Origin of the sequence: Aquimarina litoralis (genome assembly GCF_019295435.1) — a bacterium.
In the GTDB taxonomy this organism is placed as follows: domain Bacteria; phylum Bacteroidota; class Bacteroidia; order Flavobacteriales; family Flavobacteriaceae; genus Aquimarina; species Aquimarina litoralis_A.
Window position 1 is genome coordinate 1 of sequence record NZ_WEKL01000113.1, and the last position, 57,671, is coordinate 57,671.

Here is a 57,671-nt window from a genome sequence, read left to right on the forward strand (position 1 = left end):
AAATAAAGATAATCTTACACCCTTGTATAACGCCGTACAATCTGATCATAAAGAATTGGTAGATATACTTATGAAGGCCAATGCTGATGTAAATCTTGGAGCTACATTATTGCATAAAGCAGTACTCAATAATAGTTTAGATATAGTAAAAAAGATTATTAACAAAAATACTGATATAGATACCGTTAATGATTATGGAAATACACCTTTAGCTCTTGCTGTGCGTGAAGATAATCCTGAAATAGCAGAATTCTTGATTACCAAAGGTGCTGATAGGAAAAAGATCCCAAAATACAATTTGAAAGGTGCTTATTTAGGACAAACAATACCTACTAAGACACCTCTTCTTTTTGCTAAAGGTTTTGTCTCAACAGAGAATTTTGTACATAGTCCCACATTTTCTTCTGATGGAAATGAAATGTATTATACTGTAGAATCATGGAGATATCATGGAGGTACTATATTTGTTACAAAACAAGAAAACGGGGTATGGACACAACCAAAACCTGCGAAAATAGATGGTGATTATAGAGAGATAGATCCTTTTTTATCAGCAGATGATAATAGTTTATATTACTGTACTAACAGACCTATAGTTGTAGGCGATTCAACGCGTGCAAATTGCGATATATGGATGTTAAAAAGAGAAAAAAACGCTTGGAGTACTCCCATTTATCTTGGTAAAAAAGTAAATAGCGAAGAACACCATGATTGGTTTCCAACCCTTTCCGAGAAAGGAACACTTTTTTATTCTACAGGACCGAATCGTTCCAGTAATATCGTTTTATCTGAGTATAAAAATGGTGTATATCAACAACCAGTAGGTCTAGGAGCAAATGTGAATTCGGAAAGCAGAGATTATGACCCTACCATTTCACCTGATGAAAGTTTTGTTATCTTTTCTTCTAACAGATCTGGGGGATTTGGTTCTGTAGATTTATATATAAGTTTTAAAGATAAAACTGGGAATTGGACTGAAGCTAAAAACTTGGGTGAATTGATTAACACAAAAGATATAGAGTTTGCACCACGATTATCTCCGGATGGAAGTTATTTATTCTTCAATCGAAAAGGCAGTATTTTTTGGGTTTCTACTAAGGATATTTTGACATTAAAAGACTAAATTAAAATGTTTAAATTAACCCATTCAAATATTATATAAGTGAAGAAAAATACAAACTACATCTGGCTTATTGTAATTTCTGCGATTGTTATTACATTGTTGGCTAACGTAGGATTGTTCAATCATTTTCATAAACTTCATAATTTAAAAGATCCTACACCTGAAAATCAAGAAGAATACTACTTTACGGTTCGTATAGGTTTTGTTGGAGTGGCTACTGAATTGTTAATGCTAGTAGTTTTTGCTTTTTTCAATTATTCATGGAAAGAAAAACTATTCCGTAAGAATACCATTCTTTTAATCGTAGTTAGTAATTTGGTATTACTTATGGCATTTATAGGTGTGGATATGTATATTTTTAAATATGTCACTAAAACACATCCTAATCTGGAATTTTCTTTATTTTACTTAAAAGATTATTTGATCAACCACTCTTTGGTTTTAACTATTGCTATAGTTGCACCATATATGCTATTGCGTATGGAAAAAGCTAGAGAAATGGAAATGAATCTAGTTAAGATAAAAGAAGAAAAATCTATTGCCGAATTGTCTGCTTTAAAAGAACAAATCAGTCCACATTTTTTCTTTAATACTTTGAGTACTTTGAGTTCTATAATACGAAAAGACTCTAAAGAAGCTAGCCTAGAGTTTATCAATGATATGTCGAATACATATCGTTATTCGCTATCGTCTACCAATAGTAATTTAGTAATCGTAAAAGAAGAGTTAGAATTTATTAAATCATATACAGATTTACTGCAAAAACGTTTCGGTAGCAAACTAAGTATTCGTCTAAATATCGATTCAGGAGTATATCATAATAGGATACCTCCAATGTCGATTCAATTACTGATCGAGAATGCGATACAACATAATATTATCTCTACTGAATCACCCTTAGTCATACAAGTATATTCTAAAGATGATTATATTCATGTAGAAAATAATTTAAATGAAAAGGAAAAAGTACAAAGCTTTGGTATTGGATTGATGAATTTAAATAATCGCTATAAACTTATTGCTAATAAAGAAATATATATTGAAAAGAAACATGATATATTTTTGGTTAAACTACCTCTATTAATATGAACGTAGTAATCATTGAAGATGAGACTAGTGTAGCACAAAACTTAAGTGATTTATTGTTTGAGATTAATCCAGAAATTAAAGTTTTGGTTGTGTTAGAAACTGTGCAAAGTAGTATTCGATGGTTTCAAAAGAATAATGCACCAGATATTGCCTTTTTTGATATTAAAATAGCTGATGGCAGTTCTTTTGAAATACTAGAAAAAACAAAACTTAATTTTCCGATAATTTTTACAACTGCTTTTGATGAATATGCGCTCAAAGCCTTTAAATACAATAGTATTGATTACCTACTAAAACCCATCAAGAAGAGTGATTTAGAAAAGGCTATATCAAAATATCAAAACCTGTACACAGGTGATAGGATCATTCTGGATAATAATTCGAAACTGATTAAGACAATTAGGGAAATAAAGAGATCAAATACAACAAATATTTACAAGAGCTCTTTTTTAGTAAGCTATAGAAATCAGCTAATTCCTTTGGATGTTCATCATATAGCCTATTTTTATTTAGAAAATCAATTGGTGTATTGCAGAACAATTGAAAATAAAAAGTATAAGATTTCTCTAACACTTGAAAAATTGGAAAATCAACTAAATCCTCGTTTATTTTTTAGAGCTAATAGACAATGTATTGTCGCTAAAAAGGCTGTAAGACATGCTAATGTTGTTGATAAAAGAAAACTAAAAGTTGTAGTGGTACCCGAACATTTTTCTGAAATTATCATAAGTAAACTTAAAGTCACTCTCTTCAAAAAATGGATTAAAGAATAATGATTTATTGCGTAATATAACTTTTAAAAATTATACTTGTTTTCTGATACGACTTAAAGTTTCTTGAGTAATCCCTAAAAAAGAAGCGATCATACCCAATGGTACCCTTCTTAAAATATCAGGTTGTTGCTCTACAAGAATATGATATCGTTCTTTTGCTGAATTAAAATGTAAGCTATCTGCTCGTTTTTCTAATAAACCAATCCCATAATTAGAAAATAATCTAGCGATTCTTTCTATTTCATGATTAACTGCGAATAAAGCTTCTAATTTTTCATATTCAAATTTCCAAAGAATACAAGGTTCAATGGTTTCCACCAACTTATTACTCGGCTCTCTTAAAAAGAAACTCGCCATTGCACCTACAAAATCATTTTCGGTTACGATCCAATATGTAATGTCCTTTCCATTTTTATAATAGTAGGTTCTAGCGATCCCCTTTTCTACAAAATAAATCGCATCACAAACTTTACCGACTTTTTGGAGGTTTGTTTTTGCAGGACACTCTACACGTTCTAAAGCACTCAATAATATTTGCTCATTCTCTTTTGATAAATTGCCTATCTCTCTGAACTTTTGTAACAAATTGTGCATTCTACTTGGTTATTTTTATCATTAGTAGCACTATATATTATTAATTTGACGAAATAGCGTAAGACTTGTTACTTGTTTGAATCGTTTTTAAATAAATAAAACAGTTACTATGAGTATTATTTGACAAATATCAAATAATTTGGACACTACATTTTTGATATTTGTTATTGATTCAATAATTACAATACTACATCATGGCACATAGCTTTACTTATCATCTGACCTTATTAATCATTAAATTAAAGGGAATTAAAAATAAATTTAGTCAGGATCCTATAGATTTTATGAGCGTACGTAAAGAAGATATGTTTTTTCCTAAAGGTGCATTTTTCAAGAAAAATATTAATAAACGTTTTCAAATTTTAAAAACAACGGTTACTGAAATTGGTCAAAATAATAATACAGGTAAATTATTATTATTCATTCATGGAGGAGCTTTTATTTCTGGTCCTGCTAAACATCATTGGGATACCATAAAAACTATTGCTCAAAAGACTAATTATACGATTTGGATGTGTAATTATCCCAAAGCTCCAGAACATAAAATATCTGAAATTTCTAAAAATATAGATAGTATTTATGATACCGCAATAAACCGTTTTAAATCGAATAAGATAGTTTTAATTGGAGATTCTGTAGGAGGTACTTTGATTACGGCTTTGACCCAACGATTGATTGTGCAAAAGAAAACGTTACCAAGTAAGCTTATTTTGGTTTCACCAGTGATGGATGCATCTATGTCCAATAAAGCCATTGATACGGTTGATGCGATTGATCCAATGCTTTCTACAAAAGGACTTTTAAGTGCTAAGAAGATGTGTATCGAAGATGGAGATCTAAAGAATGAGCTGATATCACCAATTTATGGAAGTTTTGAATTATTTCCTAAAACTTTGTTGTATGCTGCGGAAAATGATATTACTTATCCGGATCAATTGTTGGCTTTTGAAAAGGCTAAGAAAGCTAATGTAGATATAGAATGCATAAAAGGAATTGGGATGCCTCATATATGGCCATTTCTTCCTGTCATGAAAGAAGCTAAAAATGCTTTAAACCAGCTCATCAAAGTATTGGATTAGTAAACTTTAAATTACTATTTGATGTGTTTAGATTTATGGATTAATGTAACATTTAGATATGTCATTCGTCGACTTGTATACAAAAAAATCAAATTAAAAAGTTTAAAGTATACTATAACGCATGAAAAATATCACTGTAATTCTTAGAGTTTTATATCCTATATGGATGTTAATAGGAATGTTTGGCTTGATGTATATACCATCAGTTTTTTTCGTAGAAGGCGATCCATTAAAAACCGTAGAAAATATAAGAACAAATGAAGTTTTATTTCGGGTAGGTTTTTTGGCTAACATCGTTACACAACTTTTAGTTGTTGTTATTCCAGTTTTATTATACCAGTTGTTAAAACACATAGATAGTACTCAAGCGATGTTTATGCTTATTTTTAGTTTAATCGCTGCGCCAATTGCATTAAATGGAGAAATACATAGTATGCAAGCGTTGGCTAATATAGATAATCCAGAAATAATGATGGCTCATCTAAATTTTAAATGGTCTAGTTTGCATATAGCTACTATTTTCTGGGGATTATGGTTATTTCCCTTAGGTAAACTAGCTATAAAATCTGCTTACTTTCCAGTATGGATTGGGTATTGTTTGTATGCAGCAGCAATCGGATATCTCATTAGCGCTTTGGTTAAAATTGTTTTTCCTAAAATGGATGTTCTATTTACAGTAGCAGAAATATTAACTATAGGTGAAGTGATTTTTATTCTTTGGTTTGTTATCAAAGGGATTAAACAACCGAAATAAATATATTATATATTCAGATTATAATTGTTTTAAGAGTATTGACACTATTATAAAAATTTAATTTTTCTTTAATAGGTATTGTAAACTTTTGTTAAACGGCACATTTCAGAATAATATTTATTATCTTCATGGAGTTAGAACCACCACATCGATAACTACTTAATTCAAACTAACATGAAAAAACGCAAGCCCAAAAACAAAAACACGTCTAGAACTGGTGGTTCTTATATACCTATAAGAATATGACAAAGGTATAGGAGTAATTTCATCTACAAGCTACTTCGTCTTATAATCACGTAAGTCAAACCAGAAATTTATTATTAAGGAAACGTATTGTTTACCACGGTATAAATAACGTTATGTATGACGAGAATTATATTGTACAAAATTGATATGGTTTACCTCCATTCCATTACGCTATATACAAATATTGCTTATTCATGTATATAGTCTTTTTACACTTTCTCATTGAGAAGGTGTGAAAAATAAAACAATTGATCTAATGTATAACATATTTAAAATTACATTTTTATTTCTGATTCTTTCTCTTTTTAGTTGTAAGCCCAAAACTTATAATATTGATATAAAAAATAAGAATTTAAAATTTGCAGGAAGCCTCCTATACTATAATGACCAACCATTTTCAGGAATACTTTCTTCTAAAGTTGATACGGTGGTTGTAAATACCATTAGTTATTTACAAGGAGTAAAACATGGAAAAGAAGAAAAATTACATGCTAATGGTAAAATTGCCTTGATACGATTTCATCAAAATGGCAAAGAAACAGGTACTCATAAAGCATGGTGGAGTAATGGTCAACTAAAATTTATAAAAAACTTTAATAATGAAGGGCTTCCTATTGGTATGCAGCAAGAATGGCATAGCAATGGTAAACAAGCTAAAGAATTAAATTATAAAGAAGGTAAAGAGTTTGGCTCGCAGAAAATGTGGGATTACAATGGGAAAATAATTGCGAATTATCAAGTAATAAATGGTGAACGCTTTGGATTGATAGGCTCTGTAAATTGTAAATCTGATAATTATGTGGATTAAAAAAACATACTCGATTATATTGGTCTTATGTTGTATGATATTTTCGTGCAAAGGGAAAATAGAAAATGATAAGCAAGCTATTAAAATAGGAACTAAAAAAGTTGATAAGCTTCCTTATTACAATACTTCAGACTTTACTCCTTCTTGGTTACCAACCGATAATGAACTGAAAAAGTTTCATAAAATACCAGATTTCAAATTCAAAAATCAATTGGGAGAAGAAATTACTTATAATGATTTAAGGGGGCATATATATGTTGCTAATTTCTTTTTTACTACATGTCCTAGTATTTGTGCACAACTAACCAGCAATATGCACATACTACAAGATGTATATGCAAAAAATGATGAAATAAAATTTATATCTCATTCGGTATTCCCAAGTTATGATACGGTAGAAGTCTTACAAAAGTATGGAGAATTACATGATGTAAATCCTAAAAAATGGTATTTGGTAACAGGAGATGAAAAGGAGATATACAATCTAGCAAGGGAAGCCTATTTTGCAGACGAAACCTATAAACAAACGAATGATAAGAACGGATTTGTCCATACTGAAAATTTAATACTTATTGATAAACAAGGACATATTAGGGGTGTATATAAAGGGACTTCATATCAAGAAATTGAACGCATTCAAAGACATATTGAAATATTGAAAAGGGAATATAGTGGATAACAAATTAAAAAGGTAGTGATTGGAAACACCTATTTTTTAATTTAAAACTAACACTATGAAAAAATGTAGACAAACTTACAAACGTTATTTTGGGATTGGTATTCCCATTAATGAAAGGTTACTATCTGTATTTACCTTTCTTATTCTACTACTAGCTCCTTGTCAACCTATTTTTACACATGGTACGGTAACCAGTCCACCAAGTCGTGTTTGGATTTGTTTTCAAGAAGATCCTCAAAGCCCAGATTCTCCTGCTTGTGAAGCTGCTATTATTGGTTGGGGAACGCAAGCGCTCTATGATTGGAACGAAGTTGCTCGTATGGATGCTGGTGGTATGCATACAACCATAATACAAGATGGAAACCTTGCTAGTGCGGGTCGACCTGATAAGTATGGTGGTTTGGATCAAGTTAGAGATGATTGGATTGCAACATCCGTAACTCCTGGACCATACACCGTTACATGGACCAATTCAACACCGCACCAAACTTTGTATTATGATGTTTATATTACAAAAGCAGATTGGACTCCAGACCAGCCCCTTACTTGGGATAGTCTAGAGCTATTAAAACGTACTGGCCCAAGACCAGCCGCTGCTACTGATAATATAGATGTAATATTACCACCTAGAACTGGAAGGCATGTTATTTATAGTATATGGCAACGTTCACTTACTCCAGAGGCATTTTATGCTACGAGTGATGTAGATTTTGGATCAGATCCAGTACCTAATAGACCACCAGAAGCTAAATTTTCTTTTGAAAATGGAATATGCGGTGGCCCAGACGTAGTATTTGATGCTTCCGATTCATTAGATCCAGATGGAGATGATTTAACTTATACTTGGGATTTTGGAGATGGAACAACTGCTGAAGGTATAACAGCATCTCATAGTTTTTCAAATCTAGATAGTGCAACAGTTACTTTAACTGTTAGTGATGCTGAATTCAGTAGTGGTGTTGTACAAACCATTGATTTAACTATAGATCCTGATTGTCTAGAACCTGTCTGTCCATTAGATACTCCTAGAGCATCTCCATTACCGTCTATCAATGCATCCTTTGATAATGTTTATGTAGTCGGAGCTAACGGTCCAAATCTAGATAACGTTACCAATTGTTCTATAAACTGGGCTTTAGGAAATAACGGATTGTATCAATTCTCCTTAAGTACTAATAACGGAAGTCCAGATTGGTATAATAATCTATTGTCAGTTTCAACGCAAAGCTTTAATCAACCACAACCACAAATCACGATTTCAAATTCTGGATTCGAAGGTTTGGATGGTAGTTATTACGCTACTATTGATGGACCTAATTTTGCGTTAGTAGCTCTTGAAGGAGGATTTACAATATATTTTAGTAATTCTACTACCGCTCCAGATTGTGGAGATGTAACCAATCCTATTAATACAGCTCCTGTAGCAAATTTAGTTGCTACTCCAACTACAGGAATTACTCCTCTAGAAGTGCTATTTGATGCTTCAGGATCTACAGACGCAGATAATGATACACTTACTTATTCAATTGATTACGGAGATGGTACTTCTGGAACAGGAATTACTTCGACACATATTTATTCGACAGGAAATTATGTAGCCACTCTTGCTGTTAGTGATGGTAAAGGAGGAACTGACAGTACTTCAGTAAATATTACCGTTAATGATGATGTTATTGATCCACCAAATGAAGATTGTACTTTTGGTGTACCAATAGCTACGCCATTATCTACAGTTAATACCTCATATGAATATGTTCATGTATTAGGAACAGGTGGTCCTAATATGGATGTGGTTACTAGATTTACTATAAATTGGGATCTAGCAAATAATGGATTATATCAATTTTCATTTGACCTCAATGTAGCTCCTTGGTATACTAATTTTTCAACAGCTACTCAAAACTTTAATTCTTCAAGTCCTCAGATTTCATTAAGTGGTACTGGTATTTCAGGATTGGATGGAGATTATTATGTAACTATTGATGATGGAAACTTTGTATTAGTGGCCGATAATTATACACTGTATTTTAGCAATTCTAAAGATGCACCTAATTGTAATACAAAGGTTTCGGATACCATAAATACTGATGAGGTGCTTGCTATAAAGGTATATCCTAATCCAGCGGTCAATACTTTATCCTTAGAACAGCAATATGATCTTATAAATAATAGCGTTATTATTTCTGATATAAATGGTAGAACTATTAAATCTTTTATAGTAAAAGAGAATACGAAGCGATTACCAATAGATATCTCGGATTTAGAAAGCGGGTTATATCTTATAAGAGTTTTAAATCCTTTGGGTACTGATCGAACTTTAAAATTCTTAGTACAATAAATTTTTAGGCGTAACAGCTTAAAAATCATATTCCTTGTATCAATATAAACCCCAGAAAATCTAATTGATTTCCTGGGGTTTTAATTAATAATTAACTACAATCTTTTTGTTTGTTTCAAATAATTCTGTAAGTATATACTGTTTATTTTTTGGTGTTACCTCTTTAAAATATTCCAGTAGATCATTCGAAGTTGAATATCTATCTGTTTTCGTTTTTAATACACCTTTATAACTACGCCAATCTTTAATGAATCGCTCTAAGGCGAGATTAACCTGCTCCTCTCCTATTTCCTGTTGTAACTTGTACATCGCAATAGCACCTTTATGATAATACACAAAATCTTCGTTTGCTACTAATTTTAGAGACGGTTCGGATATTGCTCTTCTTCTTTTTTGATCGTATAATTCTTCTTGTAGTTCTAAAAATTGTTGTACTTTTTCTTTAGGATACTTTTGCTTTAATACCATAAGTGCTCCATACTGTGATAGTGTTTCCAAAATAAAATTACGTCCTTGTACATTAGCTGCTTCTATTTGCATACCAAACCACTGATGTGAAATTTCATGAGCAGTTATATAAAAAGCCATATCTACATCAGTCAGATCATCGATATCCAATACAAACCCTATACCTTCAGAGAATGGAATTGTATTTGGCAATGATTGTGCAAATTCTTGATAGCGCGGAAACTCCATAATACGTAATTGCTCATATTGATATGGACTGAAATTTGCATGGAAATAACTTAAAGATGCTTTCATTGCAGTCATCATTCTGTCTGTATTATATGCATGCCTTTTATCATGATATATTTCTAAATTCACTGGCTTGGATAATGTGTCCGAAGATTTCCAACTATCTTTTACAACTTCATATTCGGCTGATACGATCGAATAAAAATTAATAATTGGTTTATTTGAAGTATACTGAAAATACTTTCTATTTCCATCTGTCCATTCTTTGGTTAGGTTTCCAGGAGCAATTGCTATTTGATCTTTGTCAGTACCTACAACAACATTTAAGAATATACCATCAGAATCTCCGCCTGAACGAGCATTTACTAACTCTTCAGAATCATCAATGTTAGCTTTAGATGGCCTTGATGGTAATCCAAATTCTTGTCTTATATCTTCATCTTGTAATTCATATTTTCTATTATATCCTAAGGTTGGTAATATGGTATTGTTAAAAAAAGTACCGTTATAAACTATTTCTGTACTAGAATAGTCTTCTTCAAAGCCTTTAGGGATAAAAGATTGTTTAAAATTCATTTTTATCGAAGCGTTTGGTAATAATGGTTTAGATAAGTTATAGATACTATAATCGAACTTTTGATGATCATCATTAACGATTGCATTGCCTTCAAATGAAATTTCATCCAGAGATACATGTGAAGCTATTAATTTTTGAATATGGATTTCATTTATTGGTAAACCTGTTTTATTTAATAAGGTATAGGTTCCTGTTATATCATAACCTCTTGTTTCTGGATATAATTCTATTTTCAAGTTTACATCAGTGATTTTAGGTTGAGGAATATATTCTAAAGGCTTTAGTGTTTTTTCATATTCAGCTCTAAAAACCTGCTGTTCATTCGAAGTCCAGTAGCTATTTAATACATTGGTATTGTAAAAAATATAACATCCTAATAGAAGGAAAATAGTCATTGTAGAAATTCCAGTATACAAAATTGGTTTTGTAATACGATTAGTGATGGTTTTTATACGATTAACTATAGAGGTTCCCACTCCTCGATTCATCAGTAAAGCACCAATGATAAAAAGAATAATTCCAAAAACCAACCAATATGCCTTGACCCATAAATAAGGTTTTAAAAAGTGACCATAACCATTCATTACAGAGTATGTACCTAATGTTTTACCTCCAAATTTGTACAAACTATGTGTAAACCCAAGTGCTTCTGAACCTACGTTTAGAATAAAAAAGATAGTTGTTAAGAAAATGCCTATAAACTTATTCTTACTAATTACTTGAAGGAAAAAGGCAACAATTGTGTATAATAATAAGAAAGGAAATATTTCTATAAAGAAACCAGAAAAATAAACATCTAATTCAAATTTATAGTAGCTATTGAAAACCTGAAATAATATTCCAGTTAGAATTAAGCTTAACATCAAAATAACATAGGTACTACAAAGTGCAATGAATTTACTTAATAAAGACACTATATCTGATATTGCTGTAGCATCATTGAGTATATATTGTTTATTTGTTCGTTCTTTCCAAATCAACTCTCCTGAATAAAATAACAAAATTATGATAAAGAAATACATAGACATTTCTTGCAACTCTGCAATGATGAAATGTGTTTCAGGATAGCTATTTACCCCATATACAGTTCCTAGGTTTACTGAGTTAATCATGATAATAATGATTCCACATATGACGATAGCCCAGAATGAAGTTTCTTTGACTAACGAAAGTATGTAAAACTTAGAAAGCTCATACAGTTGTATACATTGCGCTTTAAATGAATAATTTAATATCACTTTGGGAATAGTTAAGCTATTATTAATTTTATTCGGAGCATTTGTTTTAGTATCACGTATGGTTTTTTTAGGTTTTTGAGTCAATGTACTAAATGAGAATTTATAATACCCATAGATTAAAATTCCTAATCCTAATGTCATCCATAGAAGCTTGTTATGTAATAGAATTCCACTGAAAACAATAGATAATGAATTGAGTTCTGTAACAGAATAGTCTTTAGCGTATTGCGTTAACGTTGTCAATGAAAAAGGGTCAAGTAGACCTTGTAGGTATTCATTCTTAATAGCCTTTGTAAGTAAAAAAAGTACGAATACTATGATTCCTTGTGTATACACTACTAACAATTTTTTACTTAACATTCCTGTTACGAAAAATGTGGAGGCTCCAAAAAATAAAGTAGGTAATACAACAACTACGAATGATTGCAGATATGAAAACACATTAAACGCAAGCATTTCATCTTCTTTATGCCAAGGCATTTGAGAACCGATGATCATACCAAATAATAAACCAGTAAAAATGAATATCAGAATAGTGATAGAACCTGTGAACCTTCCTATCAGATACTCTCTTTTCTTAATAGGATTGGTAAAGAGTAGCGCTTCTGTATTGTATTGATAATCTCTTAAAATGGGAACTCCCATAATCATAGATACCATAATCATAAAAATACCGGTAATGGCTCCCATGGTTTTTGCAATTACCATAGGAGCGTTTTTTTTCATTAAACCAATTTCTACTCCTTGGAAAATGAAATCAACACCAACTATAGAAAATAATAATAGTAATCCAAAAAACAGATATGTTTCTGGACGTTTCATTCTATACTTTACTTCAAACTTGAATATTTCGTACCACATATTATATAGTTTTATTAATTTGAGAAAAATACACCTCTTCTAAACCTGCTTTTACACTGGTAAAACCATTATTTAGGGGAACATCACTAATCACTTGAATAATTGGTTTGCCAAGAAAAAGAGTATCATTGATTACATTGTATTGGTCTCTATACATTTCGAATTCAGACCGATCAATAGTCTTTTGGTATACCTTTCCTTGTAATCTGTTTATGAGTTCTAAAGGATTTCCTTTTAAAACAACTTTTCCCTTATTAATAATGGCCATTTGAGGACATAACTCTTTAATATCATCTACAATATGTGTTGATAATATGACAATTGTATTTTCTGCAATTTCACTCAAGAGATTGTAAAAACGATTACGCTCTTTGGGATCTAACCCTGCTGTTGGTTCATCAACGATAAGTAGTTTAGGATTGTTTAATAAAGCCTGTGCAATTCCAAAACGTTGTTTCATACCACCAGAGAATCCTCCTAAGTTTTGTTTTCTTACATCATATAAATTTGTTTTATGAAGTAATGCTTGAACCACTTCTTTACGCTGGTTTTTCTCAGTAATTCCTTTTAAAACAGCAAGGTGATTAAGCAATACTTCTGCAGACATTTTAGGATACACACCAAATTGTTGAGGTAAATAACCCAGTATTTTCCTAATAGAGTTTTTATCCTTTTGAATATCAAGATTATCAAAGGAAATACTACCACTATCTGCTTCCTGTAATGTGGAGATAGTTCGCATTAAAGTAGACTTTCCAGCACCATTAGGACCTAAAAGCCCAAACATTCCTTTTGGAATTTCTAGTGAAACGCCTTTTAGCGCCTGTACACCATTGTCGTATGTTTTGCTAATGTTATCAATTATCAATTTCATCTGTTTATATTTTATTTTTTCTTCAGTTGTCAGTTGGAATTCGCCAATAATCATTTTAGTGATTATCACCTTATGGTTATTGGCTCAATTCATAACTGTTCGTTTTTTGATTGATATGGACAAACTTAGCTTTGATCCATTGTGAGAAAAAGAAACTGGGATGTATTAGCTATAGAAAGTTGTATAAATAGCTTCTGTAGTGACAAGGAACGTTTGTACCACTTTTATATTAGTTCACCTTCATTTTTGATACGTTTATCAACTAATTTGTAAGCAGTGTATTATTTAAGTAATATTGAAGAATGAATTTCAAATTTCTACATAGAAAAAACATTGTATCTGTTCGTGTGCTTCGAATTATATTGGTGGTTATTGGCGTTATCATCGTATTGTTTAATGATACTTTCGGAAAAATAGAAGGATTTATTGAATTCCTATTTTTGTATTTCATTGTAGTTTGTATAGCCGTTTTTCATTGGTTGTTTGTAAATGTTAGATTCATAATCAACCTAAAAAATGAGAAGAAAAAAACTGAATTGATACATCTTCAATCTCAGGTAAACCCACATTTTTTCTTTAATATGTTGAATAATCTTTATGGACTAATTGATAAAGACAGTGAGAAAGCTAAAAATCTTATTCTCAAACTTTCTGATATGATGCGTTATAGCATCTATGAAGGGCAAAAAGAATATGTGACCTTACAGCAAGAAGTCGATTTTATAAATAACTATATTGAACTACATAAAATGCGATATCATAAGGATATTATGATACAATTTGATGTGGAAATTGAAAACGAACAACTTAAAGTAATGCCGTTATTATTTATCATTTTGGTTGAAAATGCTTTTAAGCATGGACTGGAAGTGTTGCGGAGCAACGCATTTGCTAATATTTCTATGAACTCAAAGGAGCATAAAATAGTATTTGAGATCGAAAATAATTTTGATACAGAAATAAAAAATGAAGAAGGTATTGGATTAAAGAATTTGGAAAGGAGATTAGCATTAGTATATCCTAAAAAACATAAATTGGTAAATTCAATAAATGGTGATATTTACAAAGTAGAACTAACCTTATACATATGATTAATTATATTATCGTTGATGATGAACATATAGCACATGATATTATTAAAGGTTACTGTGATGCTTTACCTAATCTTTCATTTGTGCAGCATTGTTATGATGCCATTGAGGCAATGGAGTGTTTGCGTAAACATAAAATAGATTTGATCTTTTTGGATTTAAATATGCCTAAACTCAAAGGGTTTGAGTTTTTAAAAACTTTGAAATATCCACCTAATATTATTGTAACCACAGCTTATCAGGAATATGCAATCGAAGGATATGAACTGAATATTGTAGATTATCTGCTAAAACCTTTCAGTTTTGAGCGATTTATTAAAGCAATTAATAAGATTGAAACTAAAAATAAAATAGAAGACTTTCCTCCCATTTCTAATATTAAAAAAGAGGAAGAAAGTCTATTTTTGCGTTCTAACAAGAAACTGATTCAGGTTAAAACTGAAGATATTTTATTCATTGAAGCAACAGGAAACTACATCAAAGTAGTCACTACAAAAGCTGAAATTCAAGTACGAGAAAAAATATCAGATATGTTGAGTCTTTTACCAACAGATGAATTTTTTCAAACACACAAATCATTCATAATAGCCAAAAAGCATATCAACGAAATCGAAGGCAATAGAATCTTGATTCAGGATTATATTATACCTATTGGCAAAGTATACAAGAACAATCTTAAAGCCTTTTTAGAGTAATTGTTCTGGATGATACTTTTATTCTTCGTCTATATATTCATATCCTTGATTAATCCCTTTTTCGATTGCAGGCACTCCTCTATCCATCCAAACTGGTTTTGGTGCACCTTTTAGATAGTAATCAAAGAATTGCGCCATTCGGATATTAAAATCTACACGATTTTGCATTTTTAGCGGCCAATGAGGTTCTCCATTATAATTCAAAAACCAGGATGGTTTGCCCAAACGTCTTAAACTTACAAAGAACTCTATCCCTTGATACCAAGGTACATGACCATCAGCATCATTGTGCATGATCAATAATGGTGTGTTAATTTTATCAATATTAAAAATTGGTGAATTTTCTACATAACGTTGTGGATATTCCCAAGGAGTACCTCCTATTCTACTTTGTGTATGTTCATATTGAAATTGCCTACTCAAACCAGACCACCAACGGATACCTCCATAAGCACTAATCATATTTGGTACAGGAGCACCAGACTCTGCAGCTTTAAAAATATCTGTTTTTGTAACTAGATATGCTATTTGATATCCACCCCAACTATGACCTTGAACGCCAATATTATTTTTGTCCACAAAACCTTTTTCAATTAATGCTGTAATTCCTGGAATAACACAGTTAAAAGCACTTTCGCCAGGATAACCATCGCGATAATGCACATCGGGATTAAATATTAAATATCCACGACTTGCGTAAAAAGAATAATTAATAGTACTACGACCATAGGATGGACCACGATGATTATATAAATTGTCAGAGCTTTTTTCATAGAAATTTACAATCAATGGATACTTTTTAGTAGGATCAAAATTTTCAGGTTTTATAAGCATTCCTTCCAATGGTTTTCCATCTAGCGACACCCATTTTACTAATTCTGCTGTTCCCCAATTATATTCTTTTTGTTGAGGATTGGCGTCACTTATCTTTTTTGGTGATTTAAATGATAAATCTGTACTCCAAAGGTTTGGAAACTCTGTAAATGATTCTTTGGTAAATACAATTCGTTCTTTTTTGTCATTCATTGCTAAATGAGGATTCCTATATTTAAAAGGTCCATCAGTAACTGACTTTAAAGACTTCTTTTTTGGATTATAAATTGAAAAACCAGCATACTTTGTTACTTCATTAAAACTGCTTAACAACCAATTTCTTTGCTTTGAAATGCCAATTTCTTCGTCATCTAACTTTAGATATCTATATTGAATATTTTTAGATCGTCCATTGGTCAGGTTCTCAGATTGCCCTGTGTCTGGATTATAAGACCAGATATCGAAACGATCATAAATTAAAAGTCGCTCATCTCCTTCTGTCCAACCAGCTACACCATAGCTATAAGGATCATCTGGATAATCGTGCAATTCATTATAAAATTGTTTTCCTTTGGTTAATGCAGTGTATTTAAGGGTTTTTAAATTATACGTGAACCAAGTGCTATCTTTTCTACTATATCCAAAAAGATATTTTCCTTTAGGGCTTAGAGATTGGGCTCCATAAACCTTAGTTCCTAATTTTGTTTGATCTCCGGTACTTAAATCTACACGTTTTACATCCATTGGATATTGCCCTGTCCATTGACTCGCAAGTTGATAAGGTGTTCCATTACTAATTACAGCATATCTACTATTACCTTCTTGCGAATAGCTTGTGAAATCATATTCTGGATTAGCAATTTGTATGGTTTTATTCGTAGTAAAGTCATAAAGTGATAAATATGCCTTTTTCTTATCGTTTTTGGCTTGCAATTCCTGAACAGTATATAATCTAGGTTCATCATAAGTCCATACCTCTACATTCACAATTTCCTCTTTTAGTAAGGTAGTATCTTGAACGATAGGTTTCGTTCTTAATCCAAAAAACAAACGATTTTCATTTTTAGAAAACCAAAGTTTTTCATCTTTAGAAACTAATAATTTGGAAGGATTATTTTCTGAAGCGACTACTAATCTTGCCTCTTTTTGACCTTGTTTCCAAGCATATAAATTTGGTTTTTTTATCAAACTTTTGGTAGAATCAGCATCTACCACAAAACCAATATGTTTACCGGATTTTGATATATTCAGTTGTGGGTATTTTGTCTTATTGTGGCTTGTAAATAAAGGTATTTGCTGCTTTTTATCAATATCATACTGATAAACACCTGATTGTTCTTTATCCTTTCCACCTGAAGTTACAAAAGTCAAAGATCTTCCTTCTTTCGCTAAAGCATATTTCTTTATGTATTTAAGAGTATCTTCTTTGCCGTCTGCTAATTGTCTTATTACCAAATGAAAAACAGAGTCTTTCGCCACCTTTTTTTGTTTCTTTACTTTAGTAGCTTCTTTCTTCTTTTTAATTTTAGCGGTATCCTTTTTTTTATCTTTAGGAATATCTAATTGATATGCTATAATTCCCGACCATTTTTCAGGCATTTTGAAAGCGTTTACTTTAGGAACCTTTTGTATGGATCTATTTTGAATATCATAAATCACTAAAGTATCCTTAGGAAAATCTTTTTTCTTCACTTTCCTACGTTTCATTTCTGTAATACTATCTTTCCAAGCATTTACAGTAAAAGCTACATATTTTGAATCAAAAGAAAATCTCGCTCCTTTACTTCTATCATGAGACAGTATTTCTTGTCCGTTAATGGTATGTAGTTTAAGTGTCTGATCTTTTTCATTTTTCTCTAGCTCATACAGCACATAATCTCCTGAATTAGCAATATTCACATTATTTATGCGATTCCATAATGCTTTGTCTTCTTGTTGCATTACTTTTTTTTGTGCAATTATGTTTACGGAGAAACTTAGAAAAATAAAAGCTAATAATATTCTCATGGTAATAGACGATGATTTAATTTTTGTTTTGATATCCACGACCAGGAGTATAAGGTGCTCCAGCACTAATTAATTTTTGTTCTAATGCTTTTAAGTCTTTATTATAAATATTTTCCATTTTAGTTTTAATAGCCATGATTTCTTCTTTTGCTATCGCATAACTGTCCCGATGGGTTTGCGTAGGTGTTGCTGTAGAATATTTCTGCTCATAGCCAATGCTACCTAAACGAAATGCAGGTGGTAAAGGTTGATCCATATCTAATCTACGTTTTACAGGATCTCCATACATGGCTACTCCTAACGCATCTAATTGATCTTCGATGATTAAAACTTCTTTGTATAAACTTCCTAAAGGTTGCTCAGCACGTTTTACGGAAGCTTTGATATATTTTATTTTATTTCTAGCATCAGACATTAAGTTTTGAGTAATTGCCATATCAGCTTCAAGCTTAGCTAAATCCTTTTGGAAAGCAACTTTTGCTGCGCGATTCTCAGCAGGCATTTCTACATTGTTTAATGCTTTCACTTCAAAAGCTACTGCTTCTGTTAGTGATTTTAATTCACCATCTTTCATAAGTCCCATCTCTACAGTATATCTTCCAGGAGCAACCAAAGTCCCTTCGTCTCTTCCTCCAAAAGGATTATAAAAAGATGGTTTACTTAGATTGATAGGATTTTGAGGTGTGTATCTAAGATCCCAATGAAAACGTTGTATTCCTTTTTTTGCAGCTTTGAATTCTTTTTTCACCACTAGACCATTAGGATCTTTTATTGTAAAAACTAATTCTTCTTTACGCTCTTCATTTTCTGATTTTAAGGCATCATAATTAGGATAAGGAGTATCATTTCCAGATTTTATTAGCTCCTTTTCTTTTTTCTGACGTTGATCTTTTAAGGATTTGTAATCCGATTTATAATAGTAGGTGATCATTGCTTCTGGCCCTAGATTAGGAGCCGTATAAAAATTATCTCCTTGGAATGATTTTCCAGGTAATCCCAAAGGACTGCTCTGTTCCCAAATTAGAGACGTTCTTATTGGATAAATTTTAGCCTCTTCAGTCGGCTCAACATTTTTAACGCTTCGTAACACTGAATAATCATCCATCACATAAAAACCACGACCAAAAGTACCTAGTATTAAATCATTTTCACGTTCTTGAATAGCGATATCCCTTACTGCAACAGTTGGAAGTCCATTTTTTAACTGTTTCCAGTTTTGTCCTTGATCTGGAGAAAAGAATACTCCAAATTCTGTTCCTACAAAAAGTAAATTACTATTGATGTGATCTTCTTCAATAGCATAAAGACTACCACGTTTTGGAAGATTGGATTGAATTGCCGTCCAACTAGTACCTTTATTAGTTGACTTGAACAAGTATGGTTTAAAGTCGCCATATTTATGATGATTAAAAGCAACATATATTACATTCTCATTATGTCTGGATAGATATACGCTATTTACATATGACTGATTAGGAGCTCCAGGAATGTTTGAAATTTTCTTCCAATTTTGTCCACCATCTTCAGAGATATGAACAAGACCATCATCTGTTCCAGCAGCGAGTAAATCTTTATTTAGTTGAGATTCAGAAAAAGCAACCACACTTCCATAAGGTGATGTAGAGCCATTTTTTGCAACAGCATCAATACTCAATACTCTATCGTATACTTTTAAGGTATTTCTATCAATTTGTTTAGAAAGATCTTCACTAATTACTTTCCAACTATTACCGTAATCATCAGATCTAAATACTTTATTAGCAGAAAAATATAATCGCCCAGGAACATGTCTACTTACCACTAGAGGGGCATCCCAGTTATATCTGTAAGCATTCTCTCCTTTTCTAGCTTTCGGCTTTATTCCAACTTTTTCACCACTTTTTTTATCAAATCGAACTAACCCACCATATTGCGACTGCGCATATACAATATTAGGATTATTTGGATCGATTTGAGATTCAAATCCATCACCACCATTTGTAATAAACCATTCAGAGTTACGAATGCCATGTTCCGTTAATACTCTGGAAGGACCGCCAATACTAAAGTTATCCTGAGTTCCACCATAAATATTATAAAATGGAGTATCATTATCTACAGCAACTTTATAAAACTGTGTAACTGGTAAATTCTTTTTGAAATCCCAAGTTTTTGCAGCATCAAAAGTTTCGTAAATTCCTCCGTCACATCCTATAACCCAATGTTTATTATTCTTTGGGTTGATCCACATTGCATGATTATCTACATGTTTTGTGTCTTCACCTACTAATTCAAAACTTTTACCTCCGTTGTGCGTAACAGACATCCAAGTATCCATTGAATATACCGTATGTTCATCTATCGGGTCTGCAATAATTTCTTGATAATAATTTCCACTAGTGGTATGCGAACCTCTTTTTTCCCAACTAGCACCTCTATTTGTAGAAGCGAAAAAACCTCCTTTACCATTGGCTGCTTCTACAATAGCATAAATTATTTCTGGATTTGCTGGTGAAATTGCTAATCCAATTCGTCCCAATTCTTCACTTGGTAATCCTTTATTTATTTTTGACCAGGTTGCACCTCCATCTACACTTTTATGTAGGCCAGATCCAGGTCCACCACCAACATAGGTATATACATGTCGTCTTCTTTGCAAAGTGGATGCGTATAATACATTAGGATCTCTTGGATCCATAACTATATCATTTACACCTGTATGCTCGTTTACCGTAAGAACTGCTTTCCAGGTTTTTCCACCATCTTCTGTTTTATATAAACCTCGATCTCCTCCTTTACTCCATAAAGGACCAATAGCAGCAACATAGACGATATTTGAATTTTCTGGATGTACAATAATTTTTCCAATATGTTCGGAATTTTTAAGCCCTACATTCTCCCAGGATTTTCCTCCATCACTTGACTTATAAATACCATCTCCATAGGCAACAGAACGTTGATTATTATTCTCTCCTGTACCTACCCAAATTACATTTGAATTGTTTGGATCCATAGTAACACATCCAATAGAATACGATCCTTGTGAATCAAAAATAGGTTGATATGTTACCCCAGAGTTTACTGTTTTCCAAACACCTCCAGATGCAGTAGCAACATAATATTCATAAGGGTTATTTGGATTAAAAGCAAAATCTGAAATACGACCAGAAGTTAATGCTGGACCAACATTTCTCCAGGAAAGTCCTGAAATATTTATGGATTCTAATGGTGTTTTTTCTTCTGCTTTCTTCTTAGATTTTTTTTGAGCATCACAAACAGGGCTAAAAATAAGAGCAAAGCCAAGTGCTAGGATGAGTGATTTTTTCATTCGTTTTATTTTGATGACTTGTTGAATTGTTGAATTTTTCAAACATACAAAACATTATAATATATTTTCGATGAAGTATTACGAATATTATAACAATTCTTAATTTTTCATAAAGTTAATATAAACCTTATTTTCTATCTATTTAGAACCTTGATTTAATGGTAATAAGTTTTTATTTAATAAAATTATAGTCAAAATAGTGATTGTATACCACAAGTGGTCAAACCTTAAAAGATCTTGTTTAAATGAGTGCCTATAAGTGATAAATAGCAATAGGTAAAGCATCCTTATGGATTTATATAATTTTTATCCAAGTTCATCATATAAATTTCTAATCCAACTATTCTGAAGGTATGTTTACTCCATTAAGTTTTAACAATTCAAGTCATGAGAAAATTTTTGATACTACTATTAATTACAACATATGTAACTCCTATTTTCGCTCAAAAGCGATCATTAGTAGCAACAGATTCGCTTATTTTTAATGTGAATAACAAAATTCCTGAACTATTGCAAAAAGCAAATGTACCAGGAATGGCTATTGCAATATATGATAATGGAGAGCTTATTTATAAAAAAGGATATGGTTTTGCAGATGTACAAAATCAAAAGAGTATAACTTCATCTACCGGGTTTAATATTGGTTCTATATCAAAACTTTTTACAGCTTTTGGAATTATGAAACTACATGAAGAAGGTAAAATAGGATTGGATACGCCTGTAGCGCATTATTTAACACGATGGAAATTACCAGAAACTGAATATAACAAAAGTAAGGTAACTATTAGACATTTATTGAATCATACTGCTGGTATATCGGTCCATGGCTATCCTGGTTTTATTGATAAAAAAATGCTTCCCTCTATAGAATCTTCTTTAGATGGAAACAATGGGCCTCAAAGAGCTGATGAAAAAGTAAAACTTATTCTGGAGCCTCAAACCAAATTCCAGTACTCTGGTGGTGGTTATACGATACTACAGTTATTGATTGAAGAAGTAACGAAAATGTCTTTTGAAAATTTTATGGATGTTACCATTTTTCAGCCTCTAAAAATGAAAAACACTTCATTTGTGATTACAGACGAAGTGTTAGAAAATTCTGCAATTCCTTATGATAAAGAAAGTGAAAAGCTACCTTTTGAGTATTTTACCGCAAAAGGTGCAGCAGGGCTCCAAACTACACTTGATGATTTTTCAAAATTTATAGACGAGATACTTCATAAACATAGTATTTTTTCTAAGGAAATAGTAGATATAATGACTACTGCAACAAAAGTATCGGGAAACCAATATGGTTTAGGTTTTAGGATCCTTCGATTAGGACCAATTAAATTAAAAGGCCATGCAGGTTCTAATACAGGTTGGCAATCAGCTTTCTTTATGGATTTTACTACGAAAAGTGGGTTGTTAATGTTAACCAATGGAGATCAAGGCGATGATGTATTAAAAAGAACACTAAGAATTTGGGCTAGCACCAAGTATAAAAGATAAAATATTACTTTTTTAAATGCTTTACTATCGATGAATTTGTAGGTTTGGTTATTGAAAAATAGTAATCAATAAACTCTCCTTGTTCACTAATCAAATATTTTTGGAAATTCCATTTTACACTAGAGTTTTTCTTTCCATTTAAATCTTTACTAGTTAACCATTTATATAAAGCATGTTGCTGAGTTCCTTTTACATCTATTTTTTCAGTTACTAAAAACGTCACTCCATAATTTCTTTCACAAAATGTTGTAATTTCTAATGCATCTCCAGGTTCTTGCTTACCAAATTGATTACAGGGAGATGCTATAATCATTAATGTATCCTGATAGGTGTCATAAAGTTTTTGTAAGTCCTTATATTGACCTGTAAAACCGCATTTAGATGCAACATTTACAAATAATATCTTTTTTCCTTTATAATCCGAAAGATGGATCTCTTTACCACTTAGATCCCTAATCTGAATATCGTATATTGATGAGTTTATTTGTGAATTGGAAACTTTTGATGAAGTTTTCATTTTGGTAATAATTTTCATTGGATTTAAATATTTAAACAGCTAGAAATTAAGTATATAAATTTTTGGTCTATAATTTTTATAAAGATAATTTGTGTTGTATATTTGTTTAACAAATTTAACTAAACTTTAAACAACGTTGTTTATTTATAGTTAATATTTGATGTTCTGTTCCTAATTTTTTAATTATTTTAAAAACAAACCATAATGGATCCAGTCATTTTATATTCTATAATAGTAACCACAGTTTTTTCAATATGGATAGCTTTTGTAATAAGAGTTTATTATAAAAATTACAATGAAAAGAATGACTAATTAATAGCTAACAAAAGCGTTTCATTGTCATTATTATCTTAGATGTTCTTATTTCTAAGGTTCTCAATAACTTGTGTACTTACCCAATAAAAATTGGAGAGCTCTCCTACTTCGTTATATCTACTAAAAAATAGATATTTACCATCTGGAGTTATGCTTGGGCATGTTTCAGAAAAGTTTGAATTAACATTTGGACCTAGATTGATAGGCTTTGACCATTGTCCATTTTTCTCCTTAAAATAAATATAAATATCACTTTTTCTTTGAGGATCCTCTTTGTTTCTTGCATTTACTACGATATAATCTTGAGATGGGGATATAAAACCATGAAAACCAAAATCAATTCCTAATTCGTGTACTTCTGAAAACTTACCATTCTTTTTAGGAGCATAATACATTTTTCGTTTTGATACATTTGTATAAAACAAATCACCATTTTTTGCTTCATTTGAGTAAAAAACAAAATCATCATTTATAGGCGAATCCAGCTCCTTAGAATCACTCCACGAGTCACCTACCCGTTCTGCATACCAAGTTTTTACTGTTTCTTTATGATGAGGAGCAGTAAATGAGTCATGTGCAGCAAAATGAATCTTTTTACCATTGTAGCTAATAAATGGATGCATTTCCCCTATTTTTTTACCCTTCGTAAAATTTGTTTTTTTAGGATTTGTCCATGTTGATCCTTTTAATTTTGAAAAATAGATACTTGGATCTTCATCCTTTTTATTTGCTGAAAAATATATTTCAGTCAAATCCGGAGAAAATGAAATACCATGTTCATATCTTCCAGGCAAGGAAATAATTCCTGGTGCGAAAATTTCGGCTGTTATTCCTGGTAGTTTTTGCCCTAAAAAAGAATTTTCTAATGTTTGTGCATTACTTTCTTTTTGATGATTATCTTTAGAATTACTACATGCATGTAAAATTAATATACCCGTTAGTATTAATAGTGAATATGTTTTTCTCATCGTTCTAGTTTTCAAATTTTTGAATCTATTTCTGATTACTTGATAAAAGCGGGTAAAACTCTTGTTGCAGTAACTGATACAGGATCATCTACTTCTCGATGAGTAGTAGTTACAATAACTAGATCTAGTTCCTCAATCACGATAATTGTTTGTCCACTACCACCTCTGGCAGCTTTGCTTAGATAGCTTTTTCCTTTTATAGATAGATCTGCTTGCCACCAGAAATATCCATAAGCAGTACCCGATACTCCACTATTTATATCATCATATTCTTCACTTTGATCCACAATCTTACTCGTGGCTCTTTCGATAAAGGCCTCTGGTATGAGTTGTTCTCCTTTCCATTTGCCTTTGTTGATGGCAAGAATTCCCCACTTCATCATATCACGAGATATCATACTGGAACGGCTTCCTGCCTTAGGTAAACCGTTTATATCTGTTTGCCAATCATAATTGGAAATTCCCATTTTATCAAGAAGCTCTTTTCTGATAAAATCTTTGGCTGTTCCTGGGACAACAGCCTCTATTACTTGCATTACTAATCTTGGATCGTCTTTGTAATTAAATACTTGAGATAGAGAAGTAATAGGTGTAGTGTTTTCGAGAAATACTTGAANATGCTTTTGTCCTTTTATCGCATACTGATCTTTCTCTAATTCTTCTCTTTTTTCTTTACTGATATCAATACCAGAACGCATTGTCAATGCCTGATGTAGAGTAATCTTTTCTGCACCTCTAGCAAATTTGGTTGGATCCAGATCTTTAAAAAAGCTGACGATTGGTTTATCCAAGTCAGCCATGGTCAAATAGCCTAACTGAATAGCACGACCCAATGCCATGCTCGTGTAGGTCTTGGTGGCTGATGCTTGGGGATGAGGCAAGTTGATACGACCACGCCTGTAATAAGATTCAAAAATGAGCTTGTTCTTATGAGCAATAAGAAAACTATCAAACCTACCATGCTTATGGTTTGCAATCTCTTCCGCTAGGTTTAGAATTATCTTCTTATCTCCTCCATCCTTACCTAATTCACCTACGACAATTCCGTCTTTTCTATCCTCCGGAGCTTTATTGATAAACGCTTTATTGAGTTGTGGGATATCAATAAATGAGTGCTCAGTGTTACTATTTGTAACATGATTCATCAGAGATGACAACCATGTAGCACTACGTACTACTGTCATTGGGAAAGCCGTTTGATGACTACCATCAATAACTTCATTTATTACGGACAAACCTCTATCTTTTCTATTACTTAATAAACTAATAAATTTCTGGATAGGTTGGGTCACTTTCTCTTTTTCTAATGAGCCATACGAAATGAAAACATTGGCATTTAGACTAGTATTTCTATTACCGCTTTCAAAAGGTCCAAATTTAGTATTTAGTTCAGATAAATAATCCAGTTCATTTTTAACCGTTGGACTACCAATAATGTAATTGTTAAAGGTGTCAGGTTGCGCTAATAATATATATGCACCAAATTCACCACTCAGTGAATACCCAAAATAAGTACGACTATTTGTATCGGTTCGATAGGTATTGTCAACATATTTAATTACATCATTGCGAATAAAGTCCAAATGTGTTTTAGCTTGTCCCGGTTGATATTTTTTTTGAATCTCAGGATTACTATGCTTGCTTATCGAGTAATCTCTGAACCGACTCACGTGGGCTCCAACTTCATTTTTTAGGGCTGAGTTGATATCTAATTGCCAAGAAATACCAACTAGAATAACATCTTCTAAGATGTATTCTTGGCAGGCGGATAGCATTTCAAGATGCCACATAGCATCCGTATAATAAAGGACTGGATACGTTTTGTTATTGTTCTCAGAGTAATCTTCTGGCAACTCTATATACAATTCATAGTTTCTTTCTGTCTTTGTATCTTTTATTGGAACAACCTGAATTTGTGGTGATTCTAAGGAAGAGATTTTTACATTAGATGTTAATTCTTTTACATTGTTTTCCTGTGCAAAACCACTAATTGTAAGTAAAAGAAATAGTACTGTGCAGTTTTTCATGGTTTGTATTGTTATAGAGATTTATTAATGAAATTTATCCTCTTTCTTGGAAGTACATTTCATTCATTTTTTTGTTAATTCCTTAAGCTGTTGCTTGGCATGGTTATTTTGAGGATTTAACTCAAGGGATTTAGAATAATTTAAAATGGCCAGATCTGTTTCTCCCACTTTCTTACAAGCTTCTGCATAACTGTTATACACCCTAAAACTATTGGGATAAAGTATCGTATTCACTTTGAAAGTGTTTAGTGATAATTTCATTCTATCCTCACGGAAAAAACTATATCCCAGATCGTTTAAATAGTCTTCAGTAACTGTAAGATAAGTTGGATCGTGTTCTTTTAAATACTTATAAGTATTAAGTGCTCTTTCAAAATTACCTTCAAGAAGGAATTCTATAGGCTCTTTTTTATTAGCATCAACCATAACAAAAGTTGAAGCAATTGTTTCATCATTTCTATTCAGGTGAAGTAAATCGAACGTTTCGTTTTCAGAATTTGGTCTAAATTGAATCAATTGACTAGAGTTTCTTCTAGCAAAACTATTATCTGAGATTTTAACTAGTTCTTCTGCTTGCAGGTCAAGTACATTTTTATAGAAGAGTTGATTGTCCTTTTGAAAAACTTCTACAATTCTACCATTCGACATGTATCTACCGATAGTGTTATCAATGAAAGATTGTTCAATTTCCATTTTTTCATATATAGGGAAATAATTATCCCAGTCATAAGAAAGAGCAACAGATCGAAACACTTCAAAAACAAAGGCCGGAAGAGGCGTATTAGTTAACACAACTACTCCGTATCCATTGTCTTTATTCGCTGTCATCCTACTATAAAACCCTGTACTCCATCCGTGGTGTTCAAAGTAGGTTTCATCTTTTTTATTGTAAATTGAAAAGCCTAGTCCATATTGTCCATAACGGTTTTTTGCAAAAGGTGTTAACATTAATTCTGTCATATCCTTTGATAATCCATTGGTGTTAGAATTATTATCTTTTAGGGTTTGCTGTATGCTGACTACAAATTTTGCAAGATCTTCGGCTGTTGTCCATAATCCATTTGAAGCCAATTCTGGATAGACATGTCTTTTTCCTTTTACCATAGAACCATCTCGCAAATAACCTGTTGCTACATTCTTTAATTGCTCATTGTTAAGGGATTGACTAAAACTACTATTATTCATTTCTAAAGGCTGTAGGACTAACTCATTCATGATATTTGGAAATTCCTTATTCTCCATATCCATCATCATTTGCTGAATAATCGTATAACCGCCAGCAGAAATCCAAAGACTTTCATCAACTGCTTTATCCACTATGACAGGACCTGAATTGGCTGGAGGAGTTCCATTTAACACCTCTATAAGTGTGGGCACCTTTAAATCAGTACTATACCCAGAAAAGTCGTGTACATTTATTCCAGCGGAATGACTCAAAAGATTTTTTATAGTGACTTTCTTTTCTTTGGTAAACTCACTATCAGGCAGTTTCCAGGATTTTAAATAGCTATTAATGTCTTCGTTTAAAGTTACTTTATTTTGGTCTACCAGACGTAAAGCGCCATACGCAGTTAAGGACATACCAATTGTTGACACCTGGAAAAGTGTTTTGTCTGTCACTGGAATTTTACTTTCTTTATCTAGGATGCCATATCCTTTTGCCCATTCTACCTTACCATTATTTATTACAGCAATGCTAACACCTGGAATGCCATAGTGTTTCATTCGTTCTTCTATAGACCACGTTGAATCTCCCTTGATATGCACCCGAGTTGTGAGACTATTTTCTACCTTTTTAATTAAATCTATTGCCGTATCGGTATTTGACTTTTCCTCACATGATTGAAAAAGAATTAGGATCATGAGAGTTGTGATAATATTTTTATTTCTATTCATTTTTGTTTTAATTCTTCTCTTTATAATGACCTTATTCACCTTTTTGTAGTTCCTGAAGTCGTTGCCTGGCACGGTTATTTTCAGGATTTAATTCAAGTGATTTATTGTAATTCAAAATTGCCAGATCTGTTTCTCCTGCTTTCTTACAAGCTTCCGCATAACTATCATACACCTTAAAACTATTGGGATATAGCATCATATTCAGTTTGAAAGTGTTAAGAGACAGTTTCATTCGATGGTCATGATAGAAACGATAACCCACATCATTTATGTAGTCTTCAGTAATTGCAGGATGATCAGGACTCTGTTCTTTTAAGGTTTTATAGGCATTTAGCGCTTTTTCAAAATCACCTTCAAGAAGGAATTCTACAGGATCTTTTATATCGCTATCCACTTTGGTAATTGTTGAAGTTATAGATCTATCATTTCTATTTATATAGAACATATTGATCTGTCCATTTTGAGCATCTGGTTTGAATTGAATGAATCGACTGGAATTTCTTCTCACAAAAAGGCTATCTGAAACTTTGATGAGCTCATCGCCGTCTACATCAAGTATATCTTTTGTAAATAGTTGATTTCCTTTTTCAAAAACTTCTATGATTGTATTATTTAATTTATACCTACCGGTAATTTTATCTATTATAGACCGTTCAATTTCCACTTTTTTATGTACTGGAAGGTAATTATCCCAATGATATGATTGAGCAACAGCACGGATCACCTCTGCATTAAATTCTGGAAAGGTAGAATTGGTCATTACAACCACACCATACCCTTTGTCTCTATGGGCCATAATCTCAGCATAAAAACCTGTATTCCATCCGTGATGTCTTAAGTAGATATCATCATTTTTATTTATAAGCTGAAACCCTAACCCCAATGTAAATGACCAACTAGGATTACTCACTCCATAGGGTTTCCCCATTAATTCAGTCAGATCTTTTGATAATCCTTTAGTAGACTTACCGTTTAAGGTTTGCTGTACATTGGTTATAAATTTTGCATAATCCTCAGCGGTTGTCCATAATCCATCAGAAGCCATTGATGGATGGACCTTCCCTCTACCTTTGACCATGGAACCATCTTGCAAATAACCCGTTGCCCTTCTTTTCAATAACTCTGGAGTTAGTGATTGATTAAAAGTACTGTTGTTCATTTCTAAAGGTTCCAACACTAATTCATTCATGATTTCTGAGAATGTTCTACCATCAACATCTAGCATCATTTGCTGAATGGGTACATAACTAGCATAGGCAAAACGAACACTTTCATCAGGTTCTTTGTTTGTGGTAATTGGTTCATTAATAGCTGGGTAAGTTCCATTAAGTATCTCGACAAGTGTTGGAATTTTGTCATCTATACTATAGGATCCAGTTCCTCGAGGATATATTCCTGCAGAATGATTTAAAAGATTTTTTATAGTAACCTTCTTTTCTTTAGTAAATTCATTTTCTGGTACTTTCCAGGATTTTAGGTAACTGTTAATATTTTCGTCTAAGTTTAGCTTATTTTTTTCTACAAGACGTAACGCACCATAGGCTGTTACTGGCATCGTAGTTGCCGCTGCCTGGAAAAGAGTATGCTTTGTTACAGGTGCTTTACTTTCTTTATCTTGGATTCCATAGCCCTTTGCCCATGCAATTTTTCCATTATGAATTACAGCAATACTAACACCAGGAATTCCATAGTGTTTCATACGTTTTTCTATAGACCACGTAGAGTCCCCTTCGATATGTACACGAGTTGTGAGACCATTTTCTACCTTTTTGATTGCATCAATGTTGGTATCAGTATTTGATTGTGAAGTACATGATTGAAAAAGAAATAGCATGAAAAGTAAATGGATCATATTTTTCATATTTTCTACCGTAGGTGTATTCATAATGTCGTTTTAGATTTTACTTCTCACAAAGGATGTTTTTTTATCTCATTTATATAAGCTAAACTTTGTCAACGGCTCCATGTTCTAATGAACTGCTCCAATAGGGCTTTAGATAATGATTATCTTGCGTCAATAAAACCGGACAAAATGAATATGAGATTACTCTCCTACTTTCTTTTGGTAAGTATTATGTTATTGGTAACTGCTTGCTCTCAAAACCCTGTGTTTATAGAGTATCAAACGCTATCCAAAATAGGAGATCAGCCTGAATGGGCTACTAAAGATTGGAATGATAATAATTGGGATAAAAAAAAGGCAGTATTATCATCGGGAGAGGTATATTGGACACGAACTCCAATCGATATTTTGCAAGCTCCAGAGCCCTTACATCCATATGCAATCCGTCCCTATATATATGGAGAATATGAAGTCTTTTGGGATGGGGTGTTGATTGGAAAAAATGGAAACCCTGGAAAAGAAGAAATATTAGGGCCTGAAGGAGAAATGTTAACCACGTTTATCATTCCCGCTCATTTGACTGAAGTAGGCGAACATATGCTAGCCATAAGATCCAGTATTTATCATTTCCCAGACCATGTGGGTATGCGAGTAGATATTGCTAATTATGATGAATTGTTAACCGAAAGACTCATTGAGACTTCTTATATGCACATTTTTGCCGGTGCTTTTCTAATCGCTTCAATCTACTTTCTTTTCCTGTTCTTAGGTAATAAAAAAGAATACCCTATGCTTATTTTTAGTATTAGCTGTTTCCTCTTTTTTGTCTTAAATCTTGCAGAATTTATTACCACTTATGTTCCGATTCATTACGCATATCATCATATACGTTTGGAAACCAAAGCCGCTTTGATGTTTGGGATCTCTTTTTTGATTCCACTCTATTTCTCTAAACAATTTCCATTTCCTAAGCGAAAAGTCTTCCTGATTTCTTATGCTATAATTCTGTTGTTTACATTTTTTATAAAACATAACTTCCTTGATTTTACGAGTCGTAACATGGCTTTGATTATGTGGGTGTTCTCTTTTGGGATCGCTATTTTTGGAATATATAAAAGGATGAAAGGTGCGCTACTCATAATGCTTACCTTATTGATATCCTTACTGATCAATTTTATCATTTCTTTTCAAGTTGGTATTTTCATAGGATTTAGTATTATTCTACTCGGAATGTTTTACTTGCTTTCTCTCAGAATTAAAGAACAAAGATTAGCATATGAAACTTCCTTGGTACAATCCACTCGTTTACGTTTGGCATTACTCAAAAAGAATATTCAACCGCATTTCTTAATGAATACATTGACTTCATTGATAGATTGGATAGAAGAAACACCCAAAAAAGGAGTATTGTTCATTGAAGCACTTGCCAAGGAATTCGATCTTTTTAACCAAATAGAAAATAAAACTCTGATTCCTATCGCTCAAGAAATTGCGCTTTGCCGATCACATCTTGAAATCATGGAATATCGTAAAGAAATTGACTATTCATGGCAAGATAAAGGTATAGAGTTTGATGAGACCATACCACCCGGAATTTTACATACATTGTTAGAAAATGGCATTACTCATAGTTTACCAAAAAGTGATAATCGTATCGATTTTAAATTAATTTTTGAATCGAATGATGATTACAAATCCTATACTTTTTTGACCTTCGCAGAAATAATCAAAGAAAGAAAAAATAAGAGAGAAGATGGTACAGGTTTAAAATATGTCAAAGCCAGATTGACTGAAAGTTATCAAGAAAAATGGGAGTTTACTTCTGAACCAGTAGATCATGGTTGGAAAAACACCATAAAAATTTATTCGTAGAAAGATGCATATTTTAATAGTAGAAGACGAATCAAGAATTGCCAAAAGAATTGAACGAATGACTCGTGATATTTTTGGTGATGATTTACAATCCATAAAGCGTATTAATACGCTGCATGAAGCATTAAAATATATTGAAAATAATACATTGGATTTGGTACTCCTAGATTTAAACCTCAATGGCGAAAGCGGTTTCGATCTACTCACAACAGCAGTTTCAAAATCGTTTCATACCGTTATTATTTCTGCTTATAAGGATCAAGCTATTACTGCTTTCGAATATGGAGTAATCGATTTTGTACCAAAACCTTTTAATAGAGATCGGTTAGAACAAGCTTTACATCGAGCTATCACTCAAGAAAAAATAAGATCTAATACTATTAAATTTTTAGCAGTAAAAAAGAGAAATAAAGTGCAACTCATACCTATTGAAGATGTATTGTATATCAAAGGAGCTGGTACATATACTGAACTTTTTCTTACAGATGGAAAAAAAGAATTGCATGATAAGTCACTTGAAAAGTTAGAGCAACTATTATCTTTTTCTTTTGAACGTATTCATAAATCCTATTTAATGAAGATGTCTGAGATCAATGAAATTATTGTAGAATCCGGTAGCAAGTATATGGCGGAACTTAAAAACGGTGAATTGATACCTATTGGGAGAACCAAATACAAGGATATAAAAGCTAAATGGTTTTAAAAATGAAGGCACTAGTTTTAGGGCGAAGTGTTTCTATAATCCGAGCATCTGCCCAAAATATATCGATATCGGCGTATGGATCTTCAGCTGTTGAGTTAACAACTCTAACAAAAAACAAGTACTTCCCATCTGGTGTTACTTTTGGTCCTGCTTCATAGGCTTCTGTATTTATCTTGTCTCCCATATTAATAGAAGCCCCCCAAGTACCATCTTTCTGTCGAAAACTGATATATAGGTCAACATTTCCAAATCCACTATCTTTGATACCATCCCAAATCATATAAGACTCATCTGGAGCTATAAAGGGATGAGAATTTCTTGTTCCACTGTTAATATTTTTACCAAATAATCTTGGGGCTTCACGCTTGCCATTGATCAATCGAGAATATCTAAGAAGCCCACTGTCATCTGCGCGTCTTTCGTCAAAAACATAAGTTCCTTTTGATGAAACCGAAAGACTCATAATGTCTATTTCTTCAAAAGGATCACCAAGGTTTCTTGTGTCTGACCAACCAGTAGCTGTTCGCTCTTTATAACGTTTTCCTACATGCATAGTTTCTCCATTTGGAGCAAAGAAAGGATAGTAAACTTTAGAATTAGTAGTTTCAGACCATTGATTGTTTTCTAGTTTGTAAATGACAGATTCATATCTCTGGTTATCAAGACGCTTTCTAATAAAATGAAACTCATTCATGTTATGTGTAAAGACACCACCATCTTCAACACCTTTAGTAGTTATAATACCAGGAGCAAAAGGTTCTGGTGTTAAGCCTGGCGGTTTTTGACCAAGGTAAGGACCTTCAATATTTATAGTGGAAATATTGTTATCTTTTTTAGGTCTAAGGTTTTCAATCACTTGTGCATCTACCCAGTAAACATCAACATTTTCATACTTATCTGAACCCACGTTCCTATTAAAAATAAGGTACTTGCCGTCTGGTGTTACGCTAGCTCCAGCTTCCCATGCAGCGGTATTGATCTGATCTCCCATATTAATAGCTTCACCCCAAGAACCATCTTCTTGTTTAAAGCTTATATAGATATCAGAATGACCATATCCATCCTCTCTTCGACCATCCCAAATAAGATAGGATTCATCGGGTGCAATAAAGGGATGCGCATTCATTTTTCCAGTATTGATTTGCTTCCCAAAGTCTTTAGGTGTTTCACGTTTTCCATTAATCAATCTTGAATAACGAATTACTCCATCGCCATCAGGCATACCTATTTCATCAAAAACATACATCCCTTTTGAAGAAGTAGTAAGTCGCATAATCTTTATTTCTTGGAAAGCAGTGTCTAGCTTTTTAATCTCTGACCATTCACCATTTTCTGTACGCTCTTTATATCGTCTACCTAAGTGCATGGTCTTGCCATCTGGAGAAATAAAAGGCTGCCCTACTCTTTTGGATACTACTCGTTCTTGCCATGATTTGTTTTTATATTCAAAAACAACGAATTCCATATCCGTATCAGGACCATGATCTCTGATAAAATAAAATGATTTCATATCAGGTGTAAAGGTGCCACATACTTCCCAGTTACTTGTAGTAACTAAACCTGGAGCAAAAGGCTCTGGTATTAAACCTGGTGGTTTTTGACCAAGATATGGGTTTTCCATAGTAAGACCAGTATCATTATTTTTTGTTGTACGCTTAAGTTTTTCTGACTCCTTGCTGGAAGATTTGTTTTGACAAGCGTATAGAATTGGTATTGTTACCAATATCAAAATGTAATATGCTTTTTTCATTATTTTTTGTTTTTAATCATACCATTAGATTTCACTTTAGTGTAATCTCTTTTTATTTTTTTTATCAGTGCTTCAATAAATTCAGTGTAGCATATAGGACATAAATTATTTTGTATTGTCAGAAGCAACTCTAAATCCAAAATAGTCGTATACCTCACCATTAAAAGCACTCCCATATCGATAAGCGACGGTACAAAATTTTGAACCAAGTAACCAACCACCTCCACGTATGACTCTACGATCTCCTGTCGTTTCGCCCTTAGGGTTGTTTTTAGGACTATTTTCATAATAATCTGAACCATATCTATCCATACACCACTCCCAGGCATTACCACTCATATCATAGAGTCCTAATTTGTTGGCTTTTTTACTAGCTACAGGATGCACCTTTTTTTCGGCATTATTGCCGTACCAACCTAGTTCATCAATATTATTTCCACCACTATATTTATATCCTTTAGAGTCATTTCCACCGCGAGCGGCATACTCCCATTCTGCTTCATATGGGAGTCGTATTTTTTTACCTAATTGTTCAGAAAGCCATTGTGTATAATTCATAGCTTCTTGCCAACTCACATTTACTATGGGATGTTTATCTTTCCAACCCCAATTTGGTTCTTTGGGCATTTTAGCACCTGTAGCTTCACAATACGCTCGATATTGTGCTACCGTCACTTCTGATTTACTGATTGCAAAACTCTTTAGAGTAACTTTATGAGTCGGTCGTTGGTCTTTATTGCTAATACCCCATTCATCTCCCATTATAAAAGTTCCTCCCTCTACAGCTACCAATGTTGGTAGGTTTTGATTTAAATTTGTGGTTTTTAACCAAGCCTGTCCCCCTGCATTTTCTATAAGTTTCTTTGCATCAGAGCCATCACTATTCATAATATAAATATCACTATTCCAATCTTTATCCTGTGATGTATATAGGATTTTAGAACCGTCTGGTGACCAAGTTGGTGTAGAATCTCTAAAATCTTCATTAAACGTCAATCGCTTTTGATCAGAACCATTAATATTCATACGATAGATTTCATGATTTCCATCTCTGTTAGACATAAAAACGATGTGTTTCCCATCTGCAGAAACTTCGGGATGCCAATCCTCTGAATCGTTATTGGTTAACTTTATAAGATTACTCCCATCTATATTAACAATACAAATTTCACTGGTTTTGGTTTTAGAATGAAAGACAATCCTTCCATCAGGAGTAAAATGTGGAGCTCCTCCATTTATTGATTGTATTTGCTTTTGATTACTACCATCTGCATTCATTAACCAAATTTCTTCTTGCCATATTCCTGCCGTATTATTATATGCTCGTCCAAAAGCGATTTTCYTTCCATCTGGAGACCAAGCTGGAGCACTATCCCATTTGTTTTTGGCATGTGTTAGTCGTTTTCTATTTGTTCCATCTATGCTCATAGTATGTATGGACCATGTTTTTCTTCCATTGTGATAGGCGTAGCAGGCGATACGTTTTCCATCAGGAGACCATGCTGCATATCCATCATTTCCTTCGCGATTTGTAATTTTTGTTTTTGAAGTTCCTGTAGTATCAGTTAGATAGATTTCTCCGTCACCTGATGCCTTTGATGAATAGGCAATCGAATAAGATACTGCATCTGGTTTTTGATATTCCTGGCTATATCCTACTTGTACAGTAAGCAAAGCGATAAAGACATAAATAGTTTTTACATAGTTCATAGGTTTACTTTTATATGTATTCTTAATTAACAATACTTGATTTAGTTCTGTCATTCCTTGCTTCACAAGGAATCTCAAATTATCTTTCTAAAAGCTTGATGAGATCCTGAATCAAGTTCAGGATGACATATCTTTGATTATAAGTAATTACAGACATTCAAAACTTTAATCATACTTCAACAAACCTATCAAAATGTATCCCTCAAAAATCCCAAATTAGACCAATGATCACTTTTAACTGCTATAGAGAGCTCATCGACTGAAAATATTCTTCATCTGTATTTAGTAAGAATTGAGCATGAGATGAGTAAGATTCGTCTTTTTTAAAGATGTCCTTTATGCATATTTTATATATTTATGAACTATGGTAAAAAGAAATAACTGGATTGATTGGATTCTTCAAAATAGGGTTATCTCGCACTTGATTTTTTGGGTATTGGTATTTATCAGTTTACCCATATTAGCGGCATTGAATGAAGGTAGTGTAAAGAAGACTGTGATGAGTTCATTCGCTTATTTGCCAGGGCAACTTATAGCTAGTTATTTTTTGGTATACTATCAGGTACCTAAACTTTTATTCAAAAAGAAATACCTACAGTTTGGACTTTCGTTATTAATTTCTATTTATCTTTTGTTAGTGCTTACTAAGTTCTTAAGTGTCAACTTTACCAAAATTTTTGCTCCAGAATATTATAAAGAGAAAAGTTTAGTAGACATTTTATCAGATCCATTTAATCTGGCTGTTGTGTACTTTCCTTCAGTATACGTATTTGTGTTTTTGTTATTCATGATGAAGGCGTTCAAAGATCGTTTGGAAGAACGTCATCAACTTGAGGTTTTACAGAAGGAAAAGGCGAATACAGAACTTAAGTTCTTAAAAGCACAAATTAATCCACATTTCTTATTTAATACTTTGAATAATTTATATTCATTAACCTTAGAAGAATCAGCTGAAAAATCATCTGAAGTTGTTTTAAAACTATCAGACATGTTAGATTATATGTTGTATCAATGTAAAGACCCGGAAGTTCCTTTAAAAAATGAGATTACGTTTATACAAGATTATATAGGTTTAGAATCCTTACGATATGGTGATAAATTGACTTTAGATTTTAGGTATCAACTTCATAATCCTCATGTGATGATTGCCCCTTTAATATTGATATCTTTTATAGAAAATGCTTTTAAACATGGGGCAAGCAATACGCTTGAAGATTCAAAGATTATTATTGAATTAACCACAAATCAAGATCAATTATATTTTACAATTACCAATTCCTTACCTTCTGATGAAGAAATCGGAATATCAAATGAATCAAATTCCGGAATTGGAATTTCTAATTCTAAAAGNCAATTAGAGCTTCATTATATCAATAATTATACACTGGAAAGTATCAAAGCGGACAAGAGTTTTCAGGTAGTATTAACGATAAATTTGTAATCATATGAAAATCAAGTGTATGGTCATAGATGATGAGCCGTTAGCAATTAAGGTACTCGAAAAACACATTAAGAAAGTACCTGAATTAGAGCTCGTGGCTTCTTTTGATAATCCAATTCATGCTGGAGATTTTCTTCAAAAGAATTCTGTTGATCTGTTGTTTTTAGATATTCAAATGCCTGTGGTTACTGGGATTGACTTTATAAAAAATACCAATATACAACCTAAAGTAATCTTAACAACTGCTTATAGAGAATACGCCTTAGAAGGATATGAACTCGATATTATAGACTATTTATTAAAACCTATCTCTTTTATTCGATTTTATAAAGCTATCAATAAATATAAAAATTTAACTGCAGCTATACCGCAAAATTCTAACGCACTTGATACTGAAAAGATGGTTGGTCATATTTTTGTGAACGCTAACAAAAGAATGATTCGTGTAGAATTTAATCACATTTTGTATGTGGATAGTATCAAAGATTATGTTAGAATACATACAGGAGATGACACTATTGTTACCAAAGACAAGATCAGTGTATTTCTGCAAAAATTACCTACCCATTTTTTAAGAGTACATCGTTCCTATATTATCAACAAAGAAAAAATCACATCTTTTACTTCAAAAGATATTGTGTTATTAAATGGTATGGAAATACCAATTGGTACTTCTTATAAAGAGGTGATCGAGTTAATTAAAAGTTAACCATCTTATTTTTACTCAAAGTTTTTCGAATTCCCTACAACCAACACTTATATTAATGCTCGTTCTTAAAATAATCGGGTTTCCAGGTTAAACTACCAAAAATGATTTTGAGTTTATCCTTGAATGAGCGACACCTTTTTATATCCTTCCAAATGTTTTTATATTCGATAAAATTGATTTTTATAGGATTATTAGTGTATATGTTTTTAGTTAAACCATATGTAACTTTTTCTTCTTCTCTCTGATAGGTTCCAAACAATCTATCCCAAATTATCAAGAAGCCTCCATAGTTCTTGTCTAAATATTTAGCATTAGAACCGTGATGCACACGATGTACCGATGGTGYATTAAACACCATGTCCAGCCAACCCAATTTGCCAATACGCTCGGTATGAATCCAAGTCTGAAATTGGGCCACGAGTACCAGTCCTATAATTGCTTGAAATGGTGAAAACCCAACCAAAACCATCGGAATTAAAAATATCCATTCAAACAAGCCTTCAACAATACTTAGCCGAAACGAAATCGTTAAATTATAATCTTCAGAAGAATGGTGTACACTATGACTGGCCCATAGAATACGATGTTCATGTTCTAATCGATGCATCCAATAGTAGGTGAAATCAGCCACAAAAAATGCAAGTATCCATGTATATATAGTTAATGGAAATTGATAAAATGTAAAGAAAGAAATGAGTGTTAAAAATATAACGCCAATAGAACCAAGAATTGTTTTTTCCAATAGCTGATTCATAATAAAAATCGAGAAATTAGCTAACGAATCCTTCCAACTTCTTTTTTTGGAGGTGATCAAATCCAATAATACTTCAATAATGATTAATCCTAAATTAAATACAAAAAAATAACCAATAAAGGTCATAATTTCCGATGCTTCAAATAACGATATTAGTTTTGCGAAACTCATAGCTATACATATTTTATTTATAATCTTTATGAAGACAAATGTATCCCTGTTAATTAGCAATAGTATTGCTCCCTATAAATCAAGACAAAGTTTTAGTGTTATTTTTTCTAGATTTCAGGAACTGTTGAAGAAAAAAAATATTTTTGTACTTGTATACATACAAAGTGAAAATAGCAAGTCATTTTAAAACATAGAAAGTACCATAGTTACCTATGAATCTTTTAGACATTTCTCCTTTATTAAGCTCTTTACTTGGATTATTTCTGGGCATCTTTATCATCTCAAGAAAGTCTGGACTAGGATACGATAAAAGGATACGGTATGTATTGAGTGTTTTGGTATTCTTATATACCTACACCTCTTTTGATTATTATTTATTAATTACATTAGATGTTAACAGTATTTTTTCTGGAGGTGCTTATGCATTGTATCATCTTATTGGCCCTCTCTTCTACTACTTTATTTTGTTATTTACCAAAACCGAAATAAGTCTTAAAAAAGGGATTGTCATACTGGTCTGTTATACCGCAATACGATGGATACTCTTTACATTTACCTTAGAATATAATTCTGTAGATGAAATCTTTGCTACTAAAGACATTTATGGTGTTTGGTTTTGGATAGAGATAGAATACATTATTGCCACTGTTGTAAATGTCATATTATTGGTATTGGGGTATTTTAATTTAAAGAACACACCCATATATTTAGAGTTAGATGCCTCTCAAAAACTAAACTATCGTTGGGTGAAGATCTTGATTGTTTTATGTATAACCATTCAAATTATTAGTGGTATTAATACAGTACTAAACACGAACACTCTCGAAAACCTGGAGTTTTATGCCAAAACGGAAACACTATTGTTGGCAGTATTCTTCTTTATTTTAGCCTATTCCATCATGCACTTTCCGGTGTTTGCGTTTACTGGAGCTTTTGAAGATTTACCGGAAGTCACCAAAAAGAAATATGCGAAGTCTTCCCTATCAGACTCTTCAGAGCTTTTTAACCAAATTGAAAGCATAGTACGTGAAGATGAATTATACCTAGATTATGATATAAAACTAAATACTCTTGCAGAGAAACTAGATAAATCTGTACATCATATTTCACAAGCGATTAATGAAAATGCGCAAACAGGTTTTTCAGACTATATTAATAGATATAGAATTGAAGCTGCCAAACCTATGCTACTGGTACCCAAACCAAATACTATTTTTGCCATTGCCCTAGATGTAGGCTTCAATAGTAAAGCTGCTTTTTATACTGCTTTTAGGAAAAACACCAATATGACCCCAACAGAGTTTAAAAAAAATAAGCATGTTATGGGATAATATAAAAAACTGAATACTAGATAATTATAATTCACCAAAGTGTCTTGCCTACAAATCAAGACACTTTTTTTTGTCCAGCATTATAGGGAGAAATGCGAAAGCCAACTTCCAAAAATACTTTTGAGGCATCAATAAAAATTACAAAAAACAAAAATTATGATTATTAAAAAGAGAACTATTGTAATAATATCTTTTATGTTGGTGGGTACCTTTATGTCTCATGCGCAAAACGACAACCCTTTTAAGTTCGGTATAAAAGCAGGTGCTATCCGAAGCGATATCGCAAATAGTAATTCAAAATCTAAGATAGGTCTGGTAGGTGGATTTTTTACACAATATAGGTTCTCTGAAAAGATAGCAATGCGTTCAGAATTATTGTATGGTGCATATGGTGCAAAACCGAGAGGAGCTGACAATATGAATCTGAACTATATTCAGGTACTTCCTTCACTCCTAAAAGTATATCCTACTAACAAACTAGCTGTTGAAACAGGACCTTATGCTAGTTATTTAGTGTCTACCAAAGGTCTGGATAAATCTAATTTTAAAAAATTGGATTATGGTGCAACCTTAGGACTAAGTTATGATATTACTTCACAGTTAGAAATTGAAGCAAGATACAACATGGGGATTCGAGACATTACAAAAACTATTGGAAGGCCAAAGAACAGAGCGATACAAGTAACCCTTTCATACGGCTTCTAAGATTATCTGATGTTTGAGTTTCTAGCGACTCTTTTTTTGCTTTAGCATTTTGTACAGCTAGTCTCATATTCTCCTATCGACAGACTTAAAAAATAAAAAGGCTCCATTCGGTTTGTCACCAAAATATAACACAAAAAACTATATAAAAGCCATGAAGAATCTATATTTGGTATTGTTGTTTCTTTGTTCTGGACTAGTCTCTTTTTCGCAAGAAACGATCGAAGACGAAACAGCTAAGGAGATTTGGTATGACATTTTTAATTTCAGGAAATTATATAGCAACAATTATATAGGTTGGAAAGCAAGTTATATAGGATTTACTGATAGTGATGATGATTTCATTATCCCATTAGAAATATCCTTTGGACAAACCAAAGCTAAACCCCATATACTAGCTCGTAAAGGGTATAAAGTTGCGGATGCCTACAATATCTCACCAGGGTTTAATGGACTCTTAAAGATCCATCCTGGTGTATATCTTGAATTGGGATTAAATGTGCCCATAGGTATTGAAAAACTGGTGAATCTGGAAGATCAAAAATCTCATCGTTTTTTAGTAGGCCTAAGTGCCAATCAAGGGATTAAAATCATTCCTTGGAAAAACTATGGGATTGTTATGGGTATAAGCGTTTTTCAAAATGTACAGACCTCAAGGGTATACAAGACAAATTTTGGATTTGGGCTTGAGTTAGGAGTTAATTTTAGGTGATGAAGCTGTCACACGACCAAGAAGCTTCAGGAGTCGAAGTGTATTGAGTTAGATGTTACTTTTTTGCTAATACAGCATTTTTAACCAGCCATGTTATAGCAATCGAATATCCTATGATTGGAGATAAGCCATACCCTAAAAGAGGAACTGGAAAATTCCCAAAAATAGTGCTGATCAAAACGATAGTAAAGTAAATTCCCAAACTAGTTGCAATTAGTTTGTTGCTTTCTGTTTTAAAAAGAAAAAAAGGTATCGGAAGTAGTATTATGGATATAACTGCAAACATATACAATAAAGTATTTATATTATTAGCCATTGAAAGAATTTCTTCTACATAATCTACAGGTGGTAAATTGTCTATAAAAACCCAAGCTAAAACAGATGCCAATATTGGTACACTTAAAGTGGTATACTGTATATGTTTAGTAATATACTTACTTAAAAGGAATATAGAAGCTATCGAAAAAGCAGTAACTTTAGATGCATCTGGTTGAAAAAATAGTATTGCTATAATTGTTAAAGCTATAAATGCTATGAACCACCAATTTTTATTTTGTAACATCTTTTCTAATTGAATTAATAAAATTGGTAAAACAATGCTACCAATATTCAAATTAACTGGTCCAATAGACAGATACCTATGTACATCACTAACACCACTATCTATAAATGTTAGTAATAATAAGATGATACTAAAAACAATTACGAGTGTATTATTAACTTTTGGGAATTTATTCCATATAAGAATACCACAAGAACAGATACCCACAATTAAGAATATTGTCAAGTTTTGTAACCAAATGATTGATGAAACATCGTTAAAGTACATTGTTAATACTCCCAATATTATGGCTGGCGCCATGAATAGAATTGGTATAATCGGATATAACTTAGGTTTCATGTTTTTAGGAAATATAAGGGTTTCCTTATAAAATGTAGTGAATATAAATCATTAAAATTTATACTTTTAAAATTATAAATATCTTTTAATATTTTTCATTTTTAGGAATTTTAATGTTAGTAAATTTGATTAGATATTCAAAGAGTCTATAAAATTTACCCTCTTCATCAGGATTCCATTTTTCAACTATTTTATAGCCATTATCTGTAGCATACTCTAAATATAAAAATGATCCATCCAAACCAATCTTATCTTCTTTAGATGACATTGCCCAATAGTTACTTTCATTCACAAGTTTTTTAAAGCGGTACCAATTATGTATATCCACCTTCTTCGTATGATTTTTGGTATGCTTGATCATCAATTTTAGAAAATCATTCTCTGATTTTGGAGATAATTCTTTGACAGTATCTTGTGCTTCTTTGCTTACTGCCTCTTTATCTAATTCTTTCCAAGTAAGATAATACTCATTATTATTTCTTATGAAACTAATTATTATTGGATTATGAAAACTTCTTAACCAAGTAAAACGAAATATTTCATCTTTATAAGGTTTATTAAATAATAGAGGTTCTCTCATTGGTTCCATATATAACCCAAGAACGTTGATATTTAATTCTTTTGGTGCATAAGATTGATTTGGATCTAATGGAATATTTTCTTCATTTACTTTTATATCTTCTGAAAAATAGGTTTTTAAATCGCGATGTGACTCTTGACCAAAACCAGAAAAATAGGTTAAAAATAATAGCAGAAAAATTCTAGTCATTCGATTTGATAAAATTCATTGAAGGTATTTAGATAGTTTTAATCTAAATCAAAAGTTGGAGTTACACACGAAATAACTTCATTCTCAAAAGTTGCTCCAACGTATCCATGCCCTCTTCTATAATAAAATTTATACTTCCCGCTTTTTAAATTGGCTTGAATAACCATTAGATTACCATACTTACAAAATGGAGTTTTTAATTTTCCTTTATATGATAGAATTTGATATTCGCCCAGTCCATCAGCAGTATTCCAGGTATAACCTTTTAGAAAATTTGGATCATACCGTATGGTTTCTTGTTCACAACATTCTTCATATTGATATACAATACCGTTTTCTTCCCTTAGATACAACTTCACTACAGTATTATTCTTCCATTTTTGATGAAACTCTATATAAACCTTTCCATCGATTTCTTTAGTTCCTTTTTTGATTTCAGTATAATATGTATCCGCCCAAAATATTTTCTTTTCGTTAAGTGCTAAAGGGAAATAACTTTTATCCTTAGACTCATCACAAAAGTTTTGCCCTTCTTTAAACTGAGCTGTAGCTGTAAAGGATATTATTAAAAGTAGGCTTACAATTATTTTTTTCATTTTGTTATCTACAATAGTTACTATTAGTGTCATAGTAGTCATAATTGTTACCCTCATTGTATTGATTAGTTATAAATTTATGACTAATTCATTTTCTTGCAAAGTAGCACTACCTTTTTATTATAAGTGCTTTCAGAATTACACCATTTCAATTTATCAGCTATTTTTTCAGGAGGTGGTATATTTTCACATAAGTCAAAGCCAAATTTAAAATAGAAATTCAATAAGTTTTCAAATGGCAAACACCATATCGTAGTCTTATCAAATGGATTTTTAGCTAGTAAAGCCTGAACTATATTTTCGGCAATTCCCTTACCTCTAAAATTAGGAAACACATAAATTCCACCAAGTTCTATGTTATTTTTGTCAATTTTTACTAATCTGCCAAGTCCAGCATTTTCGTTATCAATCTTGGCAATAACGATATATTCATCTTCATAATTGGATGCAACAAAATCCACTTCAGTATATTTTTTGTTGATCCAATTGATGTCTTCTTTTTCAGCCCTTATAACCGTTATTTTACTCATATTAATTTACTTAGGTATAGGTATGTTTAAGATACTAGTTTCTTCCAAAAAACGATTTTGTCATCACCTTTCTCATAGAATTCTGGGATTACCGCTTGTTTGGTATAGTTGCATTTGAGGTAAAATTCTCTTGTCAATGCAAAATCTGGTTTTCCTGATGTTTCTACAATTAAAATTCGACATTTATTTTCTTTTAATTCATTCTCTATATACTCCATCATTTCTTTTCCGATTCCTTTACCTTGTTGATCTTTTCTAACAGCAATTGCATAAAGATTATAAGTTCCTTCAGTTAGTCTTTCTGGGGCACAATAGCCTATCGAAACAGGTTTGCCTTGCGCAATTGTTGTAAACCAAATATCCATTGATTTTTCATTATGTAAATAGTCACTTATCATGTCGTCAAGTAAATACGAAGGAAATAATTCACTCGAATCTAATACTTTTTTCAATTCAGGAATATCTACTTTTTGTACTTTTCTAATTTGTCTACTCATTTTCTATGTTTTGACGACAAAATTAAATGTACGTAAAAAACTAAAATTGTAAGGTTCTGCTATTATAGGCTTTTGAAGGGCTGACACCTAACACATTTTTAAACGAATTGCTTAAATGTGCCTGGTCAAAAAATCCACTTTCAAGAGATATATCTGTTAAGTTGGTATTTTCGGTTAGATACAAGTTTATTGCTTGCCGTAGTTTGTTCCAGACAAGATATTTTTTAATCGAAACACCTATCTGCTCTTTGAAAAGATGAGAAAGTCTACTATTTGATAAAAATACTTTTGAGGTCAATTCCGAAATAAGATTTTTGTATTCAAGTTGATTTTCCTCTATAAATTTTATGCAATCAATGATTCGCTTATCTGTAGGTGTTTTTAAATCTTCTGTCATTGCAAGGGTTTTGATAGCAGAAAATAAATCATCTTTTTTGACAAAACTGGTTTTTGTATAAACTCCATTATCAAATTTAAAATCTCGGCTTTTTAAGAAATTATACAATTGCGAATTATGACTTTCTATCATTAAAATTCTTACTGTACAATTTTGTGATATGACTTTATGTTTCGTGTTAGCATCAATAGTAGCAAAAACTAAATTATTATAAACTTGTCCTTTTACTTCTAGTGAGAAGTTTCCATTTATAGCATCAATGATTTCAACAACAGGATGAGAATGACTTTCCGTATTCAATTCGTTGAATTCGAAGCTATAAATTCCCTTTTTTATGTCAAAATCATAAATTTTCACCAGACTGTTTTAGTTGATTTAAATTATACAGAACTTACACATATAAATATATAATATATTTCTCTTATTGGACCGATAAGAATAAAGGGCAAGGTTTTACCTAAGAAATCTATGTTTATACATGAAAAGTAAAGTTACTCTTTATATTTGATGTTTTCATCTTCTAATCCATAACACAGCATGGTTTTTTTTAGTCCAAATATTCGACCATTCTTTGCTTCGTAATTGGCATACAGATCACCATTCTTTCTAAAAGCCTGTTGTATACCTTCTTCCCTCCCCATATTCAAATTCATTTTTTTATAAAGTTCACCTGTAGGATACCATTGTTTTTGTTCTCCATGTGCTTTGCCTAAAAAATAATTTAAATGAGAAATCAAGATATGACTTGTATCCGAAGACCATATTTTTTTCTCACCGTGAAGTTTACCTTTATAGTAGTTTGCCAATTCTTTTAAATGCCCATCAGGATACCATCGAATAGTTTGACTTTGCTTTTTTCCGTTCAAAACACTTGCTTTTTCTTTAGGTTTATTTTCTTCGTAATAGCTTACTATATATCCTGAATATAATTTTCCTTTCAATGTACGCCATAAAGAGTTTTTATTGTCGTACATTAGAAAAGACCTATCCATAGTTCTATTTGGGATTTGACTCACTAGATTTGTAGGATTATAAATATCTGAACTTTTTTCTTCTATTTGTTTTACACAGCTTGTAAGTAAAATATTTACTATAAATAAAGCTATTATATTACACTTCATTATTCTTGTTATATAGAAAACCATATCATCTAATTAATTATATAGGTGAATAATGTCGATTCCCTTTGGTTTATGGCTTGTTTATGTATTTAAAAGATAGTGTTTGGAGTACCTTTTAACTCACCTGCAAATAGTGCAATGATATTCCCAAAATAGTATTCGTTTATAATATGATAATGGTAAAATTCTTCACCAGCACTATGTTGGGTTGTACCAAAATGTCCACCAGATTCATCCAAATTAGTTGGATACATACCATCAGCTTCTCTTCTTCCATAAATTAAAAAACCGTCTGACATAATTCCTACTAATTTCTCATCATCAAAAGAAAGTTCTGTGTTTTCAGGAACATCGTACGATTCTATATGGTAATGATAACCAGAAGGACCGTTATGTGCCCCTGCATAATCAAATGTCTCCACAATTTCTTCTTCTAAAGGTCTATTCGGGCCTTCTAGGTCATTGAAAATAGGAACGCCTGTAACAGAAATACCAATAGCACCCAAACCAGTAACTGTACTTGTTGGTGCTATTTCTGGTGAAGTAGGTACAGTTAGTGTATAACTACGATTACCTCCAATACGTCCAGGAGTTAAGGCGATTGCTACTACAGGATCGATGTATAGAGGATTTGTTTCTTCCCAATATGGAGATGTATGATTCGGTAACCCGTTAGATTCAATCGTAATTTCATTACCATCGAATGATACAGTTACTGCATCGGAATTAAATTCATCAAAAGCTGAAATAGGTGTATTGTTACCTTCGGTGTCAGGATCGCTATCATTCGATCCGTTATCATTATTGCTGCAGGATATTGAAAAAAGAATTGATAATCCAAGTAATCCTCTAAAAAAGTGAAAAACAGATTTTGTCATAAGAATTTCATTTAAGTGATTTTCCTATTAGACTATCAACTCATCAAAATCCTTCGGTAGCAGCTAATATTTTTTATTTATCAATAAGTCTACGAGTAATTTTGGCTATAAAACTCTTAAAGTAGGGCATTTGTTCTTTCGTTAAAATCTTTTTTATTTCTTTAAAATGTTGATATGTATATGCTATTTTTTTCTTTTCAGATTGTTGTAATTGGAAAATTATATCATCCTTACTAATACTTATAGATGAGTCAGCAAGACTTTCAAAATATGGATAAAGTAGGGTTGCTTTTTGCTCATTGATTTCTTGCATTGCCTGTTTATGTTCATCAGCCAATTCCATAAAAAGAGCTGTCTGTTGGTCGTTTAGGTTTAATGTTTTGATTATTTCTGACCGAATATCATTAGCAGAAGCTTTATGTTTAGGTTGTTGTTTGGTAATTAGAAAAAAAGCTATCATGATCATATTCAATGCTAGCAAACTTATGATGATAATTTTGTAAGTTCTTATTTTATTCATAATTAATAAATTTGATACGATTCGATTAAAGCCTTGTTATAGGTGTCAGAAAATGTAACATTTTTGTCATCAGGTTGTTTATATGCTATATAATAAATTGCAGTTGAATTCATACAAAGAACAACAATAGCAGCGGCTATTGCCAACTTCCATTGAGTTAAAGTAATAAAAGCCACTTTTTGATTTGTAAATTCGTTTTTAATTTTTTGAAAAAGCTCAGGTCTAGGTGCTGCCCTTTTGCTACTGTTCATACTTTGGAGGATATCTTCCATCCATTTTTCTTTTTCTTTATCCATGGTACTTTTTTCTTTTGACAATTATTTTTTTGATTTCCTGTGGTTGGGATAAATTTTTTCTAATTCTGATCTAATGTTTCTTTTTGCTCTTTGTAACAAAGACTCCACTGCTTTCAGAGAAGTTTCCATTATGTCTGCTACTTCCTGACGAGGTAATTCCTCAATATAGCTCAAAATAAATGCTGTTTTTTGATTTTTTGAAAGACAATCGATTGCTTGGTAAAGTATGGCTGCTTTTTCCTTTTTTTCAAGTAAAACACCAGGATGTTGAAAATTGATTACTTGAGATTTATTTGATGAGTTATTGAATAATGAAAACCTTTTCTTTTTTTTCAAGTAATTAAGTGATGTATTGATTGTAATTCGATAGACCCAAGTATTCAATGAAGATTCTTGTTTAAATTTTGAGATATTTTTAAATATTTTAAAAAAAACATCCTGTGTGATCTCCTCTGCATCTTCTGGGACTTTGGAATAACTTAATGCTGTATTGTAAATTTTTTCTGAATATAAATTATACAATATAGCTAAGGCTTTTTCATCCCCATTAGCAATAGCTTGAATAATTTCATTTTCGTTTCTCAATGAGTTTACATTTTCAACTAATCACAATTTGATCCATTCTGTTCTACTAAATAAACTCAGTTTGAGAGCTATTGTTGCTAATTTAGTCTATCCCACTATTTGATATTGATTATAAATATAGAAAATATAACTTCCTCAATAAATTACCGATTCATGAATCAATAAAACCAGTATCTACAATTCATCCTTAAAAAGTGTCAATTCGGTACTGTTTTTTATGGAAATCATATAATATACTAGACATTTGAATCATCAATGATAATGAACTAACTATGATTCAAGTAGCACATCTTTCTAAGTCTTTTCAGAATATTCAAGCTGTTAATGATATTAGCTTTTCGATTAATAAAGGAGAAATCTTTGGATTCCTTGGTCCAAATGGTGCGGGCAAATCTACTACGTTACATATGATGAGTACTTTACTAAAAAGTGATACAGGAAGTATTCATATAGATGGGATGGATATAAATGAGCATACAGCTACCTGTAAACAATTGATTGGTATAGTACCTCAAGAAATATCATTGTATGAAGATCTTTCTGCCTATCAGAACTTATTGTTTTGGGGAAACTTATACGGAATTTCCAAAGAGCTTTTAAAAGAAAGAATCCACACTACATTAAAACTTATAGGGTTATTCGATCGTAAAAATGATTTAGTCAAAACCTATTCTGGCGGAATGAAACGGCGGATCAATATCGCAGCTGCATTGTTACATCAACCCAAAGTACTTTTTATGGATGAGCCTACTGTTGGTATCGATCCGCAAAGTAGAAATCACATTTTTGAAGTAATCGAAACGTTAAATGCACAAGGAATGACGATTGTATACACGACTCATTATATGGAAGAAGTAGAACGTTTATGTGATCGCATTGCTATTATTGATTCTGGAAAAATCATAGCACAAGGTACACAAGAGACCTTAAAAGAGCTTGTACCTACTAAAGAAAGTGTTCAACTAGAACTTAATCTCCTTTCTGAAAACAATATAGATCAATTACAACAACTTCTACCCTATGCGATTACAGCTGATAGCAATAAAATATCAGTGGCAAGCAATGTACGAGAGCTTCCCAAAATTATCAGTGTTTGTAATGAATTAAACTTATCAATCAATGATATACAATTAAACAAAATCAATCTTGAAGCTATCTTTTTAAGCCTTACAGGAAAACAATTACGAGACTAACCTATCAATAGCTATAAAACTAAATATTATGTTTCTTACACTTCTTAAAAAAGACTTGCGATTATATTTTACAGATAAAAAAGGAATATTGATCACTTTTTTGTTACCAATCATCATGATTACACTTTTTGCTTTTGCCTATGGAGGTGTTGGTAAAAAGAAATCAGCGCCTAAACCTCTAGGAGTTTTAGTAGTGGATAAAGATAGTACTGCTACATCACAAGAGTTGATAACAAAACTCAATGCTATGCCAACAATTAGGTTGATAGCTGCTCAAGAAAAAGAAGCGAAAGATCTAGTTAAAAAAGGAAAAAATGTTGCGGCATTGATAATTGAAAATGGGTTTTCTGATGCAGTAGCAGCAGATACTTCATTACCAATAGAATTGCAATATGATGCAGCTAGAGATTTGCAAATGCGAATTGTGCATTCAATTTTAAAACAAGGTTTCAAGTATCATTTGGGAAAAGTAGATGAATCCAATAGAATACAACTAAAAACAACTTCATTGATCAAAGAAAGCACTACCAAAGCGCATCCTGGATTGGTACAAGCAGTTGGTGGAACAGCTATTATGATGTTGTTATTTAGCATTGTGGCTATTGGAGGTGGAATGTTGGATGAAAAGGAAGCGGGTACTTTAAATAGATTATTAATTGCTCCTATAAAACCATTAGATATTTTGTTATCCAAAATGGGAACAGCAATGGTCGTTTCTATCATACAACTAACAACTATGTTCATTTTTGCCTGGTTGGCATTTGGGTTGCCTATTTTTATGGATCTTTTTTCATTATTGTTATTAATCTTATGTATTTCTTTTGGCGTATCTAGTTTTGGGATTTTATTAGTATCCACTGTAAAAACACGCCAGCAATTGCAAGGCATGAGTACGATTATCATTCTCTTAATGTCTGCAATTGGTGGAAGTATGATTCCGTTGAGTATGATGCCTGCCTTTATGGAAAAGGTAGCAGTGGTGAGCGTAAATTATTGGGGAATGGAAGGGTTTTTTGATATTTTTTGGCGACAATTACCTTTGATTGAAATTCTTCCAAAAATGGGAATTCTATTGGCTATTGGATTAGGAATGACTTGGGTTTCTACATTATTATTTAGAAAAAATATTGTTAGTGTCTATTAGAGTGATTGAAATCTTCTAATAATACGAAAGACCTATCTTATCAATTCTAATTGTATCTTATCAATTAAAACCTTATTTCCTTTTGTTGGATACAATTGTGTAATTGCTCTCCATTTAGAGTTATTTTGTATTAAAATTGTTGTATCAGAAAGTTCAAACCATAATTCAAATTCAATATTCTTTTCATTAGTCGGATTCACTGTAATTAAATATTGATTTGTTTTTTCAGTATTCTCTATGTCAATTTGAGGATTTGAGCACTTCAAATCAATAGTGTTGTTCCAAATAGAGGTTTTTTCGAAATCTGGAACTTTGGTAAATAGAATTTTACTTTGACCTATCTTTAGTTTTGGAAAATCTTTGAATTTAGGATACCAGCTTTTTAAAATAACATTTGGTTTTCTTTTTAAACGAATCGTGTCTTGTGAATGTATAGAATACGAAAAGAAGAAAATACAAATTATAAGGATTGTTTGTATTGTAGTTGTTTTAAATTTTTTCATTATAATTTGATTTTTAGGTAATTACAATCTTTATATAAAGTAATTATTTAATTTGCTTTATACAGTATTACCCGTTGTATATTTGTAAAAGCATAGTTTTTTATACCTTTTACTTCTCCAATTTCCTTTCCGGAAGTAACTTCAAAAATCAGTCGATCTTTTAGTAGTTCTGTAGTGGATGTTAAGTAGATGTCATCCACTTTAAATAAACTACGCATTTTGTTGCCTACTACATATTCTACTAATTTAATACCATCACCTTCATCTAATAGATAACGTCCTTCTTTTAAATCATCAACAATCAATTTATAATCTTTTATGATTGGTTTTTTAGGCGATATATATTCTGTTTTCCAAATATATGTGCCTGCAGTAGTTGTTCTGGCTGCTGTAAACTTTACTTTTACACTATCTCGCAAATGACCTTTATTATAGATATGCATAACTCCTTCCCATACTCCCAAGCATTTTTCAGGAAAAATAGATTTATTTATGGAGTTTGATGCTCTTGAATCTTTGTTAGGATTTTCTACTTTCTGCGCAAAACAGGGTATGGAACTTATACAGAAAAAGAAAATCATTAATTGCTTCATAATTTGTCTTTTTGATTTCATTTGATAGTAAAATTCTATTTATTTTTTAATCTTTTCTAAGAACTTTTGAGCTTCAATATTTTCGTTATCCAAGTTTAAGGCTTTTGATAGGTGTTCTATAGCTTTTTCACTTTCCTTTTCATAGAAGTAGCTTCTACCAATTAGAAAGTGTAGATACGAGGATACAGTTCCCTTCTGTATAAGTTCTTTTGCTAGTTTAATCAGGTCTTGTTCCCTGCCAAGATTGCTCAACATGCCTAATGCACTTTCCCAATCCTTGACATTAAAATTTTGTGGTCTGATAATATCTTTTACTTCTGGATGATCCTTTAAAAAATAAAAAGCGGGAAGATTCAATTCCCATTTTGGATTTTCTGCTAGTCCTTTTTTAATCCAGTATACCGCCCTATCATTAGCATCCATAGCAACATTTGCAAGTGCTATTCTAGCATACATTCCAGTCCATCCCTCTAACATGGATTCGGCTTCTGTTAATTTTTGTTTGGCTCTTTTTAAATTCCCAGATCTATGTGCATAAAGTGCCTGGTTCAATCGTATTCTTCCGTAATGGTAGTTCAACAAAGTCTGTAATTCCTTGATTGGATTTTTAGAATTATCTACACGTAGATCAATTTGATTATACCATTCGTTATTTGATCCTTTGACAACAATAGCTGCAGATTGTTTACCAGAAATTTGTCCACCAACATTTTGTCCAGCAGTAAGGCTTTGTAAAAGTCGTTCGGCTAATGTACCTGTTGCATTTTTAAATGTATTAGACATAGTAGTCAACACATCCTCGGCAAGTTGATTTCCCATGACAACATAATTTTCTCCTAATATTTGAGAGGCTTTGCCATTCCAGAATTTTAAAGATTTACCAGTAAATGCATACACATTGCCTTTTGCATCTATTCCAGATACTTGCCTATAATTAGCTTGTATATCAGCTTTTTTTGTTTCGGTAATTGCTTGTTCTATAGATTTCCCTGCTTTCAGTTTTTCAAATCCTTGAATAGCATATTTTGGTTCTGTTTCTGCAATTACAGAAAATGCTCCAACTTCAGGTTCGATGTAAATTGTTGAATTTCCTACGTAAATATTATCAGTAGCTACAGCAATTCCCCATTCTTTAGCATTTTCGTCATAGGCTAAAATGGAAAAGGTGGAATTTATATTTTTATCAGTTAATAAACTTGGTAAATTCTGTCCGTATACAAATAAAGTAGAAATTAGGAAGACAGATGACAAAGTCTGTTTGATTTTTTTCATTTGATTGTTGTTGATTGATGATTTTAGTTATCTATTTTATTGCTTATTATTCTTCATATCCATGTTTCTTTTTCCATTTAGAAATTTCAATTTCCTCTTCTGGCGAAAGCTGCAATCGTTCTTTTTCAGACAAATGATAGCCGTATATAAATACACCTATCCAAAATAGCATACCTGTCATCAATAAAACAAGTCGTTGTTTGAATTTTAGTCTGTAGTTTTCTTTGCGTAATTGAAAAAGATCTTTTTCAACTGTTTGTCTGCCAACAAGAATAAAAGGAGCAAGAGCGAAAATGTATACCATCTTTAACTTCGTATAACTTTCAAACTGATTTTCATCTTTCATTTTAGATCATTTCTAACTTCAAACTCATTATTGAACTGGGAATTGATGTATCCTTTTAAATCTTCTAGTCACTGTTTTGTCCGAGTTTAATCGTTTTAAAGTAATATAATTATCCTCAAATTGAATTTCCCAAAAATCTCTTTCTAGCTGATCTCCGTATGGAATTAGTTCAACCTCTGGTTTATGTCCATGTACATTATACACACCTTGTATCCTTCCTTTTTCGGATTGTATGACAAATCGTTTATCCCATCTGAAAAATATATAACTATTTGTTTTATCAGATTGCTGAAAATAGTTTCCTATACCTGTTACATTTTCTAAACTCCATAATCCTAAAATCCTGTCTCCATAGGTTTCAGGAAGCTTTGATGCACGTGTCATAGTAACTCTAACATCTTGTCCTTCTTCTCTCCTTTCCCAAATCATTTCGTTGTCATTTAATGATATTTTAAAAGGATCATTCAAATCATCTAATCCATTATCATTATAAATTGATAACTCATTAGATGCGGAATTTAGTTTCCAAGTTCCATAAGAATGTTGAAACCTTCCGTTTCCAGTTTCTTGAGTAAAGTCGGAATTAAGCCTTGTCCATCTTGCATTTGGAGTCATTTCCTCCTCTCCTATTTTTACAGTACTCACAACCCAAAGCCCTTCAATTGTTGTTTGGTTTTTACAACTACACAATAGTATTATAAATAGTAGTGAAAGTATGAATGCATTTTTCATATTTTGTTTTGATTGATTATGAGGAACAAGATATTAATAATACTGATGTAATATCATCAAAAATATCTTGTGCACTACTTTGTTTTCCTTTTATTGATAGCTATAAATTGGTGAATTCTGATTTAATTCTCTTTTCTTGAATTAATTTTAATACTTTTTCTTTCCATTTGATGGCATATGCACTTTTATCTTCATAAGTAGTTTTACATAGTTCACTAAGGATTTCTTTACTATTTAGAGAATCTAGGCGATCAATTTGTGTATTGTTTTTTAGAATATCGATAGCCTTAGTTTCAAAATTCGGATCTATTATAGATGCTGTTGCTGCTAGTTGAGGAGTTACCCAAGAACTAGCTTCTTCTAATTTCTTCCAAAGTTTCTTTTTTAGCTTTGTAAACTCTTCATTTTTTAATTGCAAAAGTGAAATACAAAAGATCAGATGCGGTCTCCAGCCTCTTTGGGTAATAAGTAGTTCCAAATCTCTGATTACTATCGCCCTTTCATTATTGAGAAGTATATTTTCAATTCTTTGTAAGCTAATATCAAGATTCCAATTAGGATTGGATGTATCATTCATTAAGTGCAGCAAAGGTAAATGGTGCGGATGTTTACCATCCCAAAACTCATTGAATATTCCTAGATCAGGCTCTTTGATTACGATTTTCGGGTTGCTCTTTTTTTTAAAAATGTTAAATATTTTAAACATAACTAATGTGTTATCTAATATTGATATCAACAAAAAAATGTAGACAGCTTTATTGTTGTATCCCTAAATTGGAAATGACTAAATACTGTTTTAATTAGATTGGTCAGGAAAGAGACTTTTTCTAATTCAAGCTTTGTCTAAATTCGTTGGGGCTCATAGTTGTTTTCTTTTTAAATATTTTACTAAAGTACTGCGGGTATTCAAATCCTAAAGCATAAGCTATTTCACTCGCACTTTCATTAGAATTCAATAGTCTGTTTTTTGCTTTTTCAATAATATACTGATGGATGTGGTCTTGAGTACTTTGCCCTGTTTCTTTTCGTAATAAATCGCTTAAATATTTGGGTGACATATGCATAGATTCTCCGCAATATTGAACTGTAGGTATCCCTAATTCCAGTTGTTTTTCTTGAGTGTAATATTCCTTCAATAATTGCTCAAATTGACTCGCTATGTCCTGATTTAGATTTGTTCTTGTATAAAACTGTCTATCATAAAAACGAACACAGTAATTCAGTAATAATTCCAAATTTGAAATGATCAAAGTTTGGCTATGTGCATCAATATTACTGGAGTATTCCTTTTCTATTTTTTCTACAATTTCCGTTATTGTTTTTCTTTCCTCTTCTGATAAATGCAATGCTTCGTTAGATGCATACGAAAAGAATGAATAATTTTCAATTTTCTTTCCTAATTCTGACTTGCGTATTAAATCTGGATGAAAAATTAATGTCCAACCATTATTCTCTTTAGGATTATATTCTTTTTGAAATTCCAAAATTTGGTTTGGCGCCGTAAAAACCATAGTTCCTTCTTGGTAATCATAGGAATTTCGTCCATAATTTGCAATTGTAAATGGACAATTTTCCTTTAAGCTAATTTGGAATAAACCAATTGAATATTTAACATTTTCAATGTCAATATCAAGATCCTGTAATTTATTGTCTAAGCGTAAAACTGATATTAGTGGATGTTTTGGTTTTCTAAGAGACAAGAACTCATGAACTTCAGAAATACTATTTATTTTAACGATATTTTTCATTTATCTAAGGCTAATTCAATTCGTTTGTAATATGTATTAGCTCGCTCTTCAGAGAAATAATCGATTACTAGACCTGATGTACCCAAAATGGCGAATCCAAGTGCTATTCCTTGAAATGTGTAGTTTTTCGTAAACCAAAAAGCAATAAGTGTAATTATGAAGCTTAGCGTTGCAATTACTTTAGTAACAGTATACATATATTGAAAACCCTCAACCCGTTGCTTTTCTTCCATTACAAATTCACTTTTATTTTTAGTATATCGTTCTTTATATTCTATAAGTCTCTTTTTGTTAGAAAAGTACATCGATGTCCCTGCACTTATAAATATAAAACCAACAACAATTAAAGGTAGTATCAAAGATTTTGAGCTTGGAGTTGTACCGAATTTCCAAAATAGAACCCCTGATACAATCAACAAAATACTAAAGATACTTATAATTGTAGCTTCAAATAATTCTCCTTTTATCCAATTTTGTGTGTAATTAAAAAAATCCA

At 31.9% G+C, this 57,671-nt stretch carries 52 protein-coding genes (1 of these 52 running past the window's edge); 20 read left to right on the top strand and 32 right to left on the bottom strand.

The features are described from left to right. The 3 genes from GBO31_RS26290 to GBO31_RS26300 form a co-directional block, all read left to right on the top strand. On the top strand, positions 1-1,123 hold a 1,123-nt coding region (locus GBO31_RS26290; RefSeq protein ID WP_219011617.1), incomplete at its 5' end, for an ankyrin repeat domain-containing protein. A 39-nt stretch (positions 1,124-1,162) separates the two neighbouring features. Continuing rightward, complete coding sequence (locus GBO31_RS27350; RefSeq protein ID WP_219011618.1) at positions 1,163-2,212, top strand: sensor histidine kinase; 1,050 nt, start codon at positions 1,163-1,165, stop codon at positions 2,210-2,212. Continuing rightward, entirely contained in the window at positions 2,209-2,985 is a 777-nt protein-coding gene (locus GBO31_RS26300; RefSeq protein ID WP_219011619.1) for a LytR/AlgR family response regulator transcription factor, read from the top strand. The genes GBO31_RS27350 and GBO31_RS26300 overlap by 4 nt, the downstream gene beginning before the upstream one ends. A gap of 30 nt (positions 2,986-3,015) precedes the next feature. Here the strand turns inward: GBO31_RS26300 and GBO31_RS26305 are convergent, their stop codons facing one another. Further along, complete coding sequence (locus tag GBO31_RS26305; RefSeq protein ID WP_219011620.1) at positions 3,016-3,579, bottom strand: Crp/Fnr family transcriptional regulator; 564 nt, start codon at positions 3,577-3,579, stop codon at positions 3,016-3,018. Between the two features lie 194 nt (positions 3,580-3,773). Here GBO31_RS26305 and GBO31_RS26310 point away from each other — a divergent pair, with 194 nt between their 5' ends. The 5 genes from GBO31_RS26310 to GBO31_RS26330 all read left to right on the top strand — a co-directional run bounded on the left by GBO31_RS26310 (position 3,774) and on the right by GBO31_RS26330 (position 9,483). Further along, positions 3,774-4,658 (top strand): alpha/beta hydrolase fold domain-containing protein, encoded by an 885-nt coding sequence (locus tag GBO31_RS26310; RefSeq protein WP_219011621.1) that lies wholly within the window; start codon positions 3,774-3,776, stop codon positions 4,656-4,658. Between the two features lie 121 nt (positions 4,659-4,779). Further along, the gene (locus GBO31_RS26315) at positions 4,780-5,412 is read left to right on the top strand and encodes a DUF4386 domain-containing protein (RefSeq protein ID WP_219011622.1); all 633 of its coding nucleotides are present in this window, start codon (positions 4,780-4,782) and stop codon (positions 5,410-5,412) included. A 502-nt stretch (positions 5,413-5,914) separates the two neighbouring features. Next, positions 5,915-6,466 carry a toxin-antitoxin system YwqK family antitoxin gene (locus tag GBO31_RS26320; RefSeq protein WP_219011623.1) on the top strand — a complete coding sequence of 184 codons (552 nt, stop codon included), beginning with the start codon at positions 5,915-5,917 and terminating at the stop codon, positions 6,464-6,466. 34 nt (positions 6,467-6,500) lie between these two features. Further along, on the top strand, positions 6,501-7,145 hold the full coding sequence (locus GBO31_RS26325; RefSeq protein ID WP_246615998.1) for an SCO family protein: 645 nt from the start codon (positions 6,501-6,503) through the stop codon (positions 7,143-7,145). Between the two features lie 55 nt (positions 7,146-7,200). Continuing rightward, the gene (locus GBO31_RS26330) at positions 7,201-9,483 is read left to right on the top strand and encodes a lytic polysaccharide monooxygenase (RefSeq protein WP_219011625.1); all 2,283 of its coding nucleotides are present in this window, start codon (positions 7,201-7,203) and stop codon (positions 9,481-9,483) included. An 84-nt stretch (positions 9,484-9,567) separates the two neighbouring features. On the opposite strand, the gene GBO31_RS26335 is transcribed toward GBO31_RS26330, so the two are convergent. Then, positions 9,568-12,855: an ABC transporter permease/M1 family aminopeptidase gene (locus GBO31_RS26335; protein ID WP_219011626.1), complete on the bottom strand. Its 3,288-nt coding sequence runs from the start codon at positions 12,853-12,855 to the stop codon at positions 9,568-9,570. A 1-nt stretch (position 12,856) separates the two neighbouring features. Beyond that, positions 12,857-13,729, bottom strand: a complete 873-nt coding sequence (locus GBO31_RS26340; protein WP_219011627.1) for an ABC transporter ATP-binding protein — start codon at positions 13,727-13,729, stop codon at positions 12,857-12,859. Positions 13,730-14,031: 302 nt separating this feature from the next. On the opposite strand from GBO31_RS26340, the gene GBO31_RS26345 reads away from it, so the two are divergent. Further along, a complete protein-coding gene (locus GBO31_RS26345; protein WP_219011628.1) occupies positions 14,032-14,820 on the top strand; it encodes a sensor histidine kinase in 789 nt (262 codons plus the stop codon). Then, positions 14,817-15,515: a LytR/AlgR family response regulator transcription factor gene (locus tag GBO31_RS26350; RefSeq protein ID WP_219011629.1), complete on the top strand. Its 699-nt coding sequence runs from the start codon at positions 14,817-14,819 to the stop codon at positions 15,513-15,515. Before GBO31_RS26345 ends, GBO31_RS26350 begins: the two co-directional genes overlap by 4 nt. A gap of 18 nt (positions 15,516-15,533) precedes the next feature. Here the strand turns inward: GBO31_RS26350 and GBO31_RS26355 are convergent, their stop codons facing one another. After that, positions 15,534-18,335, bottom strand: coding sequence for a S9 family peptidase (locus tag GBO31_RS26355; RefSeq protein ID WP_219011630.1), 2,802 nt, complete (start codon positions 18,333-18,335; stop codon positions 15,534-15,536). A 16-nt stretch (positions 18,336-18,351) separates the two neighbouring features. Beyond that, positions 18,352-21,642 carry a VPS10 domain-containing protein gene (locus GBO31_RS26360; protein ID WP_219011631.1) on the bottom strand — a complete coding sequence of 1,097 codons (3,291 nt, stop codon included), beginning with the start codon at positions 21,640-21,642 and terminating at the stop codon, positions 18,352-18,354. 387 nt (positions 21,643-22,029) lie between these two features. Here GBO31_RS26360 and GBO31_RS26365 point away from each other — a divergent pair, with 387 nt between their 5' ends. Then, positions 22,030-23,133 (top strand): serine hydrolase domain-containing protein, encoded by a 1,104-nt coding sequence (locus GBO31_RS26365; protein WP_219011632.1) that lies wholly within the window; start codon positions 22,030-22,032, stop codon positions 23,131-23,133. A 4-nt stretch (positions 23,134-23,137) separates the two neighbouring features. Here the strand turns inward: GBO31_RS26365 and GBO31_RS26370 are convergent, their stop codons facing one another. From GBO31_RS26370 to GBO31_RS26390, 5 genes are all read right to left on the bottom strand, one after another. Then, positions 23,138-23,650, bottom strand: a complete 513-nt coding sequence (locus GBO31_RS26370; protein ID WP_246615999.1) for a glutathione peroxidase — start codon at positions 23,648-23,650, stop codon at positions 23,138-23,140. 350 nt (positions 23,651-24,000) lie between these two features. Beyond that, positions 24,001-24,933: a hypothetical protein gene (locus tag GBO31_RS26375; protein WP_219011634.1), complete on the bottom strand. Its 933-nt coding sequence runs from the start codon at positions 24,931-24,933 to the stop codon at positions 24,001-24,003. A 35-nt stretch (positions 24,934-24,968) separates the two neighbouring features. After that, on the bottom strand, positions 24,969-26,960 hold the full coding sequence (locus GBO31_RS26380) for a serine hydrolase (protein ID WP_219011635.1): 1,992 nt from the start codon (positions 26,958-26,960) through the stop codon (positions 24,969-24,971). A 63-nt stretch (positions 26,961-27,023) separates the two neighbouring features. Continuing rightward, positions 27,024-28,856, bottom strand: coding sequence for a serine hydrolase domain-containing protein (locus tag GBO31_RS26385; RefSeq protein WP_219011636.1), 1,833 nt, complete (start codon positions 28,854-28,856; stop codon positions 27,024-27,026). A 31-nt stretch (positions 28,857-28,887) separates the two neighbouring features. Continuing rightward, positions 28,888-30,741: a serine hydrolase gene (locus tag GBO31_RS26390; RefSeq protein ID WP_219011637.1), complete on the bottom strand. Its 1,854-nt coding sequence runs from the start codon at positions 30,739-30,741 to the stop codon at positions 28,888-28,890. 147 nt (positions 30,742-30,888) lie between these two features. On the opposite strand from GBO31_RS26390, the gene GBO31_RS26395 reads away from it, so the two are divergent. Together GBO31_RS26395 and GBO31_RS26400 are read left to right on the top strand one after the other, a co-directional pair. Then, positions 30,889-32,571 (top strand): histidine kinase, encoded by a 1,683-nt coding sequence (locus tag GBO31_RS26395; protein ID WP_219011638.1) that lies wholly within the window; start codon positions 30,889-30,891, stop codon positions 32,569-32,571. A 4-nt stretch (positions 32,572-32,575) separates the two neighbouring features. Next, positions 32,576-33,274, top strand: coding sequence for a LytR/AlgR family response regulator transcription factor (locus tag GBO31_RS26400; protein ID WP_219011639.1), 699 nt, complete (start codon positions 32,576-32,578; stop codon positions 33,272-33,274). On the opposite strand, the gene GBO31_RS26405 is transcribed toward GBO31_RS26400, so the two are convergent. Both GBO31_RS26405 and GBO31_RS26410 read right to left on the bottom strand, forming a co-directional pair. After that, on the bottom strand, positions 33,261-35,024 hold the full coding sequence (locus tag GBO31_RS26405) for a hypothetical protein (protein ID WP_219011640.1): 1,764 nt from the start codon (positions 35,022-35,024) through the stop codon (positions 33,261-33,263). The genes GBO31_RS26400 and GBO31_RS26405 overlap by 14 nt on opposite strands. A 105-nt stretch (positions 35,025-35,129) precedes the next feature. Continuing rightward, positions 35,130-36,734, bottom strand: coding sequence for an SUMF1/EgtB/PvdO family nonheme iron enzyme (locus GBO31_RS26410; protein WP_219011641.1), 1,605 nt, complete (start codon positions 36,732-36,734; stop codon positions 35,130-35,132). Between the two features lie 790 nt (positions 36,735-37,524). On the opposite strand from GBO31_RS26410, the gene GBO31_RS27425 reads away from it, so the two are divergent. Next, the gene (locus GBO31_RS27425) at positions 37,525-38,175 is read left to right on the top strand and encodes a sensor histidine kinase (RefSeq protein ID WP_429725829.1); all 651 of its coding nucleotides are present in this window, start codon (positions 37,525-37,527) and stop codon (positions 38,173-38,175) included. Between the two features lie 4 nt (positions 38,176-38,179). Continuing rightward, positions 38,180-38,884 (top strand): LytR/AlgR family response regulator transcription factor, encoded by a 705-nt coding sequence (locus tag GBO31_RS26420; RefSeq protein ID WP_219011643.1) that lies wholly within the window; start codon positions 38,180-38,182, stop codon positions 38,882-38,884. A 52-nt stretch (positions 38,885-38,936) separates the two neighbouring features. On the opposite strand, the gene GBO31_RS26425 is transcribed toward GBO31_RS26420, so the two are convergent. After that, positions 38,937-39,809, bottom strand: coding sequence for a sterol desaturase family protein (locus tag GBO31_RS26425; RefSeq protein WP_219011644.1), 873 nt, complete (start codon positions 39,807-39,809; stop codon positions 38,937-38,939). Between the two features lie 212 nt (positions 39,810-40,021). Between GBO31_RS26425 and GBO31_RS26430 the strand changes: the two genes are divergently transcribed. The 3 genes from GBO31_RS26430 (at position 40,022) to GBO31_RS26440 (ending at position 42,554) form a co-directional block, all read left to right on the top strand. Then, positions 40,022-41,140, top strand: a complete 1,119-nt coding sequence (locus GBO31_RS26430; protein ID WP_219011645.1) for a helix-turn-helix domain-containing protein — start codon at positions 40,022-40,024, stop codon at positions 41,138-41,140. A gap of 156 nt (positions 41,141-41,296) precedes the next feature. Then, entirely contained in the window at positions 41,297-41,845 is a 549-nt protein-coding gene (locus GBO31_RS26435) for a porin family protein (RefSeq protein WP_219011646.1), read from the top strand. 151 nt (positions 41,846-41,996) lie between these two features. After that, entirely contained in the window at positions 41,997-42,554 is a 558-nt protein-coding gene (locus tag GBO31_RS26440) for a hypothetical protein (protein ID WP_219011647.1), read from the top strand. Positions 42,555-42,609: 55 nt separating this feature from the next. Here GBO31_RS26440 and GBO31_RS26445 read toward each other — a convergent pair whose 3' ends face one another. The 11 genes from GBO31_RS26445 to GBO31_RS26495 all read right to left on the bottom strand — a co-directional run bounded on the left by GBO31_RS26445 (position 42,610) and on the right by GBO31_RS26495 (position 49,644). After that, positions 42,610-43,455, bottom strand: a complete 846-nt coding sequence (locus GBO31_RS26445; protein WP_219011648.1) for a hypothetical protein — start codon at positions 43,453-43,455, stop codon at positions 42,610-42,612. 85 nt (positions 43,456-43,540) lie between these two features. Further along, positions 43,541-44,224 carry a hypothetical protein gene (locus GBO31_RS26450; RefSeq protein ID WP_219011649.1) on the bottom strand — a complete coding sequence of 228 codons (684 nt, stop codon included), beginning with the start codon at positions 44,222-44,224 and terminating at the stop codon, positions 43,541-43,543. Positions 44,225-44,262: 38 nt separating this feature from the next. After that, complete coding sequence (locus GBO31_RS26455; RefSeq protein WP_219011650.1) at positions 44,263-44,820, bottom strand: hypothetical protein; 558 nt, start codon at positions 44,818-44,820, stop codon at positions 44,263-44,265. A gap of 83 nt (positions 44,821-44,903) precedes the next feature. Then, positions 44,904-45,350, bottom strand: a complete 447-nt coding sequence (locus GBO31_RS26460; protein WP_219011651.1) for a GNAT family N-acetyltransferase — start codon at positions 45,348-45,350, stop codon at positions 44,904-44,906. A gap of 26 nt (positions 45,351-45,376) precedes the next feature. Beyond that, positions 45,377-45,847, bottom strand: a complete 471-nt coding sequence (locus GBO31_RS26465) for a GNAT family N-acetyltransferase (protein WP_219011652.1) — start codon at positions 45,845-45,847, stop codon at positions 45,377-45,379. Positions 45,848-45,887: 40 nt separating this feature from the next. Next, the gene (locus GBO31_RS27355) at positions 45,888-46,601 is read right to left on the bottom strand and encodes a helix-turn-helix domain-containing protein (RefSeq protein ID WP_219011653.1); all 714 of its coding nucleotides are present in this window, start codon (positions 46,599-46,601) and stop codon (positions 45,888-45,890) included. 134 nt (positions 46,602-46,735) lie between these two features. After that, positions 46,736-47,365: a toxin-antitoxin system YwqK family antitoxin gene (locus tag GBO31_RS26475; RefSeq protein ID WP_219011654.1), complete on the bottom strand. Its 630-nt coding sequence runs from the start codon at positions 47,363-47,365 to the stop codon at positions 46,736-46,738. A gap of 89 nt (positions 47,366-47,454) precedes the next feature. Beyond that, complete coding sequence (locus GBO31_RS26480) at positions 47,455-48,243, bottom strand: YHYH protein (protein WP_219011655.1); 789 nt, start codon at positions 48,241-48,243, stop codon at positions 47,455-47,457. A 73-nt stretch (positions 48,244-48,316) separates the two neighbouring features. Continuing rightward, positions 48,317-48,763, bottom strand: coding sequence for a hypothetical protein (locus tag GBO31_RS26485; protein WP_219011656.1), 447 nt, complete (start codon positions 48,761-48,763; stop codon positions 48,317-48,319). A 2-nt stretch (positions 48,764-48,765) separates the two neighbouring features. Further along, on the bottom strand, positions 48,766-49,059 hold the full coding sequence (locus GBO31_RS26490; protein ID WP_219011657.1) for a hypothetical protein: 294 nt from the start codon (positions 49,057-49,059) through the stop codon (positions 48,766-48,768). 21 nt (positions 49,060-49,080) lie between these two features. Then, entirely contained in the window at positions 49,081-49,644 is a 564-nt protein-coding gene (locus GBO31_RS26495; protein ID WP_219011658.1) for an RNA polymerase sigma factor, read from the bottom strand. A 272-nt stretch (positions 49,645-49,916) separates the two neighbouring features. Here GBO31_RS26495 and GBO31_RS26500 point away from each other — a divergent pair, with 272 nt between their 5' ends. Both GBO31_RS26500 and GBO31_RS26505 read left to right on the top strand, forming a co-directional pair. Further along, on the top strand, positions 49,917-50,837 hold the full coding sequence (locus GBO31_RS26500; protein ID WP_219011659.1) for an ABC transporter ATP-binding protein: 921 nt from the start codon (positions 49,917-49,919) through the stop codon (positions 50,835-50,837). A 28-nt stretch (positions 50,838-50,865) separates the two neighbouring features. Further along, complete coding sequence (locus tag GBO31_RS26505) at positions 50,866-51,981, top strand: ABC transporter permease (RefSeq protein WP_219011660.1); 1,116 nt, start codon at positions 50,866-50,868, stop codon at positions 51,979-51,981. A 32-nt stretch (positions 51,982-52,013) separates the two neighbouring features. On the opposite strand, the gene GBO31_RS26510 is transcribed toward GBO31_RS26505, so the two are convergent. The 8 genes from GBO31_RS26510 to GBO31_RS26545 all read right to left on the bottom strand — a co-directional run. Then, positions 52,014-52,484: a hypothetical protein gene (locus tag GBO31_RS26510; protein ID WP_219011661.1), complete on the bottom strand. Its 471-nt coding sequence runs from the start codon at positions 52,482-52,484 to the stop codon at positions 52,014-52,016. Positions 52,485-52,531: 47 nt separating this feature from the next. Then, a complete protein-coding gene (locus tag GBO31_RS26515; RefSeq protein WP_219011662.1) occupies positions 52,532-53,077 on the bottom strand; it encodes a hypothetical protein in 546 nt (181 codons plus the stop codon). Positions 53,078-53,116: 39 nt separating this feature from the next. Beyond that, positions 53,117-54,349 (bottom strand): DUF1028 domain-containing protein, encoded by a 1,233-nt coding sequence (locus tag GBO31_RS26520; RefSeq protein WP_219011663.1) that lies wholly within the window; start codon positions 54,347-54,349, stop codon positions 53,117-53,119. 46 nt (positions 54,350-54,395) lie between these two features. Beyond that, positions 54,396-54,695 carry a hypothetical protein gene (locus tag GBO31_RS26525; protein ID WP_219011664.1) on the bottom strand — a complete coding sequence of 100 codons (300 nt, stop codon included), beginning with the start codon at positions 54,693-54,695 and terminating at the stop codon, positions 54,396-54,398. Between the two features lie 27 nt (positions 54,696-54,722). Then, on the bottom strand, positions 54,723-55,427 hold the full coding sequence (locus GBO31_RS26530; protein WP_219011665.1) for a hypothetical protein: 705 nt from the start codon (positions 55,425-55,427) through the stop codon (positions 54,723-54,725). Between the two features lie 100 nt (positions 55,428-55,527). Continuing rightward, the gene (locus GBO31_RS26535) at positions 55,528-56,133 is read right to left on the bottom strand and encodes a hypothetical protein (RefSeq protein ID WP_219011666.1); all 606 of its coding nucleotides are present in this window, start codon (positions 56,131-56,133) and stop codon (positions 55,528-55,530) included. Between the two features lie 121 nt (positions 56,134-56,254). Next, positions 56,255-57,175, bottom strand: coding sequence for a helix-turn-helix domain-containing protein (locus GBO31_RS26540; protein WP_219011667.1), 921 nt, complete (start codon positions 57,173-57,175; stop codon positions 56,255-56,257). Next, a protein-coding gene (locus GBO31_RS26545; RefSeq protein ID WP_219011668.1) for a hypothetical protein crosses the window boundary here: on the bottom strand, positions 57,172-57,671 show its 3' portion. It continues 1 nt past the right edge of the window; only the last 500 of its 501 coding nucleotides appear in the window; its start codon straddles the right edge of the window (only 2 of its three bases are visible, at positions 57,670-57,671); its stop codon occupies positions 57,172-57,174. The genes GBO31_RS26540 and GBO31_RS26545 overlap by 4 nt, the downstream gene beginning before the upstream one ends.

What these genes read in the sequence shown, in the direction of transcription:
- GBO31_RS26305 (WP_219011620.1), bottom strand. Translation starts at nt 3,579, where the DNA reads ATGCACAATTTGTTACAAAAGTTCAGAGAGATAGGCAATTTATCAAAA.
- GBO31_RS26320 (WP_219011623.1), top strand. Translation starts at nt 5,915, where the DNA reads ATGTATAACATATTTAAAATTACATTTTTATTTCTGATTCTTTCTCTT.
- GBO31_RS26405 (WP_219011640.1), bottom strand. Translation starts at nt 35,024, where the DNA reads ATGAAAAAAGCATATTACATTTTGATATTGGTAACAATACCAATTCTA.
- GBO31_RS26465 (WP_219011652.1), bottom strand. Translation starts at nt 45,847, where the DNA reads ATGAGTAGACAAATTAGAAAAGTACAAAAAGTAGATATTCCTGAATTG.
- GBO31_RS26445 (WP_219011648.1), bottom strand. Translation starts at nt 43,455, where the DNA reads ATGAAACCTAAGTTATATCCGATTATACCAATTCTATTCATGGCGCCA.
- GBO31_RS26450 (WP_219011649.1), bottom strand. Translation starts at nt 44,224, where the DNA reads ATGACTAGAATTTTTCTGCTATTATTTTTAACCTATTTTTCTGGTTTT.
- GBO31_RS26350 (WP_219011629.1), top strand. Translation starts at nt 14,817, where the DNA reads ATGATTAATTATATTATCGTTGATGATGAACATATAGCACATGATATT.
- GBO31_RS26335 (WP_219011626.1), bottom strand. Translation starts at nt 12,855, where the DNA reads ATGTGGTACGAAATATTCAAGTTTGAAGTAAAGTATAGAATGAAACGT.
- GBO31_RS26395 (WP_219011638.1), top strand. Translation starts at nt 30,889, where the DNA reads ATGAATATGAGATTACTCTCCTACTTTCTTTTGGTAAGTATTATGTTA.
- GBO31_RS26310 (WP_219011621.1), top strand. Translation starts at nt 3,774, where the DNA reads ATGGCACATAGCTTTACTTATCATCTGACCTTATTAATCATTAAATTA.
- GBO31_RS26490 (WP_219011657.1), bottom strand. Translation starts at nt 49,059, where the DNA reads ATGGATAAAGAAAAAGAAAAATGGATGGAAGATATCCTCCAAAGTATG.
- GBO31_RS26525 (WP_219011664.1), bottom strand. Translation starts at nt 54,695, where the DNA reads ATGAAAGATGAAAATCAGTTTGAAAGTTATACGAAGTTAAAGATGGTA.
- GBO31_RS26330 (WP_219011625.1), top strand. Translation starts at nt 7,201, where the DNA reads ATGAAAAAATGTAGACAAACTTACAAACGTTATTTTGGGATTGGTATT.
- GBO31_RS26520 (WP_219011663.1), bottom strand. Translation starts at nt 54,349, where the DNA reads ATGAAAAAAATCAAACAGACTTTGTCATCTGTCTTCCTAATTTCTACT.
- GBO31_RS26455 (WP_219011650.1), bottom strand. Translation starts at nt 44,820, where the DNA reads ATGAAAAAAATAATTGTAAGCCTACTTTTAATAATATCCTTTACAGCT.
- GBO31_RS26385 (WP_219011636.1), bottom strand. Translation starts at nt 28,856, where the DNA reads ATGAATAGAAATAAAAATATTATCACAACTCTCATGATCCTAATTCTT.
- GBO31_RS26345 (WP_219011628.1), top strand. Translation starts at nt 14,032, where the DNA reads ATGAATTTCAAATTTCTACATAGAAAAAACATTGTATCTGTTCGTGTG.
- GBO31_RS26420 (WP_219011643.1), top strand. Translation starts at nt 38,180, where the DNA reads ATGAAAATCAAGTGTATGGTCATAGATGATGAGCCGTTAGCAATTAAG.
- GBO31_RS26505 (WP_219011660.1), top strand. Translation starts at nt 50,866, where the DNA reads ATGTTTCTTACACTTCTTAAAAAAGACTTGCGATTATATTTTACAGAT.
- GBO31_RS26300 (WP_219011619.1), top strand. Translation starts at nt 2,209, where the DNA reads ATGAACGTAGTAATCATTGAAGATGAGACTAGTGTAGCACAAAACTTA.
- GBO31_RS26500 (WP_219011659.1), top strand. Translation starts at nt 49,917, where the DNA reads ATGATTCAAGTAGCACATCTTTCTAAGTCTTTTCAGAATATTCAAGCT.
- GBO31_RS26475 (WP_219011654.1), bottom strand. Translation starts at nt 47,365, where the DNA reads ATGAAGTGTAATATAATAGCTTTATTTATAGTAAATATTTTACTTACA.
- GBO31_RS26340 (WP_219011627.1), bottom strand. Translation starts at nt 13,729, where the DNA reads ATGAAATTGATAATTGATAACATTAGCAAAACATACGACAATGGTGTA.
- GBO31_RS26315 (WP_219011622.1), top strand. Translation starts at nt 4,780, where the DNA reads ATGAAAAATATCACTGTAATTCTTAGAGTTTTATATCCTATATGGATG.
- GBO31_RS26480 (WP_219011655.1), bottom strand. Translation starts at nt 48,243, where the DNA reads ATGACAAAATCTGTTTTTCACTTTTTTAGAGGATTACTTGGATTATCA.
- GBO31_RS26325 (WP_246615998.1), top strand. Translation starts at nt 6,501, where the DNA reads ATGATATTTTCGTGCAAAGGGAAAATAGAAAATGATAAGCAAGCTATT.
- GBO31_RS26515 (WP_219011662.1), bottom strand. Translation starts at nt 53,077, where the DNA reads ATGAAGCAATTAATGATTTTCTTTTTCTGTATAAGTTCCATACCCTGT.
- GBO31_RS26400 (WP_219011639.1), top strand. Translation starts at nt 32,576, where the DNA reads ATGCATATTTTAATAGTAGAAGACGAATCAAGAATTGCCAAAAGAATT.
- GBO31_RS26540 (WP_219011667.1), bottom strand. Translation starts at nt 57,175, where the DNA reads ATGAAAAATATCGTTAAAATAAATAGTATTTCTGAAGTTCATGAGTTC.
- GBO31_RS26435 (WP_219011646.1), top strand. Translation starts at nt 41,297, where the DNA reads ATGATTATTAAAAAGAGAACTATTGTAATAATATCTTTTATGTTGGTG.
- GBO31_RS26365 (WP_219011632.1), top strand. Translation starts at nt 22,030, where the DNA reads ATGAGAAAATTTTTGATACTACTATTAATTACAACATATGTAACTCCT.
- GBO31_RS26440 (WP_219011647.1), top strand. Translation starts at nt 41,997, where the DNA reads ATGAAGAATCTATATTTGGTATTGTTGTTTCTTTGTTCTGGACTAGTC.
- GBO31_RS26430 (WP_219011645.1), top strand. Translation starts at nt 40,022, where the DNA reads ATGAATCTTTTAGACATTTCTCCTTTATTAAGCTCTTTACTTGGATTA.
- GBO31_RS26375 (WP_219011634.1), bottom strand. Translation starts at nt 24,933, where the DNA reads ATGAGAAAAACATATTCACTATTAATACTAACGGGTATATTAATTTTA.
- GBO31_RS26370 (WP_246615999.1), bottom strand. Translation starts at nt 23,650, where the DNA reads ATGAAAACTTCATCAAAAGTTTCCAATTCACAAATAAACTCATCAATA.
- GBO31_RS26530 (WP_219011665.1), bottom strand. Translation starts at nt 55,427, where the DNA reads ATGAAAAATGCATTCATACTTTCACTACTATTTATAATACTATTGTGT.
- GBO31_RS26535 (WP_219011666.1), bottom strand. Translation starts at nt 56,133, where the DNA reads ATGTTTAAAATATTTAACATTTTTAAAAAAAAGAGCAACCCGAAAATC.
- GBO31_RS26460 (WP_219011651.1), bottom strand. Translation starts at nt 45,350, where the DNA reads ATGAGTAAAATAACGGTTATAAGGGCTGAAAAAGAAGACATCAATTGG.
- GBO31_RS26390 (WP_219011637.1), bottom strand. Translation starts at nt 30,741, where the DNA reads ATGAATACACCTACGGTAGAAAATATGAAAAATATGATCCATTTACTT.
- GBO31_RS26510 (WP_219011661.1), bottom strand. Translation starts at nt 52,484, where the DNA reads ATGAAAAAATTTAAAACAACTACAATACAAACAATCCTTATAATTTGT.
- GBO31_RS26355 (WP_219011630.1), bottom strand. Translation starts at nt 18,335, where the DNA reads ATGAGAATATTATTAGCTTTTATTTTTCTAAGTTTCTCCGTAAACATA.
- GBO31_RS26360 (WP_219011631.1), bottom strand. Translation starts at nt 21,642, where the DNA reads ATGAAAAAATCACTCATCCTAGCACTTGGCTTTGCTCTTATTTTTAGC.
- GBO31_RS26485 (WP_219011656.1), bottom strand. Translation starts at nt 48,763, where the DNA reads ATGAATAAAATAAGAACTTACAAAATTATCATCATAAGTTTGCTAGCA.